This window comes from Streptomyces sp. HB132 (genome assembly GCF_016909575.1).
Taxonomy (GTDB): domain Bacteria; phylum Actinomycetota; class Actinomycetes; order Streptomycetales; family Streptomycetaceae; genus Streptomyces.
In genome coordinates this window covers 1-57,671 of the sequence record NZ_JAFBGA010000022.1, presented here as the reverse complement: position 1 = coordinate 57,671, position 57,671 = coordinate 1, and the positions used below count along the sequence as shown (strand labels likewise).

Annotated in this window: 45 protein-coding genes and 1 other RNA gene (1 of these 46 running past the window's edge); 32 read left to right on the top strand and 14 right to left on the bottom strand. The window is 70.3% G+C overall.

Annotated features, from left to right (window positions below):
- The 5 genes from JOC24_RS30855 to JOC24_RS30835 form a co-directional block, all read right to left on the bottom strand.
- Positions 1-1,886 carry the 5' portion of a bifunctional glycosyltransferase/CDP-glycerol:glycerophosphate glycerophosphotransferase gene (locus tag JOC24_RS30855; RefSeq protein ID WP_205023735.1) on the bottom strand. The gene continues 349 nt to the left of window position 1, outside the view, so the window shows 1,886 of its 2,235 coding nt (coding positions 1-1,886); its start codon is at positions 1,884-1,886; the stop codon falls past the left edge of the window.
- A 168-nt stretch (positions 1,887-2,054) separates the two neighbouring features.
- Positions 2,055-2,978 (bottom strand): carbohydrate ABC transporter permease, encoded by a 924-nt coding sequence (locus tag JOC24_RS30850; RefSeq protein ID WP_205023734.1) that lies wholly within the window; start codon positions 2,976-2,978, stop codon positions 2,055-2,057.
- Positions 2,979-3,078: 100 nt separating this feature from the next.
- Complete coding sequence (locus tag JOC24_RS30845) at positions 3,079-4,458, bottom strand: carbohydrate ABC transporter permease (RefSeq protein ID WP_205023733.1); 1,380 nt, start codon at positions 4,456-4,458, stop codon at positions 3,079-3,081.
- Between the two features lie 4 nt (positions 4,459-4,462).
- Positions 4,463-5,827: an ABC transporter substrate-binding protein gene (locus JOC24_RS30840; protein ID WP_205023732.1), complete on the bottom strand. Its 1,365-nt coding sequence runs from the start codon at positions 5,825-5,827 to the stop codon at positions 4,463-4,465.
- Between the two features lie 240 nt (positions 5,828-6,067).
- On the bottom strand, positions 6,068-9,376 hold the full coding sequence (locus tag JOC24_RS30835) for an FHA domain-containing protein (RefSeq protein ID WP_205023731.1): 3,309 nt from the start codon (positions 9,374-9,376) through the stop codon (positions 6,068-6,070).
- Positions 9,377-9,794: 418 nt separating this feature from the next.
- Here JOC24_RS30835 and JOC24_RS30830 point away from each other — a divergent pair, with 418 nt between their 5' ends.
- The 4 genes from JOC24_RS30830 to JOC24_RS30815 all read left to right on the top strand — a co-directional run bounded on the left by JOC24_RS30830 (position 9,795) and on the right by JOC24_RS30815 (position 15,185).
- A complete protein-coding gene (locus JOC24_RS30830; protein ID WP_205023730.1) occupies positions 9,795-11,435 on the top strand; it encodes a serine/threonine-protein kinase in 1,641 nt (546 codons plus the stop codon).
- 146 nt (positions 11,436-11,581) lie between these two features.
- Positions 11,582-12,820, top strand: coding sequence for a serine/threonine-protein kinase (locus tag JOC24_RS30825; RefSeq protein ID WP_205023729.1), 1,239 nt, complete (start codon positions 11,582-11,584; stop codon positions 12,818-12,820).
- 69 nt (positions 12,821-12,889) lie between these two features.
- Positions 12,890-13,996 (top strand): peptide chain release factor 2, encoded by a 1,107-nt coding sequence (gene prfB / locus JOC24_RS30820; RefSeq protein ID WP_205023728.1) that lies wholly within the window; start codon positions 12,890-12,892, stop codon positions 13,994-13,996.
- 373 nt (positions 13,997-14,369) lie between these two features.
- Positions 14,370-15,185 carry an LPXTG cell wall anchor domain-containing protein gene (locus JOC24_RS30815; protein WP_205023727.1) on the top strand — a complete coding sequence of 272 codons (816 nt, stop codon included), beginning with the start codon at positions 14,370-14,372 and terminating at the stop codon, positions 15,183-15,185.
- A 132-nt stretch (positions 15,186-15,317) separates the two neighbouring features.
- On the opposite strand, the gene JOC24_RS30810 is transcribed toward JOC24_RS30815, so the two are convergent.
- Positions 15,318-15,509 (bottom strand): hypothetical protein, encoded by a 192-nt coding sequence (locus tag JOC24_RS30810; protein ID WP_205023726.1) that lies wholly within the window; start codon positions 15,507-15,509, stop codon positions 15,318-15,320.
- Positions 15,510-15,768: 259 nt separating this feature from the next.
- On the opposite strand from JOC24_RS30810, the gene ftsE reads away from it, so the two are divergent.
- The 5 genes from ftsE to ssrA all read left to right on the top strand — a co-directional run bounded on the left by ftsE (position 15,769) and on the right by ssrA (position 19,706).
- The gene (gene ftsE / locus JOC24_RS30805; protein WP_031100680.1) at positions 15,769-16,458 is read left to right on the top strand and encodes a cell division ATP-binding protein FtsE; all 690 of its coding nucleotides are present in this window, start codon (positions 15,769-15,771) and stop codon (positions 16,456-16,458) included.
- Between the two features lie 54 nt (positions 16,459-16,512).
- A complete protein-coding gene (gene ftsX / locus JOC24_RS30800) occupies positions 16,513-17,433 on the top strand; it encodes a permease-like cell division protein FtsX (RefSeq protein WP_205023725.1) in 921 nt (306 codons plus the stop codon).
- Positions 17,434-17,501: 68 nt separating this feature from the next.
- Positions 17,502-18,689 (top strand): S41 family peptidase, encoded by a 1,188-nt coding sequence (locus tag JOC24_RS30795; RefSeq protein ID WP_205023724.1) that lies wholly within the window; start codon positions 17,502-17,504, stop codon positions 18,687-18,689.
- Between the two features lie 18 nt (positions 18,690-18,707).
- Positions 18,708-19,196 carry an SsrA-binding protein SmpB gene (gene smpB, locus JOC24_RS30790; RefSeq protein ID WP_205023723.1) on the top strand — a complete coding sequence of 163 codons (489 nt, stop codon included), beginning with the start codon at positions 18,708-18,710 and terminating at the stop codon, positions 19,194-19,196.
- A 122-nt stretch (positions 19,197-19,318) separates the two neighbouring features.
- Positions 19,319-19,706: a transfer-messenger RNA gene (ssrA, locus tag JOC24_RS30785) on the top strand.
- A 77-nt stretch (positions 19,707-19,783) separates the two neighbouring features.
- Here ssrA and JOC24_RS30780 read toward each other — a convergent pair.
- A complete protein-coding gene (locus JOC24_RS30780; protein WP_205023722.1) occupies positions 19,784-21,022 on the bottom strand; it encodes an MFS transporter in 1,239 nt (412 codons plus the stop codon).
- Positions 21,023-21,105: 83 nt separating this feature from the next.
- Between JOC24_RS30780 and JOC24_RS30775 the strand changes: the two genes are divergently transcribed.
- From JOC24_RS30775 to JOC24_RS30730, 10 genes are all read left to right on the top strand, one after another.
- Positions 21,106-22,077, top strand: coding sequence for a LysR family transcriptional regulator (locus JOC24_RS30775; protein ID WP_205023721.1), 972 nt, complete (start codon positions 21,106-21,108; stop codon positions 22,075-22,077).
- Positions 22,078-22,382: 305 nt separating this feature from the next.
- Complete coding sequence (locus JOC24_RS30770; RefSeq protein ID WP_307792787.1) at positions 22,383-22,898, top strand: hypothetical protein; 516 nt, start codon at positions 22,383-22,385, stop codon at positions 22,896-22,898.
- Complete coding sequence (locus JOC24_RS30765; RefSeq protein ID WP_205023719.1) at positions 22,899-25,097, top strand: glycosyltransferase; 2,199 nt, start codon at positions 22,899-22,901, stop codon at positions 25,095-25,097.
- On the top strand, positions 25,094-26,440 hold the full coding sequence (locus tag JOC24_RS30760; protein WP_205023718.1) for an acyltransferase family protein: 1,347 nt from the start codon (positions 25,094-25,096) through the stop codon (positions 26,438-26,440). Before JOC24_RS30765 ends, JOC24_RS30760 begins: the two co-directional genes overlap by 4 nt.
- A gap of 260 nt (positions 26,441-26,700) precedes the next feature.
- Positions 26,701-28,032, top strand: coding sequence for a nitrate/nitrite transporter (locus tag JOC24_RS30755; RefSeq protein ID WP_205023717.1), 1,332 nt, complete (start codon positions 26,701-26,703; stop codon positions 28,030-28,032).
- Positions 28,033-28,162: 130 nt separating this feature from the next.
- Positions 28,163-29,308, top strand: a complete 1,146-nt coding sequence (locus JOC24_RS30750) for a uroporphyrinogen-III synthase (protein ID WP_205023716.1) — start codon at positions 28,163-28,165, stop codon at positions 29,306-29,308.
- 21 nt (positions 29,309-29,329) lie between these two features.
- Complete coding sequence (locus JOC24_RS30745) at positions 29,330-29,893, top strand: GNAT family N-acetyltransferase (RefSeq protein WP_205023715.1); 564 nt, start codon at positions 29,330-29,332, stop codon at positions 29,891-29,893.
- A gap of 183 nt (positions 29,894-30,076) precedes the next feature.
- On the top strand, positions 30,077-32,446 hold the full coding sequence (locus JOC24_RS30740; protein ID WP_205023714.1) for a HelD family protein: 2,370 nt from the start codon (positions 30,077-30,079) through the stop codon (positions 32,444-32,446).
- 558 nt (positions 32,447-33,004) lie between these two features.
- A complete protein-coding gene (locus tag JOC24_RS30735) occupies positions 33,005-34,438 on the top strand; it encodes an NAD-dependent malic enzyme (protein WP_205023713.1) in 1,434 nt (477 codons plus the stop codon).
- A gap of 401 nt (positions 34,439-34,839) precedes the next feature.
- On the top strand, positions 34,840-35,121 hold the full coding sequence (locus JOC24_RS30730; protein ID WP_003968811.1) for an HU family DNA-binding protein: 282 nt from the start codon (positions 34,840-34,842) through the stop codon (positions 35,119-35,121).
- Between the two features lie 389 nt (positions 35,122-35,510).
- On the opposite strand, the gene murA is transcribed toward JOC24_RS30730, so the two are convergent.
- Positions 35,511-36,851, bottom strand: coding sequence for a UDP-N-acetylglucosamine 1-carboxyvinyltransferase (murA, locus tag JOC24_RS30725; protein WP_205023712.1), 1,341 nt, complete (start codon positions 36,849-36,851; stop codon positions 35,511-35,513).
- Between the two features lie 296 nt (positions 36,852-37,147).
- Here murA and JOC24_RS30720 point away from each other — a divergent pair, with 296 nt between their 5' ends.
- From JOC24_RS30720 to JOC24_RS30675, 10 genes are all read left to right on the top strand, one after another.
- A complete protein-coding gene (locus JOC24_RS30720) occupies positions 37,148-37,762 on the top strand; it encodes a YqgE/AlgH family protein (RefSeq protein ID WP_205023711.1) in 615 nt (204 codons plus the stop codon).
- A 30-nt stretch (positions 37,763-37,792) separates the two neighbouring features.
- Positions 37,793-38,101 (top strand): DUF3039 domain-containing protein, encoded by a 309-nt coding sequence (locus JOC24_RS30715; RefSeq protein ID WP_205023710.1) that lies wholly within the window; start codon positions 37,793-37,795, stop codon positions 38,099-38,101.
- Between the two features lie 283 nt (positions 38,102-38,384).
- A complete protein-coding gene (locus JOC24_RS30710; RefSeq protein WP_205023709.1) occupies positions 38,385-39,689 on the top strand; it encodes an extracellular solute-binding protein in 1,305 nt (434 codons plus the stop codon).
- Between the two features lie 2 nt (positions 39,690-39,691).
- A complete protein-coding gene (locus JOC24_RS30705; protein WP_205023708.1) occupies positions 39,692-40,663 on the top strand; it encodes a carbohydrate ABC transporter permease in 972 nt (323 codons plus the stop codon).
- Positions 40,660-41,508: a carbohydrate ABC transporter permease gene (locus JOC24_RS30700; protein ID WP_056798575.1), complete on the top strand. Its 849-nt coding sequence runs from the start codon at positions 40,660-40,662 to the stop codon at positions 41,506-41,508. The genes JOC24_RS30705 and JOC24_RS30700 overlap by 4 nt, the downstream gene beginning before the upstream one ends.
- A gap of 1 nt (position 41,509) precedes the next feature.
- Positions 41,510-43,150 carry a beta-N-acetylhexosaminidase gene (locus JOC24_RS30695; RefSeq protein WP_205023707.1) on the top strand — a complete coding sequence of 547 codons (1,641 nt, stop codon included), beginning with the start codon at positions 41,510-41,512 and terminating at the stop codon, positions 43,148-43,150.
- A 249-nt stretch (positions 43,151-43,399) separates the two neighbouring features.
- Entirely contained in the window at positions 43,400-44,296 is an 897-nt protein-coding gene (locus tag JOC24_RS30690) for an FAD binding domain-containing protein (protein WP_205023706.1), read from the top strand.
- The gene (locus JOC24_RS30685) at positions 44,293-45,939 is read left to right on the top strand and encodes a 2Fe-2S iron-sulfur cluster-binding protein (protein ID WP_205023705.1); all 1,647 of its coding nucleotides are present in this window, start codon (positions 44,293-44,295) and stop codon (positions 45,937-45,939) included. Before JOC24_RS30690 ends, JOC24_RS30685 begins: the two co-directional genes overlap by 4 nt.
- Positions 45,940-46,018: 79 nt before the next feature.
- Positions 46,019-48,352, top strand: coding sequence for a xanthine dehydrogenase family protein molybdopterin-binding subunit (locus JOC24_RS30680; RefSeq protein ID WP_205023704.1), 2,334 nt, complete (start codon positions 46,019-46,021; stop codon positions 48,350-48,352).
- 133 nt (positions 48,353-48,485) lie between these two features.
- Positions 48,486-48,962, top strand: coding sequence for a hypothetical protein (locus JOC24_RS30675; RefSeq protein WP_205023703.1), 477 nt, complete (start codon positions 48,486-48,488; stop codon positions 48,960-48,962).
- A 93-nt stretch (positions 48,963-49,055) separates the two neighbouring features.
- On the opposite strand, the gene JOC24_RS30670 is transcribed toward JOC24_RS30675, so the two are convergent.
- From JOC24_RS30670 to JOC24_RS30660, 3 genes are all read right to left on the bottom strand, one after another.
- Positions 49,056-49,244, bottom strand: a complete 189-nt coding sequence (locus JOC24_RS30670) for a hypothetical protein (RefSeq protein ID WP_205023699.1) — start codon at positions 49,242-49,244, stop codon at positions 49,056-49,058.
- A gap of 21 nt (positions 49,245-49,265) precedes the next feature.
- The gene (locus tag JOC24_RS30665) at positions 49,266-49,649 is read right to left on the bottom strand and encodes a hypothetical protein (RefSeq protein WP_205023702.1); all 384 of its coding nucleotides are present in this window, start codon (positions 49,647-49,649) and stop codon (positions 49,266-49,268) included.
- Between the two features lie 733 nt (positions 49,650-50,382).
- On the bottom strand, positions 50,383-50,544 hold the full coding sequence (locus tag JOC24_RS30660; protein ID WP_205023766.1) for a hypothetical protein: 162 nt from the start codon (positions 50,542-50,544) through the stop codon (positions 50,383-50,385).
- Positions 50,545-50,587: 43 nt separating this feature from the next.
- Here JOC24_RS30660 and mycP (JOC24_RS30655) point away from each other — a divergent pair, with 43 nt between their 5' ends.
- Positions 50,588-51,907, top strand: a complete 1,320-nt coding sequence (mycP, locus tag JOC24_RS30655) for a type VII secretion-associated serine protease mycosin (RefSeq protein WP_239581221.1) — start codon at positions 50,588-50,590, stop codon at positions 51,905-51,907.
- A gap of 286 nt (positions 51,908-52,193) precedes the next feature.
- On the opposite strand, the gene JOC24_RS33910 is transcribed toward mycP (JOC24_RS30655), so the two are convergent.
- Positions 52,194-52,319: a hypothetical protein gene (locus tag JOC24_RS33910; RefSeq protein WP_275588650.1), complete on the bottom strand. Its 126-nt coding sequence runs from the start codon at positions 52,317-52,319 to the stop codon at positions 52,194-52,196.
- A 1,047-nt stretch (positions 52,320-53,366) separates the two neighbouring features.
- Here JOC24_RS33910 and mycP (JOC24_RS30650) point away from each other — a divergent pair.
- Positions 53,367-54,710: a type VII secretion-associated serine protease mycosin gene (gene mycP, locus JOC24_RS30650; RefSeq protein ID WP_205023700.1), complete on the top strand. Its 1,344-nt coding sequence runs from the start codon at positions 53,367-53,369 to the stop codon at positions 54,708-54,710.
- Between the two features lie 154 nt (positions 54,711-54,864).
- Here mycP (JOC24_RS30650) and JOC24_RS30645 read toward each other — a convergent pair whose 3' ends face one another.
- Together JOC24_RS30645 and JOC24_RS30640 are read right to left on the bottom strand one after the other, a co-directional pair.
- Entirely contained in the window at positions 54,865-55,053 is a 189-nt protein-coding gene (locus JOC24_RS30645) for a hypothetical protein (protein ID WP_205023699.1), read from the bottom strand.
- A 78-nt stretch (positions 55,054-55,131) separates the two neighbouring features.
- Positions 55,132-55,410: a hypothetical protein gene (locus tag JOC24_RS30640; protein ID WP_205023698.1), complete on the bottom strand. Its 279-nt coding sequence runs from the start codon at positions 55,408-55,410 to the stop codon at positions 55,132-55,134.
- An 829-nt stretch (positions 55,411-56,239) separates the two neighbouring features.
- Here JOC24_RS30640 and mycP (JOC24_RS30635) point away from each other — a divergent pair.
- Positions 56,240-57,610 (top strand): type VII secretion-associated serine protease mycosin, encoded by a 1,371-nt coding sequence (gene mycP, locus JOC24_RS30635; protein WP_205023697.1) that lies wholly within the window; start codon positions 56,240-56,242, stop codon positions 57,608-57,610.
- Positions 57,611-57,671 lie beyond the last annotated feature (61 nt).

Here is a 57,671-nt window from a genome sequence, read left to right as displayed (position 1 = left end):
TTGACGTAGTCGAACATCAGCGACGAGTAGTCCGTGATCAGCCCGTCGGAGGCGAGGCAGAGTTCCTCGACCGACGGGTGGGCGCTGACGTCGATGATCCGCGGGTGCCGGGTGTGGCCGGCGGTGGCCCGGGCCGTCGCGTCCAGGTAGTGCGAGCGGGCCAGGATCACGAAGCGGGGCCCCAGGACGCGGACCAGCCGCTCCAGGTCCAGGGAGTGCTGCTGGGTACGCCGGTAGTCGCGGTGGGTCGGCGCGTACAGCAGGGCGGTGCTGCCGTCGGGGACGCCCAGGCGCACGCGCAGCCGCGCGGTCTCCTCGGGGCCCGTGCGGCGGAAGACGTCGTTGCGCGGGCTGCCGTACTCCAGCGTGGTGTAGCCGGACGGGTAGGTGCGTTCCCACACGAGGGTGGAGTGCTGGTTGGCCGAGAGCGAGAAGTCCCACTTGTCGATGTTGCGCAGCAGCTGGTCGAAGTCCATGGAGCCGGCCGCCGCGGGCCGGTGTACGAGGTCGGTGCCCATGGTCTTCAGCGGGGTGCCGTGATGGGTCTGCAGGAGCACCTGCCCGCGTCTCTTCACGAGTCTGCGGTCGAAGTTGACGTTGTTCACGAGGTACTTGGAGCGCGCCAGAGCCGTCCAGTACGCGGCGGTCCCCGGGTGCAGCACGCGGGTCGCGTCCGGCACCGTGTGCGCGTCCTGCGGGCGGCAGATCCAGTGGGTGCGCAACCCGGGTACGAGGGCTCTGGCCGTGGCCTCCAGCGCCGCGGGGCTGCAGGTGTAGCCGCGGTGCCAGTAGGCGGCGAAGACCGCGTCCGTGGTCCGGACGGGCAGGCGCAGCTGGACGCGGTAGTGCAGCTGGAGCGCGGCTCCGCGCACCGCCCGGCGCACCGTCGCCGCCGCGCGTCCGAGCCTCGCGCGCAGCCGCTGCGCGGCCCACAGGGCGCGGTAGGTGCGGTGCGCGCCCAGCCGGAACAGCGCGTGCCGCAGCCGGGTGCGACGGGGCACGGGGGAGCCCGGGGTGCGGTAGCGGCGGCAGTGGGCCCGGGCGCGGCGGAAGAACAGGGCCCGGGTCCCGCGCGGCAGCCGGCCCCGGGAGGTGAAGAGCGTCGAGAAGTGGTCGAGCATCCTGCGGAACATCACCGGTCGCCAGACGGCGAGTTCGGGCCGGGCGTCGATGAAGGCGAAGACGCGGTCGTACTGGTCGAAGACGTCGAAGTGCCGGTGGGTGGTGGTGGACAGGATGTTGCCACGACGCCGCTGGCGGTAGCCCACGCAGACGGTGTCCAGCACCGCGATCGACCCGGCGGCCATCAGCACCGGGTAGGTCCAGGGGGTGTCCTCGTAGTAGCCGGGCGGGAAGGTGAAGCCCTCGGCCTCGATGAACTCGCGGCGGTACGCCTTGTTCCACACGACCATCAGGACCTTGAGCAGCTCGGGCCGCTCCGCGAGCCCGAAGGACGCGGGGCCGGTCTCCGCGAGGTGCTCGGCGAAGGTGTTGCGCACGCTCTCGCCCGACCAGTACGTGCGGGCGTAGTCGTAGACCAGCACGTCGGGGCCGCCGGTGGCCTCCAGCCGGTCGGCGATGGTCTGGAGCGCCTCGGGGGCGAAGGTGTCGTCACCGTCGAGGAAGAGCAGATAGTCTCCGGTCGCCCTGGAGACCCCGGCGTTGCGGGCGGGCCCCAGTCCGGAGTTGCGGGGCAGGTGGACTGCGCTGACCCGGGGGTCGCGGACGGCGTACTCATCGGCGATCGGGCCACAGGCGTCCGGTGAACAGTCGTCGACCACGATGACTTCGTAGTCCTTGAAGGACTGGTTCAGCACGGAGTCGAGACACGCGTGCAGATACGCCTGGACCCGGTACGCGGGCACGATGACACTGAACCGGGGCACAACACATCCAGGGGTCGCTCGCGGGCGGGCAGGTGGCCCGCAAACGGCCGAAGGAGTGACTTGGTTACGCGGGATGTGGCATCCGGGGGAAAGACGAGGTAGGGCGGCCCGTTCGCGAGTGAACGGGCCGCCCTGGTGTTGACGAACGTGTGTACTGGACCGGCTTCCCTACTTGACGGCGCCCGCCATCACGCCGGAGACGAACTGCCGCTGGAAGGCGAAGAAGACCGCCAGCGGGATCACCATGGACACGAAGGCGCCGGGTGCGAGCACGTCGATGTTGTTGCCGAACTGCCGCACCTGCTGCTGCAGGGCCACGGTGATCGGCGGGGAATCCGAGTCCGCGAAGATCAGCGCGACCAGCATGTCGTTCCACACCCAGAGGAACTGGAAGATCCCGAGCGAGGCGATCGCGGGCCCGCCGAGGGGCATGACGACCCGGGTGAACAACCGGATCTCGCCCGCACCGTCCAGCCGTGCGGCCTCCAGCAGTTCGCGCGGGATCTCGGCGAAGAAGTTCCTCAGCAGGAAGATGGCGAACGGCAGGCCGAACGCCGTGTGGAACATGATCACGCCGAAGGTCGTCTCGAAGATCCCGATGGTGCCGAAGAGCTCGGACACCGGGATCAGGGCGACCTGCACGGGGACCACCAGCAGTCCCACGACCACCAGGAACCACCAGTCGCGGCCGGGGAACTCCATCCAGGCGAAGGCGTAACCGGCGAGCGAGCCGATGACGACCACGAGGACGGTGGTCGGGACGGTGATCAGCACCGTACTGAACAGGGAATCGGTGATGGTCGAATTGTCCAGCAGACGCTGGTAGTTGGAGAAGGTGAGCTCGGAGGGGGCGGTGAGGACCTTCCACCAGCCGGTCGCCGCGATGTCCTCGGGTCCGCGCAGCGAGGAGAGCAGCAGCCCGATGGTCGGCATCAGCCAGAACAGGCCCACCAGGACGAGGAAGACCCGCATGGCGCCGCCGCCCGCCCGGGCGGCGATCCGCGCGCCGAGGGGCCGCTCGGCCTTCCCGGTCCTCTCGGCCTTCTCGACCCGTGGGACCTGTTCGGCCTGTGCGGCCTTGGCCGTGGTCATCGGCGCCCCTCCTTCCGCGTACGGCGGTTGTCGCTGGGTCGTTCCGGGGAGCGCGCCCCGGACCCCCGGCGGGGGGATGGTGCGGTCCGGTCCCGAGTGGTCATCGGCGCCCCTCCCTCCGCATGCGGCGGATGTTGAACAGCATCACCGGGATCACCAGCAGCAACAGGAGTACGGCGATGGCGCTGCCGATCCCGAGATCCGCGTCCGTGCCGAACGAGGAGCGGTACAGCTGGAGGGCGAGGACGTTCGCGTCGTCCTGGGAGGATCCCGGCGCGATGATGAAGACCAGGTCGAAGATCTTCAGGACGTTGATCATCAAGGTGACCAGCACCACCGCGAGCACGGGGGCCAGCAGCGGCACCGTGATCCGACGGAAGACCTGCCACTCGTTCGCGCCGTCCACCCTGGCGGCCTCGAGGAGTTCGCGCGGCAGTCCCGCCAGGCCGGCCGCGATCAGCACCATCGCGAATCCGGCCCACATCCAGACGTAGCTGCCGATGATCCCCGGCGTCACGAGGGAGGGCCCGAGCCAGTCGACGCCGTTGTAGGGCTCGCGGAAGTTGTCCGCCGGGAGCCGAAGCAGGCTCCCGTCCGCCGACGCGGGCAGGGTGAACACCCCGTCCGCGCCCGCCGTGGCCCTGGCGACGACCTTGCCGTCCTTCACCGCCTCGACGGTGATGCCCTTGAGACCGAGTTCCTTCGGATCGACGAGGTTCGGCTTGCCGCCGCCGCCCTTGGTGAAGTCGAGCCAGGCCGTGCCCGTGATCCCCTCGCCGGACGCGGTGGCCGCCTTCGCGGGCTTCGCGTCGCCCGGCATCTTCGCCGGGGCCACGCCGACCAGCGGCAGGCTCACCGGCTCACCGGCACGCACGGTCTCCTTCGTCACGAAGGAACCGCCCCCGCCCGCCTTCAGCGGATGGACGGGCAGCGGATGCGCCTTGGGGAAGCCGGACGACTGGGCGAACGTGTCGTGCACCCCCACCGCCACGGCGTTGGCGACACCGCGCTCCGGCGCCTGCTCGTACACGAGCCGGAAGATGATGCCGGCGGCCAGCATGGAGATGGCCATCGGCATGAAGACGATCAGCTTGAACGCCGTCCCCCACCGGATCCGCTCGGTGAGCACCGCGAAGATCAGTCCCAGCACGGTGGCGACGGTCGGCGCGAACACGACCCAGATCGCGTTGTTCTTGACCGCTGTCCGGATGGTGTCGTCCGTGAACAGCGCCTTGTAGTTGTCCAGGCCCGCGAAGCCGGTTCCGGACTGGTCCAGGAACGAGCGGTAGACGGAGTAGACGATCGGATAGACGACGAGGGAGCCGAGCAGCACCAGGGCCGGCAGCAGGAACGCCGCCGCGACGGCCCTCCGGGTACCGGTCACCTTCCCGCGCGGGTGCTTGCCCGTGCTCGTACCCGTGTCGGGACGCTTGTCGGCGGGGGGCGCGGTTCCGGCGCCCCCCGCTGTCGCTGTGGTCACCCCGTCAGCTCTTGTACGCCTTGGCCGCGTCGGACTCCAGCTTCGCTTGAGCCCCCGCGATGTCCTTCGGGTTCTTCAGGAAGTCCTGGAGCGTCTTCCACTCACCCTTGCCGGGCGTCCCGCCGAACGACTGCGGGGCCTGGTCGGACATGTCGAACCGGACGTCGTCGCCGGCGTCGATCAGCGCCTCCGCCATCGTGCGCTGCACGTCGTTCGGGTACGCCGCCGTGTCCAGCGACTTGTTGGGCGAGATGAACCCGCCCGCCTCGGCCCAGATCTTCGCCGAGTCCTTGGAGGCCAGCCACGTCAGCAGGGCCTGGGCGCCCTTGGTGTCCTTGAGCGCCACCGCCGCGTCGCCGCCCGTCACCACCGGGGAGTCCGCGCCGACCGCCGGGAACGGGAACACCTTCGCGTCGGTGCCGATCTTCGCCTCGGTCTGCGCGATGTTGATGGAGACGAAGTCGCCCTCGAAGACCATGGCGCCCTTGGGCTGGTCGCCGCCGGTGAACGTCTGGGTGACGGACGCCGGGAACTCGGTCTGCAGAGCCCCGTCGGCCCCGCCGGCGATCAGGCTCGGCTTGCCGAAGAGCTCGGCGAGCGTGGTCAGGGCGTCCTTGACGGACGGGTCCGTCCACTTGATCTCGTGCTTGGCCAGCTGGTCGTACTTCTCCGGGCCGGCCTGGGAGAGGTAGACGTTCTCGAACCAGTCGGTGAGGGTCCAGCCGTCGGCACCGCCGACCGAGACCGGGGTGACGCCGGAGGCGGAGACCGTCTCGGCGGTGGCGATGAAGTCCTTCCAGGTCTTCGGCTCGCTCGCGCCAGCGTTCTCGAACGCCTTGGCGTTGTACCAGATCAGGGACTTGTTGGCGGCCTTGAAGTAGACGCCGTACTGGGTGCCGTCGACCGCGCCGAGGTCCTGCCAGACCTTCGAGTAGTTCTGGCCCAGCTGGGCCCGCGCCTCGTTGCCGACCGGCTTGGCCCACTTCTTGGCCACGGCCTGCTGGATCGCGCCCACCTGCGGGATCATCGCCACGTCCGGGGGCTGACCGCCCGCGATCTTCGTACCGAGGAAGTTGACGATCGGGTCCTGTGCCGGGACGAAGGTGACCGTGGCACCCGTCCGTGCCTCGAACTCGTCGAGGACCTTGGTGAAGTTGGCCTGCTCGGGTCCGGTCCAGACCGCGGCCACCGATATCTTCTCGCCGTCGAGCTTCGGCAGAGTGACGCTCGGCGCACTGCCTTCGCCCTTGCCGGCGTCGTCGCCCGGCTTGTCCTTACCGGCGCCGTCGTCACCACATCCGGTGAGTGCCAGCGCCCCGATCGCGGTGAACACCAGTGCGGCCCTACGCATGCGAAGGGTTGTGCGCATTCCTGCCCCGTCTCTCCTGCGCGCGCGTGAGGAACGGGCAGCGCAGCAGGGGTCTCCCGCTGCTGCCGCTCGCGTCTCACATCGTGCGGTTCACGTCGTCCGTGCGGACAGTCCTATGCCCGTCACACCGGAGTAGCAATACCGTCGCAGGCGCCAACTCGGCGATCGTGATGGGCTCGTGACGTCGAACCAGGACAGGACGGTCGCGTTCGCCCGTACCGGGGCGAGGGGCGGAGAGGGCTACGGAATCAGCGGAGGCAGCGGCTCCGCGTTCACCGAACGGGCCGCCCTCTCCAGGGCGCTGGCCAGCAGGGCCAGGTCCGTGGGTCCGTTGCCCAGTTCGCGGACCGGCCGGCGGGTCGGCGGATCCCCCATCCGCTCCCAGTCCAGCGGCACCACGGTGGGCCGCTGGGTCGCTGTGCGCGGGATACGGCCGGTGACCCTGCCGCCCTGGAAGGGGGTCACCCGCCCGTCCGGATGGCCCAGCCGCCCCCGGCCCGGCGCCGCTTCGTCGGGTGACGGCGGGACGACGGGCGGGTCGAGCACGATGCGCAGCCGCGCGCCACGGGCCAGCTCCGTGTCCTCGGTGCGGTCCGGGCGGGCGGACGTGGCGACCAGGTGGACGCCGAGACGCCCGCCGTCCCTGGCCACGGCCTCCAGCACCCGGACCACGGACCCGGCGGAGGGGCGGCCGGGGCTGCCGAGCGCCGGGGCGACCAGGGCGTCGAAGTCGTCGGCCAGGACGACCAGCCGGGGCAGGGGGGAGGGGCCGGGCTCCACCGGACGGGCCGAGGTGGTCCGCAGCCGCAGGGTGCCGCCGGCGGGCGGTTCGAGGTCACCGCGCTGTTCGGCGGCGTCGGTGGTGCGACGGCCGGTGAGCCCCTGTGATTCCTCGTACCGGGCGTGCCACTCGGAGAAGTCCAGCGTGCCGAGCAGCTCCGCCCTGCGCTTCAGCTCCCCGGCCAGGGCCTGGGCGAACTCCCGCATGCGTACGGGGTCCGAGGCCACCAGGTGGGTGAAGACGTGCGGCAGTTCGGTGCAGGGGCGCAGCCCCTCGCCACGCTCCCCGTGCTCGCCGCCCGCCCCGTCGATGAGGAGGATGCCGAGCCTGTCGGGGCGTGCTGCCGAGGCCAGTGAGGCGGCGACGGCGCGCAGCAGTTCCGTACGGCCGCTGCCCGCGGGGCCCTCGACCAGCAGATGCGGTCCCTCGTCGGCCAGATCGACGGAGAGGGGGCCGCGGGGGCCGGCGCCGAGCACGATCACGGGGCGTCCCGGGTAGCAGGAGGACGCCCCTGTGCTCCCCGGCTCCGTGGCCCCGCTGTCACGTCGCTGGGCGCCGATCCGGGGGGAGCCGCCGCTGCCGGCCGCGTGGGAGTAGGCGGAGCGGCCCGAGCCCGAGCTGGTGGGCCCACTGCTCCGGAAGGGGGTGTGTCCGGCATCGGGGGACTCGCGCTGCGCGAGCACCCGGGGCTGTCCGGTGCTCAGGGTGCGGCCGGAGCCCGTCGTGTCCAGGTCCGCCGCTCCGGGGCGGGCCGTGCGCACCGTGGCGCCCGGCTGGTCCTCGGCGGTGGAGGCCCAGCGCGCCATCAGGGAGGCCGGGGTGGCCCTGGCGAGACCCAGTTCGTCCAGCAGGCGGGCGGACGGGGGCAGCGCGGCCGCCATGGGCCGGCCGGGCAGAGCGGCCGTCCCCTCGTCGCGCAGCGGGGCGAGGGCGCGGCCGAACCGCTCGGCCCAGGCCGCCGACACGGCGTCCACCGCGGCGACGGTGCCGTGGCCCGCCGCCTGGCCACCCGCGGTGCGCAGCAGCCGCAGCGCGGTCGCCACGTCGCCGCTCAGCATGGCGACCGCACCGCACTCGCGGAAGGCGATCGAGGCCCGGCACGCGGTGTCGTAGGTCGCGGCGACGGGGGACGTCGGGGAGGCGGCCGGGGTCTCGGCCAGGCAGATCAGATGGATCCCGGCCGCCGCACCCGCACCGGCCAGCCCGGCCGTGGTCTCGCGCAGGGCCGCGGAGCCGGGATCTCCGTCCACGATCACCACGGTGTACGGCCCCGTGTGGCGGGCGGCCGCCTCTGCGACGGAGGACCGGTCGGCGCTGGCCCAGCCCGGCCCCAGCGGCCCCTCCTCCATACGACGCACCAGTTCCGCCGCGCGGGCGCCAGCCTGGTCACGGTCGTAGGCGAGGAGCAGTCGGCAGTCCTGGCCGTGCATGGGGCGCAGATGGGGCAGCCAGCCGAGCCACGACCACTCGCGCCGACGCTCCTCCGGGCTCCGGGCCCGGTCCGTGCTGATCAGCACGATCTCGAGGTCGAACGGGGAGTGCAGCGCGGCGAGCTGTGCCACTGCCGAACGGGCGAGCCCGGACAGCCTGGCCCGCGGACCCGCGAGCCCGAGCGATCCGGCCTCCCGCAGTCCCACGGTGACCGGCACGGCGGGCAGGTCGGCCCGCTCCGTCGTCCCCAGCCGTACGACCAGGCTCTCGGGGTGGGTGGCGTCGCGCTCCCACAGGCGGGGGCCGGGACCGAGCGCGGTGAGGAGCACGGTCGCGGGGTCCGGCCAGGTGCCGGCCGGGGCGGAGGAGGCATGGAGGGTGGAAGAGGGGGCGTGCGGGGCGGCCGCCGAATCCGGCCCGTGCGCCGGTGAGCCGCCTGTCGGCGCCCCGTGTGTCTGTTCACCCCTGCTGCCCGTGAGGCGCCGGGCCCAGGCGCCTATGCCACCGCGTCGGGGGGCCTCCTCGTGGGGGAGCGGGGCACGGGAGGGAGCCACCTGCCCGAGCGGTTCGCCGGGGTGCGTGTCGTGGCCCGAGGGGCCGTCGTCGTACACCGCGTGGGTGCCCCGTCCTGCGGGTGTGGGCACGGCCTCGGGTTCGGCGGCCGGCCCGGTGGCGCTGCCCGCCGCCTCCGCGCGGGTCACCCGCAGATGTCCCTCGCCGTCCGGCGTCGTCGTCAGCGCGGGCGTCCGGTCGCCGGGCGTGAGCCGCAGTGTGGACTCGCCGAGCCGCAGCAGGGCGCCCGGGGCCAGCCGGACCGGGCGGTCGTGGACGTCCGTGCCGTCGAGCGAGGTGCCGTTGGTGGAGCCCAGGTCGGCGACGGAGACACGGCCGTCCTCGGAGACCGTCACCGCGCAGTGCAGCCGTGACACGTCCGGGTCGTCGAGCGGCACGTCCGCCTCGGCCGAGCGGCCGATGCGGATCTGGCCGCCGTGCAGCAGATGGACCCCGCCGGCATCCGGTCCCGCGATCACGTGGAGCCGTGCCGGGACGGCGTCGTCGGTGGCCTCGTCGTCGCCGGGTACCTGGAGCGAGAGCACCGTGCCGTCCACCAGGGGAGGCTCTCCGAGGGAGCAGCGCTGCGGGTCGAGCCGCTCACGCCCGGCGTACAGCACGGTGGCGCCGCCGCCCAGGGAGCCCTCCGGGCCCGACACCGCGGCGGCCAGGCCGGAGGCCACGGCCGCCAGGGCCGTCCCCGCGGGGGCGGTCACGAGCACGTCGCAGGCGCGCGCCGGGGTCTGGCCGCTGCGCGGCGCGAGGACGGTCAGGCGGATCTGCATCGCCGTCAGCGGTCCCTTCTGCGCGGGGTGCCCGGCAGGGGAGACGCCCTGTGATTCCCCCCACCCGGCACGGACGCGTCGTCCGGTACAGGTCGTCACGGAGTGTGAGGCTCGCGACCTCACGGTTCCGTGCTGGAGGCATCCTCGCACCTGCCACCGACAACACGCCCGGGGGTGACCGCTTAGTGATCTTGAATGGCCGAGTGTGGGTGCAAAAGAGCCTGCTTGGTCCTGCCGGAGGTGTGCTGCACACTCGTTCGGCAACCAACTCTTCCGTGTGTGCGTCTTCCCGCTGACACAGAGGGAACGACCGGAGGACGACCGGCCTGTGCCCCGTGCGGCGGCATTAGAGTGGGCCGGAACATCCGGGCGGGCCCGGGGGACCGCGAAGCACAACGATCAGCAGGGAGCGCATGACGTGCGGCCGGTAGGCAGCAAGTACCTGCTCGAGGAGCCGCTCGGACGCGGCGCCACGGGCACCGTCTGGCGAGCCCGCCAGCGGGAGACCGCGGGCGCCGAGGCGGCAGTCGCCGGGCAGCCCGGCGAGACCGTCGCGATCAAGGTGCTCAAGGAGGAGCTCGCCAACGACGCGGATGTCGTGATGCGGTTCCTGCGTGAGCGCTCCGTGCTGTTGCGGCTCACCCACGCGAACATCGTGCGCACCCGCGACCTCGTCGTCGAGGGCGATCTCCTCGCCCTGGTGATGGACCTGGTCGACGGTCCCGACCTGCACCGCTACCTCCGCGAGAACGGACCGCTCACCCCGGTCGCGGCCGCGCTGCTCACCGCGCAGATCGCGGACGCGCTGGCCGCCAGCCATGCCGACGGTGTCGTGCACCGCGACCTGAAGCCCGCCAACGTGCTGCTCGACGAGCGCGACGGCGAGATGCACCCGATGCTCACCGACTTCGGCATCGCGCGCCTCGCGGACTCCCCGGGCCTGACCCGGACCCATGAGTTCGTCGGCACGCCCGCCTATGTGGCGCCCGAGTCCGCCGAAGGCCGCCCGCAGACCTCCGCCGTGGACGTCTACGGCGCGGGCATCCTGCTGTACGAGCTGGTCACCGGCCGTCCGCCGTTCGCCGGGGGCACCGCTCTCGAGGTCCTGCACCGGCACCTCAGCGAGGAGCCCCGGCGCCCCAGCACCGTCCCCGAGCCGCTGTGGACGGTCATGGAGCGCTGCCTGCGCAAGGACCCGGACCAGCGGCCCAGCGCCGTGAACCTGGCCCGTGCGCTGCGTACCGTCGGTGCGGGCATCGGTGTGCACGCGAACTCGGCGCAGATCGCGGCCGCCGAGGGGGTGGGCGCCCTGCTCGCGCCCGACCCGGCGCCCGCCGCCGTCCCGGAAACCCCGGGCGCGGCCGACCCGACGCAGGTGCTGCCGAGCAACGCGGGATCGTACGACCCCTCGGCCGCGACCAGCGTGATGCAGCAGACGCCGGGAGGGGGTGGCCAGGCCGACCCGACCGCGATGATGCCGCCCGTACCGCCGCGCCCCGACGGGGCCCCGCAGCCCGACGAACCACACCCCTGGCAGTCCCAGCTCAGGGCGGCCCGGGACCGCAACGAGCAGACGCAGGTCCAGTACCTCGACCCGAGCCAGGACCCGCTGCGCCGTCGGCCCCAGCGCCAGCAGCCGCCGCAGCAGCAGCCCCAGCGCGCCCAGCAGTACCAGCCGCAGCAGCAGCCCCAGCGCTACGAACCGCAGCAGCAGCCCCAGAGGCAGCCCCAGAGGCAGCCGCAGAGGCAGCAGCCGCAGCAGCGGCAGCAGTACGCGCCCCCGCAGCAGCCGGCGCCCCAGCCGCCGGCCCCGCGCCAGCCGAGGCAGCGCAGCGCCAACCCGATGCGCATCCCCGGTCTGGGCTGCCTCAAGGGCTGTCTCTTCTCGGTGGTGCTGCTGGTCGTCGCCGCCTGGCTCATCTGGGAACTGACCCCGCTCCAGGACTGGATCGCCCAGGGCCAGAGCTTCTGGGACGCCATAGGGGACGGCATCGGTAACGTGACCGACTGGTTCAAGGACCTCGGCGAAAGCGACCCGGGCGCCTCTACCGGTCAGTAGAAGCCCCCACTCTGTTTCTTTGTCGACTTCTGCGGGCTCAATTCGCCCGCAGAAGTCGAGGTTGGCGCCATCCCGGGCACGCAACGCCCCGTTCGACGCGTAACTTTGTCGACCGGGGGTCAACGCCAGCCGCTGAGGGAGCAGTCTTGGCACGGAATATCGGCAGCCGGTACACCGCCCACCAGATCCTGGGGCGCGGCAGCGCCGGCACGGTGTGGCTCGGTGAGGGGCCCGAGGGCCCGGTCGCCATCAAGCTGCTCCGCGAGGACCTCGCGTCCGACCAGGAGCTCGTGGGCCGCTTCGTACAGGAACGCACCGCGCTGCTCGGGCTCAGTCATCCGCACGTCGTCGCCGTCCGCGACCTCGTGGTGGACGGCACCGACCTGGCGCTGGTGATGGACCTCGTGCGGGGCACCGATCTGCGCACCCGTCTGGACCGGGAGCGCAGGCTCGCGCCCGAGGCCGCCGCGGCGGTCGTCGCCGACGTCGCCGACGGGCTCGCCGCCGCGCACCGCGCCGGAGTGGTCCACCGCGACGTCAAGCCGGAGAACATCCTGCTCGACGTGGAGGGCCCGCTCGGCCCCGGCGGTTCGCACCCCGCGCTGCTCACCGACTTCGGCGTCGCCAAGCTGATCGACACCCCGCGCCGCACCAAGGCCACCAAGATCATCGGCACGCCCGACTACCTGGCCCCCGAGATCGTCGAAGGTCTCCCGCCGCGCGCGGCCGTGGACATCTACGCCCTCGCGACGGTGCTCTACGAGCTCCTCGCCGGCTTCACCCCCTTCGGCGGGGGCCATCCCGGTGCCGTCCTGCGCCGCCACGTGACCGAGACGGTCGTCCCGCTCCCGGGCATCCCCGAGGAGCTCTGGCAGCTCCTGGTCCAGTGCCTGGCCAAGGCCCCGGCCTCCCGGCTGCGCGCCTCCGAGCTGGCGGCCCGGCTGCGGGAGCTGCTCCCGCTCCTGGCGGGGATACCCCCGCTCGACGTCGACGAGCCGGACGGCGAGGCCGAACCGCAGGCGTACGACGAGCAGCAGTACACCCCGGCCCCCGAGGAGCCCCGCCGCCGTGGCGCGGTCCCGCTGGTGCCCGGGTCCTCCCCGGACTCCAACCGCGACACCCATACGAGCATGCGCGTGCCCGCCCCCGACGAGCTCTCTGGAGGCCCCCTCGGCACGGCCCGTGCCCCGCGCGCCCCCGGACGGCCTCGTCCCGGTTCGGCACGGAACAAGTCGGCGGCGATCCGCAAGCGCCGGATCACCCTGGGTGTGGCGGCGATCGCCCTGTGTGCGGCGATAGGAGTGGGCGGCTGGTTCGCGACGAGCGGTGACGACCCCGGCACCGCTCCCGAGGACACCCGGAACTCGGCGCCGACGGCCCCCTGAGAGGCGTCCCGGAAGGGCCGTGATCCGGGGGATGGGCTGGTTCACCCGTCCAGCCGTTACGCTGGACCCGTGGCAGTCGTCGATATTTCCGAAGAGCTGAAGTCCCTCTCCTCCACCATGGGGTCGATCGAGGCCGTCCTGGACCTGGATTCGCTGAGGGCCGATATCGCCGTGCTCGAGGAGCAGGCGGCGGCGCCGTCCCTCTGGGACGACCCGGAGGCGGCGCAGAAGATCACCAGCAAGCTTTCGCACCTCCAGGCCGAGGTCCGCAAGACCGAAGCCCTGCGCGGCCGCATCGACGACCTCGAGGTCCTCTTCGAGCTCGCCGAGGACGAGGGTGACGCAGACGCCCGCGCCGAGGCGGAGACCGAGCTGGAGTCCGTCCGCAAGGCCCTGGACGAGATGGAGGTCCGCACGCTCCTCTCCGGTGAGTACGACGCGCGCGAGGCCCTGGTCACCATCCGCGCCGAGGCCGGTGGCGTTGACGCCGCCGACTTCGCCGAGAAGCTCCAGCGCATGTACCTCCGCTGGGCGGAGCGGCACAACTACAAGACCGAGGTCTACGAGACGGCGTACGCCGAGGAGGCCGGCATCAAGTCGACCACCTTCGCGGTGGAGGTGCCGTACGCCTACGGAACGCTCTCCGTCGAGCAGGGCACGCACCGGCTCGTCCGCATCTCGCCGTTCGACAACCAGGGCCGCCGCCAGACGTCCTTCGCGGGCGTCGAGGTGCTGCCCGTGGTCGAGCAGACGGACCACGTCGAGATCGACGAGTCCGAGCTGCGCGTCGACGTGTACCGCTCCTCGGGACCCGGCGGCCAGGGGGTCAACACCACGGACTCCGCGGTGCGGCTGACCCACCTGCCCACCGGCATCGTCGTCTCCTGTCAGAACGAGCGCTCGCAGATCCAGAACAAGGCGTCCGCGATGAACGTCCTCCAGGCGAAGCTCCTCGAGCGCCGCCGCCAGGAGGAGCAGGCGAAGATGAACGCGCTCAAGGGCGACGGCGGCAACTCCTGGGGCAACCAGATGCGTTCCTACGTCCTCCACCCGTACCAGATGGTCAAGGACCTGCGTACGGAGTTCGAGATGGGCAACCCGGAAGCAGTCTTCGGCGGCGAGATCGACGGTTTCATCGAAGCCGGTATCCGCTGGCGCAAGCAGAGCGAGAAGTAGCCTCGGCCTCATGGCTGTCGGGCCCGGACAGGTTCTCCTGTCCGGGCCCGCTCACGTTTCAGGCCCCGGGTCTTCACCCTGCCGGGGGTGCAGGGCAGTTGAGGTGAAGATGTGGTGGGTGAGTCACAGTCGTGATTCCGAATAGCCGTCAAGAGCCCTCATAGCAGCCCTAATCCCCCCGGAACCGCCTTGACGTAATCCTTAACTCTGGACAGGGTGCTAGAGCAGCACGCGTATGTCTGGGACAGGTGTGAACGGGGACGGGCGGGATGACCACGGTACGGCGTGGCCCTGCAGAGCATGTGACCCCGCAGGGCCGTGGACCACATATGGCTGCTCCATCGACGAGATCAGCTACTGGGGGTAGCAACAGATGACGAAGAAGACGCGAATCCGCGTCGCGCGTATAGCCGCTGGTGCGGTTATCGCAGCGGGTGCCTCGCTCACCGCAGCAGGCGCCGCGCAGGCCGTTGGCCTCGGTCTCAACATCGGCGTGGACGAGGCCGAGGTCAGCGCCCAGGCCTCGGTCGACGGCGACGACGGCGACAGCGGTGCCGGTGGTGTGGACGGCGGGGGCGACAGCGGTGCCGGCGGCGTCGACGGCGGTGCCGATGGCGGTACTGACGGCGGTACTGACGGTGGCGTCATCGGTGGCGTGATCGGTGGCGTAATCGGCGGGGCCGATGGTGGCACCGATGGTGGCGCTGACGGCGGTACCGATGGTGGCGCTGACGGCGGTACTGACGGTGGCACCGATGGCGGTACTGACGGTGGTACTGACGGTGGCACCGATGGCGGTACTGACGGTGGTACTGACGGTGGCACCGATGGCGGTACTGACGGTGGCACCGATGGCGGTACTGACGGTGGCACTGACGGCGGCACTGACGGTGGCACCGATGGTGGCACTGACGGCGGTACCGACGGCGGATCCACCGGCGGCAACGGCGGTACCGACGGCGGATCCACCGGGTCGCCGGACCCCGTCTACCCGGACGCCGGTGACAACACCGACACGGACAGCGTCGGCAACCAGCCGGTCGAGCAGGGCAAGGGCAAGGACGAGCTCGCCGAGACCGGTGCGGCCGAGACCACGTTCCTGCTGATCGGCGCAGCGACGATGATCGCCGGCGGCATCGGCTTCCGCATCCTGCCGCGTCTGGCCGGCGGCGGTCGCACGACCGCCTGACGCCCGTAAGCGCACGCAGAAGGGCCCGGGAGAGCCGTTACGGCCTTCCCGGGCCCTTCGGCGTTCCGAGCCGCTCCAGCGGCCGTACGCCCACGTCTCAGCCCCGCCGGGCGGCGGGATGCCGCCTTCGGCTCAGATGGCCTGGTGCGCCAGCAGTGCGAGTGCGGCCACGAGGATCACCATCAGCGCTATCAGCATCGCCGGATTGAGCCCCGCGAACGGCCCCTGCTCCTGCATCCGCTCCCGGCTCGCCCGGCAGACACGGCAACGGCCCTCGCTCACGGGCGCCGCGCAGTTCGCGCACACCAGTCGGTCATAGGTCATGCGCAGTCCTCCTCCCGCGCGGCGGGAGCCGCCTTCACGTTCTCTCCGCACAACGCTCAGGGAAACGCAACCGTTCCCCCTACCACTGTGCCAGCTCACGCCCGTTTCGGCGCGGCCCGCAGGACGAGGTCCGGCCCGCCCCGTTTCGTTCCATACCGCTTTCCGTCACAAATCCCTCATTGCTGGACGCCGACTGCACGCGCTCACCCGCTTCGCGTATGGTCACGCTCACCTACCCCCGGCCGACCGTGGTGCATCCGTGATCCGATTCGACAACGTCTCCAAGACCTACCCGAAGCAGAGCCGCCCAGCTCTCCGGGACGTCTCACTCGACATCGAGAAGGGCGAGTTCGTCTTCCTCGTGGGCTCCTCCGGCTCCGGCAAGTCCACCTTCATGCGGCTCATCCTCCGGGAGGAGCGCGCCAGTCAGGGCATGGTCCACGTGCTCGGCAAGGACCTCGCGCGGCTGTCCAACTGGAAGGTGCCGCAGATGCGCCGCCAGCTGGGCACCGTCTTCCAGGACTTCCGGCTCCTCCCCAACAAGACCGTCGCCGAGAACGTGGCCTTCGCGCAGGAGGTCATCGGTAAGCCGCGCGGCGAGATCCGCAAGGCCGTGCCGCAGGTTCTGGACCTCGTGGGTCTGGGGGGCAAGGAGGACCGGATGCCCGGCCAGCTCTCCGGTGGTGAGCAGCAACGTGTCGCGATCGCGCGGGCGTTCGTCAACCGCCCCATGCTGCTGATCGCGGACGAGCCGACCGGCAACCTCGACCCGCAGACCTCCGTGGGCATCATGAAGCTGCTGGACCGGATCAACCGGACCGGCACCACCGTGATCATGGCGACCCACGACCAGAACATCGTCGACCAGATGCGCAAGCGCGTCATCGAGCTCGAGCAGGGCCGTCTAGTCCGTGACCAGGCGCGTGGCGTCTACGGCTACCAGCACTGAGAGGGGCCGTCCCCTCTGAGCCCCCGCACGAGCATCGAGTACTGAAAGGACGCCATGCGCGCCCAGTTCGTCCTGTCGGAGATCGGCGTCGGTCTTCGTCGTAACCTCACGATGACCTTCGCGGTCGTGGTCTCCGTCGCCCTCTCGCTCGCCCTGTTCGGCGGTGCGCTGTTGATGCGCGAGCAGGTCAGCTCGATGAAGACCTACTGGTACGACAAGGTCAACGTCTCGATCTTCCTCTGCAACAAGAACGACGCCAAGGACGTACCCAAGTGCGCCAAGGGTGCCGTCACGGCGGAGCAGAAGAAGGAGATCAAGGCCGACCTCGAGAAGATGGACGCCGTCGAGAAGCCGGTCCTCTTCGAGACGGTCGACCAGGCCTACAAGCACTACCAGGAGCAGTTCGGCGACTCGCCGATGGCCGGCAACATCACGCCGGACCAGATGCAGGAGTCGTTCCGGGTCAAGCTGAAGGACCCGCAGAAGTACAAGGTGGTCGCGACGGCCTTCGCGGGCCGGGACGGGGTGCAGTCCGTCCAGGACCAACGGAGCATCCTGGACAACCTCTTCGGGCTCATGAACGGCATGAACGTGGCCGCGATCTTCCTGATGGGGCTGATGCTGGTCATTGCGCTGATGCTCATCGTCAACACCGTCCGCGTCTCGGCGTTCAGCCGGAGACGTGAGACGGGCATCATGCGGCTGGTGGGGGCCTCGGGCTTCTACATCCAGATGCCGTTCATCATGGAGGCCGCGTTCGCGGGACTCATCGGCGGACTGCTCGCCTGCGTGATCCTGATCGCCGCGCGGTACTTCCTGATCGACGGCGGTCTCGCGCTCCAGGAGAAGCTGAACCTGATCGACTTCATCGGCTGGGACGCGGTGCTCACGAAGCTTCCGCTGGTCGTCGCGATCGGGCTGCTGATGCCCGCCGTTGCCGCTCTCTTCGCGTTGCGCAAGTACCTCAAGGTGTGACGAGCGCCCCGTCCCGCAAGCGGCCAAGGAGCCGTGTGCGGACGGGGCGTTGTCCTACACTCGGCCACATGCTGGGCCATACGTACCATTTGAAACCCCGGGGCATCTGCCGCGGGGCGGCCCTGACGTTGGTGTTCGCGAGCGTGCTGGCCACCGCCGCGGCCACCGGGTCCCTGCCCCGGGAGGACGACGGGGGTACGGAGATAAAGACGCGTTCGGTGTCCTCCACGGTGGGTCCGGTGGACCGTGAGGAGATCGAGGACGCGGTCGCCGACGCGGAGGCGGACGGGAAGTCCGGCACCGACGCCGCCGAGGAGGTCGTCAGCCGCAGCGGGGACCGCTGGGGTGCGGTGTACGACGAGCGGGAGTACGAGGAGTTCGAGCAGGCCCTCGACGGTTCGTACACCGGGGTGGGGATCTCCGCCCGTCGCTCGGCCCGCGGCGAGGTGACCGTGACCGGGGTCCAGGAAGGTGGACCGGCTGCCGGGGCGGGCGTGCGCAAGGGCGACCTGCTGCGCACCGTGGACGGCCGTCCGGTCGAGAGGCGTCCCGTCGCCGACGTGGTCGCGCTGCTGCGCGGGGACCGGACGAAGGCGCCCGAGGGCTCCTCCGTCGTCCTCGGGCTGAGCCGCGGCGCCCACTCGTGGACCACGACCCTGCGCAGGGCCCGGCTCAGCACCGACCCGGTGAGCGTCCGGCGGCTCGGGCGGGACCCCTCCTCCGCCGTGCTGATCAGGGTCGCCGCGTTCACCAAGGGCGCCGGCGCCGCGGTCCGCGACGCCGTCGACGAGGTGCCCGCTGACGCCGGGATCCTGCTGGACCTCCGGTCCAACGCGGGCGGTCTGGTCACCGAGGCCGTCACCGCGTCCTCCGCCTTCCTGGACGGCGGGCTCGTCGCCACCTACGACGTGCACGGTGACCAGCGCGCCCTCTACGCCGACCCCGGGGGCGACACCGACCGGCCCGTGGTCGTCATGGTGGACGGCGGCACGATGAGCGCCGCCGAGCTGCTGACCGGCGCCCTGCAGGACCGGGGGAGGGCCGTGACCGTCGGGTCACGCACCTTCGGCAAGGGATCCGTGCAGATGCCCAGCAAGCTCCCGGGCGGCTCGGTGGCCGAGCTGACCGTCGGGCAGTACCGCACTCCGGCGGGCCGGAGCGTCGAGGGAAGCGGCATCACGCCGGACGTCGGGGCGGGCCCGGAGGCCCAGCAGCGGGCCGAAACGGTATTGAGTGGCCTCGGGGGTGGGTCGTAGTGCGAAAATGACCGCACTATGGCCAAGGAAAAAGACACCGGGCGCAAGATGATTGCGCAGAACAAGAAGGCGCGGCACGACTACCACGTCCTCGACACCTACGAGTGCGGTCTCGTACTCATGGGTACGGAGGTCAAGTCGCTGCGGATGGGCAGGGCGTCGCTGGTCGACGGCTTCGTCCAGATCGACAACGGAGAGGCGTGGCTGCACAACATCCACGTCCCGGAGTACGTGCAGGGCACCTGGACCAACCACTCGGCCAAGCGCAAGCGCAAGCTGCTCCTGCACCGGGCCGAGATCGACAAGCTCCAGGCCAAGTCGCAGGAGACGGGCCACACGATCGTGCCGCTCGCGCTGTACTTCAAGGACAGCCGCGTCAAGGTCGAGATCGCGCTCGCGAAGGGCAAGAAGGAGTACGACAAGCGTCAGACGCTGCGCGAGAAGCAGGACACGCGGGAGACGAACCGTGCGATCTCGGCGGCCCGCCGCCGCCAGCGCAGCGCGTAGCCGCCACCCGGCCCGGGGCCCGCGCCCCGGAGCCACCGGAATACGGTGGCATCCGCGTGCGTTGGTCACGTACGATGGGCCTTGCACCTCACAGCGGGTGCGAGCATTTGAAAAAACAACATGGGGATGATCGGTTTCGACAGCGGATGTCGAAGCAGGGGAAGCGAGTCGAGGAAGCGGCAATGATCTCGTAAACCATATGTCGCAAACAATAATCGCCAATTCCAAGCGCGATTCCTCCGCCTTCGCCCTCGCTGCCTAATTAGCAGCTAAGCGAAGACTCTGCGGAGTGTCAGCCCGGGGGTGATCCCGACCCGGATCCTGGCATCAACTAGGGATCTAAACTTCTAAGCCCGGTCACGGGGCCTGGAAGGAAATCAAACAGTGACTGGGCCTGTCGGAGGCTTGTTCGCGTGACCTCCGGGGCCAAGAAAAGCGCAGCGAACTGCACTCGGAGAAGCCCTGGTTCCGCACCGTTGGACGCGGGTTCGATTCCCGCCATCTCCACAATTCCCATGTGAACGAGGACCCCGTTGCCCCTGGCAGCGGGGTCCTCGTTTTTTGCGTGTGCCCCCTCCGGAGTCCGTTCAGCTTCGGCGGGTTCCCGCGGCCGCGACGGCCAGGGCGAGGGCCGCCGCGCACATCGGCACCGCGTAGCCGGTCACCGTGCCGGCGTGCTCCACCATCCAGCCGCCCCCTGCCGAACCCGCGGCTATGCCGCCCAGCAGGGCCGTGACGGCGAGCGTCATGCCCTCGTTGAGCTGCGCCTGCGGGGTGAGCCGCTGGACCAGGGTCATGCCGGTGACCATGGTGGGCGCGGTGGCCGCCCCCGCCAGGAGCAGGCAGCCCGCCAGGACGAACAGCGAATCGGTCGTGGCCGCCGCGATCAGGGGGAGGGACATCAGTGTGGTCATCCCCGTCAGGCACAGCAGCAGCCTGCGCCCGGGACGTGCGGCGGGGCGCAACGATCCGTAAAGCAGACCGGCCACGCAGGAGCCGCCCGCCTGGAGTGCGAGGATCGCGCCTCCGGCGTGGGCGATGGAGACGACCTCCATCGCTCCGAAGACCGCCCCCGTCGCGAGGAAGACGGTGAGCAGGGCGATCATGCCCGGGGCGCGCAGGGGGGATGCGGCTCGTGTGCCGGGGGTCACCGGTGGTTCGGTCGCACGTTGCGCGGCGAAGATCAGCACGCCGGTCATGAGCAGGATCGCACCGGTGAGGGTGCCCGCCTCGGGGAAGAGTGCTCCGCACAGGGAAGCGGCGAGAACGGGGCCGAGCATGAAGCACAGTTCGTCGGCGGCCTGTTCGAAGGAGTTCGCGGTGTGCAGGGCCGCCGGGTCGCCCCTGTGCAGATGGGCCCAGCGTGCCCGGGACATGCCGCCGGTGTTGGGGGTGGTGGCCGTCGCGGCGTAGGCGGCGAAGAGGGTCCAGACCGGAGCGTCGTAGTGCACGCAGAGCACCAGGGCCAGCGAGCCGAGCACCGCGACCGCGGTGGCGGGCACCGCGATCCTCGCCTGGCCGTACCGGTCGACGAGACGCGCGGTCCAGGGGGCGACCAGGGCGGTCGCCGCCAGTCCGGTCGCGGTGACGGCTCCCGCGAGGGCATGCGAGCCGTGCGCCCCGGCGATCATGATGACGGCGCTGACGCTGAACATCCCCATCGGCAGCCTGGCGAGGAGATTGCCCGCGGTGAACGCGCGTGCGCCGGGGGTGGCGAGCAGTCGGAGGTAAGGGTTGGACGGAGCGGTGACGGGCCGGACGGGTGTGACCGGGGCCGGTGCGGGAGGGGTGGCGGCTGGGGTCGGAGCGGTGGTTTCGTGAGGCACCGGTCCAGCTTCGAATCGCGGCAGCCGTGGCGTCCAACACCTGATCCGGTCCCATTGACGCACTTTCGTTGTAAATTGGTCCGGTGGCCGCATCCGACATCGATCCCCGGCTCCTCCGCGCCTTCGTCGCCGTGGCCGAGGAACTGCACTTCACCCGGGCCGCCGCCCGGCTCTACCTCGCCCAGCAGGCGCTGAGCCGGGACATCCGCCGGCTGGAGCGCGAGCTGGGCCGGGAGCTCTTCGTCCGCACCACCCGGCAGGTCTCGCTCACCCAGGACGGGGAACGTCTCCTGCCGTACGCCCGACGGGTGCTCGGGGCGCACGCCGCGCTCTCCGCCGCCTTCGTGGACCCGGCGGAGCGACCGTTGCTGGTCGACCTGAACACGGACGGGATGACTGCGGCCAGGGTGCTCGCCCGGGCGCGTGAACTCGCGCCCGGGTGCGAGCTGATGGCCCGCTTCGAGAGTGGGCTGACCTGGGCGGCGGGGGAGGTGCTCGCGGGACGGCTCGACGTCTCCTTCGGGCGGGCCGCCGGGCTCGATCCCGCGGTGCTCGCCCAGCTCTCCGTACAGCCGGTGCGTTACGAGCCGATGGCCGTCCTCCTGCCTGGAGGTCACCCTCTGGCCGGGCGTGCGGAGGTCGCCATGAGTGATCTCGCCGGTGAATCCGTCTACGCCGGGGCGGGCAATATGCGCACGCTGGAGTGGACGGATCTCGCGTCCGCGCTCTTCGCGGAGTGGGGCGTCGTCCTCGCTCCGCCGGCTCCGCTGGCCGTCGGTGTGGCCGAATTCCAGCGGATCATGGCGAAGACGGGGAACCCGGTGCTGGCCGTCGCCGGTTTCCCGCCGCTGCCCGGGACGGTGTTGCGCCCGCTCGTGCGGCCGGTGCCCCTGTCGCCGCTGCTGATGGTGTGGCGCAAAGGGATCGGTCATCCCGGCCTTGCCGCACTGCGTGCCGCGGCGGCCGAACTCGCCCGGGCGGAAGGGTGGATGGCGAGACCACCCGCATCATGGCTGCCCGAAGCCGATCTGTCACTGATGAGTAACCGCTCATGAGCAACCGGTGACATTTCCCTTCGTGCGTGGCCGTCGTGCGCTACATTCAGGGCTTCGGGTGCGCGGTGACAGGTGACACGCGGACGGGGTGGGGGCCCAGTTCGTTGGCACGTTTTCGGTCATTTCTCGCGCGCCTGGTTCATTGAGTGGGGGAAGTGCGAACACCTGTGGAAAATTGGCGCGAAGGTACCCGAACCGGGCACACGCATGAGTCGAACGACGTGACCGTCCAACTGGACGGACTGGGGCGTCAGCTCTCCGAATTACCTGTCGAACCGAGCCCTCCTGATCCTTCGGACGGCCCTGTGTTCGTCGACGAGAGCGGCCGCCGCAGCAAGACGTACCGGCGTGCGGGCTGGGTGCTCGCCACGATCTGCGCCGTGTACGCGGTGACGCTCGTGGTCGCCGTGCTCGGCGGCAACTCCAGTGCACCCTGGCTGCCGCTCTCCCGTCAGGACGACGAGAAACACGCTGAAGAGGTCGAGGTGCGGCCGGCCCCGAGTGGCGACGTCGTGTCCCGGAGCCCTGGAGCCACACCCGGCGTCTCCGCCTCGCCGTCCGGCGCCGCCACGGCCTCCCCGTCGAAGGGCGCCTCCGCGGCCGGCCGGGCCGAGCCGAGCGCGAGCGCCTCGGCCTCCAGGCCGAGCAGGCCCCCGAAGGGCGAGCCCTCCCCGGCCCCCGCCCCGGCCGGCTCCGCGTCACGACAGCCGAGCCGTGAGCCGTCCGCGTCGGTGGACCCCGTCCCGCCCGTCGAGGAGAGTCCGCCGGCGTCCCCGGAGCCCTCGGAATCACCGGTGCAACCACAAGAAGGCGTTCAGTAGATGACGACCCCCGTTTCGCGGGGCAGGCACAACCGGAAGAAGAAGCGGACCGTCCGGCGCAGGCTTCCCATGCGCTATCTGCTGCCCTCGGTCCTTCTGATGGTCCTGCTCGCCATGCTCATGCTGCGCGGATACGTGCACAGCGAGATCCTCGCCGACCACCGGGTCCAGGCCCCCGCCGCCACCACACAGGTGCCGGACGGGGTGCTCGAAGGCGGTCCGGTCATCGACGCCCGCAAGGGGGGCGAGGGCGCCGAGACGCTCCGCTTACCCGATCGCAAGATCGTCCTGACCTTCGACGACGGCCCCGACCCGGTCTGGACCCCGCGCGTCCTGGACGAGCTCAGGAAGCATCACGCGCACGGCGTCTTCTTCGTCACCGGCACCATGGCCTCGCGCTACCCGGACCTCGTGAAGCGAATGGTCGACGAGGGGCACGAGGTCGGGCTGCACACCTTCAACCACCCCGACCTCTCCTTCCAGTCCACCGCCCGCATCGACTGGGAGCTCTCCCAGAACCAGCTGGTACTGGCGGGCGCGGCCGGCATCCGTACGTCCCTCTTCCGGCCCCCGTACTCCTCGTTCTCCGACGCCATGGACGACAACTCCTGGCCGGTCACGCGGTACGTCGGCAGCCGCGGCTACCTCACCGTGGTGAACAACACCGACAGCGAGGACTGGAAGCGCCCCGGTGTCGACGCGATCATCGAGCGCGCGACGCCGAAGCACGGCAGGGGTGCCGTCGTCCTGATGCACGACTCCGGAGGCGACCGGTCCCAGACCGTGGCCGCCCTGGGGAAGTTCCTGCCGCAGATGCAGGGGCGGGGCTACGAATTCACCGACCTGACCTCGGCGCTCGGTGCCCCCAGCGCACACACCCCGGTCACCGGCTTCGCGCTCTGGAAGGGCAGGGCGTTCGTCGGGGCGGTGGAGATCTCCGAGCACGTCACCGGAGTCCTGGTGGTCGGCCTCGCGGTCATCGGCGTCCTGGTGATGGCCCGCTTCGGACTGATGCTGCTGCTCTCCTTCCTGCACGCCAGGAAGGTGCGACGCGAGGACTTCAGCTGGGGCCGGGAGTTCACCCGACCGGTGTCGGTCCTCGTGCCCGCGTACAACGAGCGCGAGTGCATCGAGGCGACCGTGCGGTCGTTGGTGGCCAGCGACTACCCGATCGAGGTCGTCGTCATCGACGACGGCTCGACGGACGGCACGGCCGACCTCGTCGAAGCGATGTGGATCCCCAACGTCCGGGTCGTCCGCCAGCGCAACGCGGGCAAGCCCGCGGCCCTCAACAACGGCATCAGGAAAGCCCGTTACGACATCGTCGTGATGATGGACGGCGACACGGTCTTCGAACCGTCCACCGTGCGCGAACTCGTGCAGCCGTTCGCCGACCCCCGGGTCGGAGCGGTCGCGGGCAACGCCAAGGTCGGCAACCGCGACTCGCTGATCGGCGCCTGGCAGCACATCGAGTACGTGATGGGCTTCAACCTCGACCGCAGGATGTACGACCTCCTGGGCTGCATGCCCACCATCCCCGGTGCGGTCGGCGCCTTCCGCCGGGAGGCGCTGGACCGGGTCGGGGGCATGAGCGAGGACACCCTCGCCGAGGACACCGACATCACCATGGCGCTGCACCGCGACGGCTGGCGCGTCGTCTACGCCGAGAACGCCCGGGCCTGGACCGAGGCGCCGGAGTCGGTGCAGCAGCTGTGGTCGCAGCGCTACCGGTGGTCGTACGGCACGATGCAGGCCATCTGGAAGCACCGCCGCGCCGTCGTCGAGCGCGGACCGTCGGGCCGCTTCGGACGTGTGGGACTGCCGTTCGTCTCGCTGTTCATGGTCGTCGCCCCTCTGCTGGCGCCCCTCATCGACGTCTTCCTGCTGTACGGACTGGTCTTCGGCCCGACGGGGAAGACGGTCGCGGCCTGGTTCGGGGTGCTGCTGGTGCAGGCCGTCTGCGCCGCGTACGCCTTCCGGCTCGACCGCGAGCGCATGACCCATCTGATCTCCCTGCCGCTCCAGCAGATCCTCTACCGGCAGCTGATGTACGTCGTGCTGCTCCAGTCCTGGATCACCGCTCTCACCGGTGGCCGGCTGCGCTGGCAGAAGCTGCGGCGCACGGGCGTGGTGGAAGCGCCCGGCGGGACACCGAACCGTCGCAAGGACACGGACAGGGACCGGAGGCCGGTCGCATGACCCACCCCGACCGGCCACAACGGGACGGCGCCGGACGCGACGACCACGCGTGGCCGTACCCCGAGGCCTCCTGGGCACCGCCGCAGCAGGGCGACGCCCTTCCGGCACACGCGCGCGCCGCGCCCACCGTTCCCGCTCCGTACGCGCCCGTGCCGACGCGGTACCCGGGGCGGGCAACCGCAGCCCCGGCCCTCGACGCGGAGACCCCGGCGCCCCGCGCCGGGCCGGCACGCGACCGCTATCTCGACCTGCTCAGGGCCGTGGCCCTGGTCCGTGTCGTCCTCTTCCACCTCTTCGGCTGGGCCTGGCTGACGATCCTCTTCCCGTCCATGGGCGTGATGTTCGCCCTGGCCGGTTCGCTGATCGCCCGCTCACTGGCCCGGCCGGCGGGAAGCGTCATCCGCGGCCGGCTGCGCAGGCTGCTCCCCCCGATGTGGGCGTTCTCGCTCGTCGTGGTGCCGGTGATGTTCGCGCTGAGCTGGAAGCCCGTCCGGGAGGAGGGGCTGTGGTGGTTCATCGAACTCGGCAACTACGTGTTCCCCCTCGGCTCGCCCCCGTATCCCGAGGAGAGCGGCTTCGACGGCGGATGGCTGGAGCTGAGCTGGGCGGACCAGGCTGCGGGACCGCTCTGGTACATCCGCGCCTACCTCTGGTTCGTGCTCGCCTCGCCCCTGCTGCTCAAGGCGTTCCGCAGGCTGCCGTGGGTCACGCTGCTCGCCCCGATCGGACTCACGGCCGTGATCGGCACGGGCCTGGTGACCGTGCCCGGAACGTTCGGCGAGGGCCTCGTCGACTTCGCGGTCTTCGCCTCCTGCTGGATCCTGGGCTTCGCCCACAACGACGGGCTGCTGAAGGAGGTCCCGCGCTACCTCGTGGTGTCGTCCGCCGCGATCGTCATGGGCTTCGGCCTCTGGTGGGCGTCCGGGCACCTCACGGAGGAGGGCTGGAACCTGGACGAGATCCCGCTCGCCCAGGCCACCTGGTCCCTCGGCTTCTGCGCGATCCTGCTGGTCCACGCCCCGTCCTGGCAGAAGCTGCCCGGCAGGCTCGCCGGGTGGGACCGCCTGGTCACGCTGGCCAACAACAGAGCCGTGACGATCTACCTGTGGCACAACCCGCTGTTCATCGCGGCCGCGCATCTCGTGGACCAGCTCTGGTCCGTACCGTGGTTCGGTGACACGTTCGGTACGTACATGGAGCGGTCGTACGAGGTGCTGGTCCTGATCGCGATCTGGCCGCTGATCGGGCTCGCGATCCTGGCGTTCGGCTGGGTCGAGGACATCGCCGCCAAGCGCCGGCCACGCCTGTGGCCGAACGGGGCGGACCGGACGCGCCGGGCCTGACCGGCCGACGGGGGGTGCGGCCGGCCGGTTCACCGCGCCCGGGGCCGCCCGCCGCACCCGCCCGCTGCCCGGCCTGCCCCACCCGCTCGCTGCCCGGCTCACCCGCTCGCTGCCCGGCTCACCCGCTCGCTGCCCGGCTCACCGCACCCCCGGCGGCCGAGTGAGAGCAAGGTTGCGCACCGGTCACCTCACGGCACCGCGCCGAAACGCGGACTGCCTAGGGTCATCAGCACAACACCCCGACCCTGTGGAGGCGCGTGATGGCCGGTCGTTGGATCGAGCAATGGGAGCCGGAGGACGAGACCTTCTGGCGGGAGACGGGAGAGAAGGTCGCCCGCAGGAACCTGTGGTTCTCCGTGCTCTCGGAGCACATCGGGTTCTCGATCTGGTCCCTGTGGTCCGTCATGGTCCTGTTCATGGGACCGGAGTACGGCGTCGACCCGGCCGGGAAGTTCTTCCTGATCTCCACGGCCACCCTCGTCGGCGCCGTCGTCCGGGTGCCGTACACCTTCGCGGTCGCGCTGTTCGGCGGGCGCAACTGGACGATCTTCAGTGCCCTGTCACTGCTGGTGCCGACCCTCGCCGCCTTCTGGGTGATGGAGCCCGGCACCTCGTACGCCACGTTCCTCGTCGTCGCCGCGCTCACCGGCATCGGAGGCGGCAACTTCGCCTCGTCGATGACGAACATCAACGCCTTCTTCCCACTGCGCAAGAAGGGCTGGGCGCTCGGGCTCAACGCCGGCGGCGGCAACATCGGCGTCCCGGTCGTCCAGCTCGTCGGCCTGCTGGTCATCGGCCTGGCGGGCGCGGCGCACCCGCGGATCGTCCTCGGCGCGTACATCCCGCTGATCATCGTCGCCGCACTCGCCGCCGCGCTCAGGATGGACAACCTCCGGCCCGTCCAGAACGACACGGGGGCGGCGCTCCAGGCCGTTCGTCAGCCGCACACCTGGATCATGTCGGTGCTCTACATCGGTACCTTCGGCTCGTTCATCGGCTACAGCTTCGCCTTCGGGCTCGTCCTGCAGACCCAGTTCGGCCGGACCCCGCTGCAGGCCGCCTCGCTCACCTTCATCGGACCGCTGCTGGGCTCCCTGATCCGGCCGGCGGGCGGCTGGCTCGCCGACCGGTTCGGTGGCGCCCGGATCACCCTGTGGAACTTCGCGGCCATGGCCGTCGCGACCGGTGTCGTCGTATACGCCTCGGGCATCGAGTCGCTGACGGTGTTCCTCGTCGGCTTCATCGCGCTGTTCATGCTGACGGGGCTCGGCAACGGCTCCACGTTCAAGATGATCCCGGGCATCTTCCACGCGCAGGGCATCGCCAAGGGGCTGCGCGGCGAGGAGGCCGCGGCATACGGCCGGCGGCTCTCCGGCGCGGCCATGGGACTCATCGGGGCGGTCGGGGCCCTGGGCGGTCTCGCGATCAACCTCGCGTTCCGCCAGTCCTTCGCGAGCTCGGGCACCGGGACGGCCGCCTTCTGGTGCTTCCTCGGCTTCTACGCCGTCTGCTTCGGCCTCACGTGGGCGGTATACCTTCGGCGCACCGAAGCGGTGGCCGCGAAGCCCCAGCTCAGCTATGCCGAGGTGTGAGGATGACCTCAGCGCGTCGCAGGACGTAACGGGCGGGAAATACGAAGGGACCGAGACTGTCACGCAGGGTTGACAGTCTCGGTCCTCCGCATCATCGAGCAACAGCGGGACGAGAGCCGGGTATCACGCCATGCACGACGACGACGCACAGCACGGGCCCCTGGCGGGCTTCACGGTCGGGGTGACCGCAGCCCGTCGCGCCGAGGAGCTCGGGACGCTCCTCACGCGCAGGGGCGCCGCGGTCCTGCACGCGCCCGCACTGCGGATCGTGCCGCTCGCGGACGACAGCGAACTCCTGGCCGCGACCAGGGAACTGATCGACAACGCACCCGACGTCGTGATCGCGACCACCGCCATCGGCTTCAGGGGCTGGGTGGAGGCCGCCGACGGGTGGGGCATCGGTGACGGGCTCCTCGAACTGCTGCGCGGCATCGAGCTGCTCGCCCGTGGACCCAAGGTCAAGGGCGCCATCCGGGCGGCCGGGCTGACCGAGGCGTGGTCACCTCAGTCGGAGTCGATGGCCGAGGTCCTGGACCGGCTGCTGGACGAGGGTGTCTCGGGCCGCCGGGTCGCACTCCAGCTGCACGGCGAACCGCTGCCCGGTTTCGTCGAGTCGCTCAGGGCGGCGGGCGCCGAGGTCGTCGGCGTACCCGTCTACCGGTGGATGCCCCCGGAGGACATCACCCCGCTCGACCGGATGCTCGACGGCACCGTGGCCCGTGGCCTGGACGCCCTGACCTTCACCAGCGCTCCCGCCGCCGCCTCCTTCCTGAACCGGGCGGAGGCCCGCGGCATGCTCCCGGAGGTACTGGACGCCCTGAGCCACGACGTCCTGACGGCCTGTGTGGGCCCGGTCACCGCCCTTCCCCTGCAGGCCAAGGGCATCGACACCGTCCAGCCGGAGCGCTTCCGGCTGGGCCCGCTCGTCCAGGTGCTCTGCGCCCAACTGCCCGCCCGGGCCCGTACGCTCCCGGTCGCCGGCCACCTGGTCGAGATCCGGGGCCACGCCGTGCTGGTCGACGGCGCCCTGCGCCCCGTTCCCCCTGCCGGTATGGCCCTTCTGCACACCCTGGCCCGCAGGCCGGGCTGGGTGGTCTCCCGCGCCGACCTGCTGCGGGCACTGCCCGGCAGCGGTACCGACGAGCACGCGGTGGAGACGGCGATGGCCCGGCTGCGTACGGCACTCGGGGTGCCGCGGCTGATCCAGACGGTCGTCAAAAGGGGCTACCGGCTGGCGCTGGACCCCTCCGCGGACACCAAGTACGACGGTTCCTGACCCGGCCGTTAGCGTGCGGGGATGACCTATGACGTCCACCCCCTGACCGACGGCGTCGCGCTGAGGCCCGTGACCCTCGGCGACGCGGAGTCCTTCGCCGAGGCCCTGACCCGCAGTCGCGCGTACATGCGGCGCTGGGAACCCGTGCGCCCCGACGCCTTCTACACCGTCGCCGGCCAGGTCCAGCGGCTCACCGGGCTGCTGGCCGACCGGGACGCGGGGCGTGCGATGTCCTGGGCGCTGGCCGACGACCAGGACCGGGTCGTGGGGGCGATGACGCTGGCCTCCATCGAGCGCGGGCCCTTCCGCAACGCCCGGCTCGGTTACTGGATCGACGTCGACCGGGCGGGCCGGGGCCTGGCCACGGCCGCCGTCACCCGGGTCTGCGAGCTGGCCCGGGACGGGCTCGGACTGCACCGGATCGCAGCCGGGACGGTCCTGGACAACATCGCATCGCAGCGCGTCCTGGCCAAGTGCGGGTTCGAGCTGTACGGGACGGCGCCGCGCTATCTCCACATCAACGGTGCGTGGCAGGACCACCGGATGTTCCAGCGGATCCTGCACGACGGCCCGCCGCAGGGCTGACCGTCGGCGCTCCGGCAACCGGGCGCGGGCGGCCCGGCGCCGACCCCGCACGAGGGCCGTACCTTCGACGGCGAACGGCTGGTGGAGATCGACGCCTGATCGCAACCGGAGCGGCAGGTGCGCTCGGGGCCCCCTTTCGCGTACGGTTGACGGCTGCTTGATGCACGTCAGAAGGGGGCCTCGGTGGCCGCGCAGGATGCCGCTGTCGATTCGTTGCGGGACCGGGAGATCGGTGTCGAACAAGAACATCTGGACCGGGTCTACCGCCGTCTCGAAGAGAAGATCGACGAGGCGGAGTTTCTCATGCAGGACGCCAACAAGCGGGGCCAGGTAGGCACCCCCGGGGCACTCGCCGAACGGGATGCGCAGGTCTTCCGTGCCGGCGTCCATCTCAACCGGCTCAACAGCGAGTTCGAGGACTTCCTCTTCGGGCGGATCGACCTGCTGCGCGGCAAGGACGGCGAACGCGGCCCGGACGGCGCCTTCACCTCGGTGGAGGCCGCCGACGACGCGGTGGGGGAGGACGGCACCGCCGAGATCGCCGAGATCCTCCACATCGGCCGTATCGGAGTGCTCGACTCCGACTACGCGCCGCTGGTCATCGACTGGAGGGCGCCCGCCGCAGCGCCGTTCTACCGTTCGACGCCCAAGGATCCGGGCCGGGTCGTGCGCCGTCGGGTCATCCGCTCGAAGGGCCGCAGGGTCCTCGGGGTCGAGGACGACCTGATGCGCCCGGAGCTGGCCGCCAGGCTGAAGGGCGACGATCTGCCCGTCATCGGCGACGGCGCCCTGATGGCGGCACTGGGCCAGGCACGCAGCCACACGATGCGGGACATCGTCTCGTCGATCCAGGCCGAGCAGGACCTCGTGATCCGTGCCCCCGCCGCCTCCGTCACCGAGGTGTCCGGCGGACCCGGCACCGGCAAGACGGCCGTGGCCCTGCACCGGGCCGCGTACCTCCTCTACCAGGACCGGCGGCGCTACGCGGGCGGCATCCTCGTCGTCTCGCCGACCCCGCTCCTGGTCGCGTACACCGAAGGGGTGCTGCCCTCGCTCGGCGAGGAGGGCCAGGTCGCGATCCGCGCGGTCGGTTCGCTGTCCGACGAGGCCGCGGGGGTGGAGGGGGCGACCACGTACGACGAGCCCGCCGTCGCCCGGATCAAGGGCTCGTCCAGGATGCTCCACGTGCTGCGCAAGGTGGCCCGCGGGGCGCTGGAGCAGCCCGCGCCCAGGCCCGCCGCCCAGGAAGGGCAGCTGGAGTTCGGGGAGAGCCCCGCCGAGGCGGGCACCCCCACCCGGCTGAGGGTGGTGGCGTTCGGCGCCCGCGTGGAGCTGGAGGCGGACGAGCTCCGGCGGATCCGGCACAACGTGCTCGGTGGCACGGCACCGGTCAACCTGCTGCGCCCGCGTGCCCGCAAACTGCTCCTGGACGCCCTGTGGAACAAGTCCTCGGGCCGGGGCCGCTACACCGACCCCGAACTGGTCGCCGAGCTGCGTTCCTCGTTCGACGAGGACGTGTCCACGGAGACTCCGTTCCTCACCTTCCTGGACGCCTGGTGGCCGGAACTCACCCCCCGCCGGGTGCTGGCCGCCATGTCCGACGAGCGACGCCTGAACAGATGGGCACGCCGGATCCTCAACCAGGGCGAGGTGCGGCGTCTGGCCCGTTCGCTGAGGCGGCTGGACGAGGACGGCAAGGGCCCGCTGTCCGTCCACGACGTGGCGCTCCTGGACGAGCTGCAGACCCTGCTGGGCACCCCGGCCCGTCCGAAGCGGAGGCGGGAGGCCGATCCGCTGGACCAGCTGACGGGGCTGGAGGAGCTCATGCCGCAGCGTGAGGAGACGCAGCGCGAGCGGGCCGAGCGGCTGGCGGCGGAGCGCACCGAGTACGCCCACGTCATCGTCGACGAGGCCCAGGACCTGACGCCGATGCAGTGGCGGATGGTCGGCCGCCGTGGCCGGCACGCCACCTGGACGATCGTCGGAGACGCGGCGCAGTCGTCCTGGTCGGACCCGGACGAGGCGTCCGCCGCCCGTGACGAGGCGCTGGGCAACCGGCCGCGCCGTCACTTCACGCTCACGGTGAACTACCGCAACCCGGCGGAGATCGCCGAGCTGGCGGCCAAGGTGCTGGCGCTGGCCATGCCGGGGATGGAGTCCCCGGCGGCCGTCCGTTCGACGGGTGTCGAGCCGCGCTTCGAGACGGTGCGGGGCGGGGACCTCGCCTCGACCGTCCGTGAGGAGGCCCGCAGGCTGCTCGCGGAGGTGGACGGCACCGTCGGTGTGGTCGTCGCTATGAATCGACGCGCCGAGGCCCGTGACTGGCTGGAGGAGCTCGGCGAGCGCGTCGTGGCCCTGGGGAGCCTGGAGGCGAAGGGCCTGGAGTACGACGCCACGGTGGTGGTCTCTCCCGCGGAGATCGCCGACGAGTCCCCGGCGGGTCTGCGGGTGCTGTACGTGGCACTCACCCGTGCGACGCAGCAGCTCACCGTCGTCTCCGGCGAGCGGGACATGCCGGACGGGGCGGGTGTACCGGACCTGCTGAGGGACTGAGGGACTGAGGGGCTGAGAGGCTGAGGTACTGGGGGATCGAAGGGGCGGGGCCGACGCCCGCTCGGGAAGGGATCTCCCGTGATGTCCGGAGGCCCTTTCCGAGTCAACCCGTCGCACAGGAATCACTTTTCCGGGGTGTTTGTTAGCCTGGTGTCGGCACCGGCTCGATCCAAGCCCCCGGGCCCAACCTTCGTCGCTACGAGCGACCACTTGCCGCGAGGCGAGCATGGCGGGCCGGTGTCACCTGACCCGAAGAAGACAGACCCGCGTCACCTGATGGTGGCGCGGGTCTGTTCGTTTTCACGGAGTTTCGCGGGGCCGGGGGAGTGGCGGAGCGTGCCGTGGGTGACCGGCGTTCCGGGGCCTGCCGACTCATCGCGTCGCGCGGTCCACCGGGGTTACGCAGGACGATCGTTTCTCGTATGGTGGAAAAAACTTTCCGAAAGGTGGCAGTCATTACCTGCTACCGGCCGGTAGGTGCGACGATCGGAACGCACGTGCGGGGCCGAGCCCCATTCGCGTGCGGCAACGAAGCTCAGAAAAGCGAAGGACTCGGCCATGGCAACGGCGCCCAGCGTCTCGTACTCGATGACGGTCAGGCTGGAGGTGCCCGCGAGCGGCACAGCGGTCTCCCAGCTCACCACGGCCGTGGAGTCCTCCGGAGGCTCGGTCACCGGCCTCGACGTGACCGCTTCCGGCCACGAGAAGCTCCGGATCGACGTCACGATCGCGGCTTCCTCGACCTCGCACGCGGACGAGATCGTCGAAGGCCTGCGTGACATCGACGGTGTCATCCTGGGCAAGGTCTCCGACCGTACGTTCCTGATGCACCTCGGCGGCAAGATCGAGATGGCGTCCAAGCACCCCATCCGCAGCCGTGACGACCTGTCGATGATCTACACCCCGGGTGTGGCGCGGGTGTGCATGGCGATCGCCGAGAACCCCGAGGACGCGCGTCGTCTCACCATCAAGCGGAACTCCGTCGCGGTGGTCACGGACGGCTCCGCGGTGCTCGGGCTCGGCAACATCGGCCCGATGGCCTCGCTCCCGGTGATGGAGGGCAAGGCCGCCCTGTTCAAGCGTTTCGCGGGGATCGACGCCTGGCCGATCTGCCTGGACACGCAGGACACCGACGAGATCGTCTCCATCGTCAAGGCGATCGCCCCCGGCTTCGCCGGGATCAATCTGGAGGACATCTCCGCCCCCCGCTGCTTCGAGATCGAGGCACGACTGCGCGAGGCCCTGGACATCCCCGTCTTCCACGACGACCAGCACGGCACCGCGATCGTGGTCCTGGCGGCCTTGACGAACGCGCTGCGCGTGGTGGGCAAGTCGATCGGTGACGTACGGGTCGTCATGTCCGGTGCCGGTGCGGCCGGTACGGCCATCCTGAAGCTGCTGATCGCGGCGGGCGTCAAGCACGCGGTCGTCGCGGACATCCACGGTGTGGTGCACGCGGGCCGTGCGGACCTGGTGGACGCCACCCCCGACTCGCCGCTGCGCTGGATCGCCGACAACACCAACCCCGAGGGCGTCACCGGGACCCTGAAGGAGGCCGTGGCCGGCTCCGACGTCTTCATCGGGGTCTCCGCACCCAACGTCCTGGACGGCGCCGACGTGGCGGCCATGGCGGAGGGCGCGATCGTCTTCGCACTCGCCAACCCGGACCCCGAGGTGGACCCGGCGGTCGCCCGTGAGACGGCGGCGGTCGTCGCCACCGGCCGCTCGGACTTCCCGAACCAGATCAACAACGTGCTGGTCTTCCCGGGTGTCTTCCGCGGCCTGCTGGACGCCCAGTCCCGCACCGTCGACACCGGGATGATGCTGGCCGCCGCGCGCGCCCTCGCCGACGTCGTCGCGGAGGACGAGGTGAACGCGAACTACATCATCCCGTCGGTCTTCAACGACAAGGTCGCGGGTGCCGTGGCCGGTGCCGTCCGGGAGGCCGCGAAGGCCGCCGGACTCGCCGGGGCGCCCGCCGATCCCGCGTAGGAACGTATCTCCGGACGGCCCCTCACACGCCGTCCGCGGGGGTCGGCCACGGCTCCTGCGGACGGTGCCGCAGCTCACGTCCGGGCGGCCCGTCCGGCGCGTCGCGGGTCGCGGCGTCCCAAACGCCCCTTTAGGGTGGGCGGGCAGCGAGCCCCACAGGCCCGGCACCCGCTGCGGACCGCTCCAACAAGTCGACGGAACGTCATCACGGCCACGCGGTGGTGCTTTTCGTACCGGCGCAGAGGGGTTCGGATTGGCGTTAGCGCCGCAGGTGGGGGCAGGATGCGTATTCGGGCGCGAGGGTCTGACAGCAGACCCGGGTCCGGGGACTGTCAGAGGGCCCTGGCAGCATCGGCTTCGATCTCACGCCTCACAGGCAAGAAGAACACGGGAGTACAAACATGAACCGCAGTGAGCTGGTGGCCGCCCTGGCCGACCGTGCCGAGGTGACCCGCAAGGACGCCGACGCCGTTCTGGCCGCGCTCGCCGAGACCGTCGGCGAGATCGTCGCCAAGGGCGACGAGAAGGTCACCATCCCCGGCTTCCTGACCTTCGAGCGCACCCACCGTGCCGCTCGCACCGCTCGTAACCCGCAGACCGGCGACCCGATCAACATCCCGGCCGGCTACAGCGTGAAGGTCTCCGCGGGCTCGAAGCTCAAGGAAGCCGCCAAGGGCAAGTAAGGCCCAGAGGCATCAAGAAGGGCGGCCGTCCCGACCGGGACGGCCGCCCTTCGGCATATCCGGAAGCCTGTCGGGGAGCCCCCCGCCTCCGCGTACATCGCCCGTGCGGCGCCGTGAGGCGGCCTGGGGCGCCACGGCACCCCCCGGCGGCCCCGGAGGGAGGCTTCCGCCCCGTTCGGCGCTGTACGGGCGTTCTGCGGCCCTTGTGGGGAGGGTGGCCCGGGTGGCGGCATCTGGGGCCCACGCGGCCGGTGCCGGGTTCCGGGCGGGAACGCGACAGTCCGCCGCCCCGGTCCCTCGCGGGGCCGGGGCGGCGGACTGTGGTGCGCGGGTGCGCAATGCTGTGTGCGGCAGCACTGTGCGTGCGCCGGAGCGCACCGGGCGGAGCGTCAGACGAGTGCGCCGCCGGGGAGTTCGACCTTCGCGCCGAGCTTCTCCAGCTTGTCCATGAAGTTCTCGTAGCCGCGGTTGATCAGGTCGATGCCGTGCACCCGGGACGTCCCCTGGGCCGCCAGGGCGGCGATCAGGTACGAGAACCCGCCGCGCAGGTCGGGGATGACAAGATCCGCGCCCTGGAGCTTCGTGGGCCCGGACACGACCGCGGAGTGCAGGAAGTTCCGCTGCCCGAAGCGGCAGTCGGAGCCCCCGAGGCACTCGCGGTACAGCTGGATGTGAGCACCCATCTGGTTGAGCGCCGAGGTGAAGCCGAGCCGGGACTCGTAGACCGTCTCGTGGACGATCGACAGGCCGGCGGCCTGCGTCAGGGCCACGACCAGCGGCTGCTGCCAGTCGGTCTGGAAACCGGGGTGCACGTCCGTCTCCAGGGCGATGGCGTTCAGCGCGCCGCCCGGGTGCCAGAAGCGGATGCCCTCGTCGTCGATCTCGAAGGCGCCCCCGACACGGCGGAAGGTGTTGAGGAAGGTCATCATCGAGCGCTGCTGGGCGCCGCGCACGTAGATGTTGCCCTCGGTCGCCAGGGCCGCGGAAGCCCAGGAGGCAGCCTCCAGACGGTCCGGGATCGCCCGGTGGGTGTAACCGTCGAGCCTGTCGACACCCGTGATCCGGATGGTCCGGTCGGTGTCCATGGAGATGATCGCGCCCATCTTCTGCAGTACGCAGATGAGGTCCTCGATCTCCGGCTCGACGGCCGCGTTGGACAGTTCGGTGACGCCCTCGGCGAGGACGGCGGTCAGCAGCACCTGCTCGGTGGAGCCCACCGACGGGTACGGCAGCCGGATCTTGGTGCCGCGCAGCCGCTGCGGGGCCTCCAGGTACTGGCCGTCCGCCCGCTTCTCGATGGTCGCGCCGAACTGGCGGAGCACCTCGAAGTGGAAGTCGATCGGCCGTCCGCCGATGTCGCAGCCGCCGAGACCCGGGATGAACGCGTGGCCCAGCCGGTGCAGCAGCGGGCCGCAGAAGAGGATCGGGATGCGCGACGAGCCCGCGTGGGCGTCGATGTCGGCGACGTTCGCGCTCTCGACGTGCGACGGGTCGAGGATGAGTTCGCCCGGCTCGTCGCCGGGGCGGACGGTCACGCCGTGCAGCTGCAGCAGTCCCCGGACCACCCGCACATCGCGGATGTCGGGCACGTTGCGGAGCCGGCTGGGCCCGCTGCCGAGCAGCGCGGCGACCATTGCCTTCGGCACCAGGTTCTTGGCGCCTCGGACGCGGATCTCGCCCTCCAGCGGGGTGCCGCCGTGGACAAGCAGGACATCGTCTGTGCCGGTCATGTATCTCGCGTTCCGGAGTGGTCGGGCAGGGGGCCATCAAAAGGGTAATGGCCCCCGGCCCTCCTTCAGTAAGGCACCGGGGGCACAGGGCCGTCATGGATCCGACCCGACACGTTCTGCTCCCCGGGCCTTGCGGAGGGTCACCGTCCGCACGGTGTGCCCCGCCTCCCCGCGCCCCGGTGCCCCCGCCGGGCCCGGGAGGCGCCCGTACGCCCTGAGCTGCGGACGGGCGCCCGGTGGGACCGGGCGGGCCACTTGTCCCCCACGGAGGGCGAAGATGCGGGATCATCTCTGCCATGACGGAGGTGTCCTCGCTCACAGGACGGCTGCTCGTGGCCGCGCCGGCCCTGGCGGACCCGAATTTCGACCGCGCGGTGGTGCTGCTCCTCGACCACGACGAGGAGGGTTCGCTCGGCGTGGTCCTGAACCGCCCGACCCCCGTCGGCGTCGGGGACGTGCTGGCGTCCTGGGCCGGCCTGGCCGGTGAGCCGGACGTGGTCTTCCAGGGCGGACCGGTCTCGCTCGACTCGGCGCTGGGCGTGGCGGTGATCCCCGGGGACGAGGGGCTCGACCCGGGGGGCCCTTCTCCGGGCCCTCCGCTCCGCCCGGGCGCGGGTGTCCCCATCGGCTGGCGCCGGGTGCACGGGGCGATCTGCCTGGTGGACCTGGACACGCCGCCCGAGCTGCTGGCGGCGGCGCTCGGCTCGCTGCGGATCTTCGCCGGATACGCGGGCTGGGGTCCCGGCCAGCTGGAGGGGGAGCTGGCGGACGGCGCCTGGTACGTCGTCGAGTCGGAGCCCGGCGACGTCTCCTCGCCGCACCCGGAGAACCTCTGGCGTGCCGTTCTTCGGCGGCAGCGCAGCGAACTGGCGATGATCGCCACGTATCCGGACGACCCTTCGCTGAACTGATGCTCGGAGCTTTCAGTACGCTTGGCAGTTATGAGCACTCTTGAGCCCGAACGCGGGGCAGGTACGGGGACCCTCGTGGAGCCGACGCCACAGGTGTCGAACGGCGACGGTGACCACGAGCGCTACGCCCATTACGTCCAGAAGGACAAGATCATGGCGAGTGCCCTGGAGGGCACTCCCGTGGTGGCACTGTGCGGCAAGGTCTGGGTTCCGGGGCGCGACCCCAAGAAGTATCCGGTCTGTCCCATGTGCAAGGAGATCTACGAGTCCATGGGCGCCGGTGGCGACAAGGACAAGGGCAAGGGCGGCAAGGGCGGCAAGGACGGCGGCAAGAAGTAGCCCACCGGACTTCCGGTCCTTCTTCCGTACCGATCCCTGACTCCGGTCCCCGGGGCGCGCGGTGACGCGTGCCCCGGGGACCGTTCGCGTGTCCGGGCACCGATGCGTGCGCCGTGGAGGGGCGCGAGGGGCGCACGGGGTGCGTTGCACGGGCTGCACCACGTGGTCACAGAGTGGTTGAGACCACTTGTCGGCATGCTGAGGCCCCCTTAGTCTCCTGCCAGTTGTGCAGAACGAAACGCACGTTGCATGGAATGCAACGATTGACCGGTAGGGGTCCCGGATGAAGCTTTCTGCCCGAATTGCCGCTCCCGCCGCGGCTCTTGTGCTGGCCGGTCTCACCGCCACCGCCTGCGCGCCGCAGACCTCCGACACCAGCGCCGGGGGCGACGAGAAGACGGGAACGCTCCGCGTCTGGCTCTTCCAGGAGGTCGGGAACAAGCCCAAGGAGAAGGTCGTCGACGCCGCGATCGCCGACTTCGAGAAGTCCCACGAAGGGGCCGAGGTCGAGGTCGAGTACATACCCGTCGACACTCGGGCCCAGCGCATCAAGGCCGCCTTCAACGACCCGGAGAGCGCTCCCGACCTCATCGAGTACGGCAACACCGACACCGCCGGCTACGTGAAGGACGGCGGGCTGGCCGATGTCAGCAAGGAGTTCGCGGCCTGGGACGAGGCCAAGGACACCGACCCGACCGCCAAGCAGTCGGTGACGGTCGGCGGCCAGGTGTACGGGGCTCCGCTCTTCGTCGGCGTAAGGGCTCTGTACTACCGCACCGACGTCTTCGAGGACCTCGGGATCGAGCCCCCGAAGTCCCAGGACGAGCTGATCTCCACCGCGAAGAAGATCCACCAGGAGAAGCCGGACCTGTACGGCCTCGCGGTGGGTGGTGCCTACACCTACGGCGCGATGCCCTTCATCTGGGCACACGGCGGCGAACTGGCCGACGAGACCGGTGTGAGCTACGCGTCGGCCATCAACAGCGCGAAGGCCCGCAAGGGCATCGAGGCCTACACCTCGCTCTTCGGGGACGACAACTGCCCGGCGGCCAAGTGCGCGGCCATGGGAGGCAACGCCACCGTCACCGCCTTCGCGTCCGGCAAGGCGGCCATGGCGATCGGCGGCGACTTCAGCCACGCGGCCGTCGAGGCGGGCAGCGTGAAGGGCAAGTACGCGGTCGTCCCGCTGCCCGGTGTGAAGCAGGGCTCGATCGCCCCCGCGTTCGCCGGAGGCAACAACATCGGTGTGCTCAAGAGCAGTTCGCACCGCACTCTCGCGGTCGACCTGATGAAGTCGCTGACCGGGAAGAAGACCCAGGCGGAGATGTTCGACGCCATGGGCTTCCTGCCGACCTACACGGACGTGCGGGACGCGCTCGCCGAGGAACAGCCGTTCGTCGGACCGTTCGTCGACACGCTCGGCGCGGGCGCCAAGTTCGTCCCCGCCTCCCCGGCCTGGGGCCAGATCGACGCCTCGCTGGTCCTGCCGACGATGTTCCAGGAGATCGTCAGCGGCCGTAAGGACGTGGCGGCCGCCTCGGACGACGCGGCGAAGAAGATGGACGCGGCGTTCGCCGACGCGGGCTGACGATGACCGCGAACACCGCACTGCGCAAGGTGCCCGCCCGGGGTGGGGCGGGCGGGTCACCCGCCCGCCCGCCCCGGCGCCGCCCGGCCTCACCCGCGCGGCGCTCCGGCTGGACCCCCTGGCTCTACCTGTTGCCCGCGCTCGTCCTGCTCGGCGGGCTCCTCGTCTACCCGATCTACCAACTGGGCCTGATCTCCTTCCTGGAGTACACCCAGGCCCAGGTCAGCGGCGGCGAACCGACCACCTTCCAGGGCTTCGGCAACTACGCCACGCTCTTCGGCGACAGCCAGTTCTGGCAGGTGCTCCTGGCGACCGTGGTCTTCGCCGCGGCCTGTGTGCTCGCCACCCTGTTCGTCGGCTGCGCCCTGGCCGTCCTGCTGACCCGCGTCCGCGCCCTGCCGCGGCTCGCGCTCATGATGGCGGCGCTGGGCGCCTGGGCGACACCCGCGATCACCGGATCGACCGTCTGGGTCTTCCTCTTCGACCCGGACTTCGGCCCGGTCAACAAGGTGCTGGGACTCGGCGACTTCTCCTGGACGTACGGCCGTTACAGCGCCTTCGCCCTGGTGCTCCTCGAAGTGCTCTGGTGCTCGTTCCCGTTCGTGATGGTGACCGTGTACGCGGGCATCCGCGCGATCCCCACCGAGGTGCTGGAGGCGGCCTCGCTGGACGGTGCCTCGCAGTGGCGCATCTGGCGGTCGGTCATGGCGCCGATGCTGCGGCCGATCCTGATCGTCGTCACCATCCAGTCGATCATCTGGGACTTCAAGGTCTTCACCCAGATCTACGTCATGACCAACGGCGGCGGCATCGCCGGTCAGAACCTGGTGCTCAACGTGTACGCGTACCAGAAGGCGTTCGCGTCCTCGCAGTACAGCCTCGGATCGGCGATCGGCGTCGTGATGCTGGTGATCCTGCTGGCCGTGACGCTGGTCTATCTGCGCCTGGTGCGGCGCCAGGGGGAGGAACTGTGAGCGCACGTGCGCTTCTGCGCGTCCGCAGGCCCGGAAGGCTGGCGGCGGAGGCCGCCGCCCTCGTCATCGCCGCCGCGGTCGCCTTCCCGCTGTACTGGATGGTGCTCTCCGCGCTCAAGCCGGCGGGAGAGATCCAGTCCACCGAGGCCCGGCCCTGGACACTGGCCCCGTCCCTCGACTCGTTCCGCCGGGTCTTCGAACAGCAGGAATTCGGCCGTTACTTCCTCAACAGCCTGCTCGTCGCCGGCACGGTCGTCATCGCCTCCGCGCTGATCGCCTTCCTCGCGGCGACGGCCGTGACCCGGTTCCGTTTCAAATTCCGTACGACCCTGCTGATCATGTTCCTGGTCGCGCAGATGGTGCCGGTCGAAGCGCTGACCATCCCGCTGTTCTTCATGATGCGGGACTTCGGCCAGCTGAACACGCTGGGCTCGCTCATCCTGCCGCACCTCGCCTTCTCGCTGCCGTTCGCGATCTGGATGCTGCGCGGCTTCGTCAAGGCCGTCCCCGAGGCACTGGAGGAGGCCGCCTACATCGACGGCGCGAGCCGCACCCGCTTCCTCTGGCAGATCCTCTTCCCGCTCGTCTTCCCGGGACTCGTGGCGACCAGCGTCTTCTCCTTCATCTCGACCTGGAACGACTTCCTGTTCGCGAAGTCGTTCATCATCAGCGACACCTCCCAGTCGACGCTCCCCATGGCGCTGCTGGTCTTCTTCAAGCCCGACGAGAACGACTGGGGAGGGATCATGGCGGCCTCGACGGTGATGACCATTCCCGTCCTGGTCTTCTTCGTCCTCGTACAACGGCGGCTGGTCTCCGGACTCGGCGGAGCCGTGAAGGACTGACATGGACAACCTGATTCCGGCGCCGGTGCGCACCGGCGGGGACGACGGCCGCGCATTCATCCTCGACGGTGCCACGACCCTGGCCGCGGGACCCGGGACCGAGAGCACCGAACGCTGGCTGCGCACCACGCTCGGGGCCGCCTTCGGCCTGCCGCTCGCTCCGGGCCCCACGGACGCGGCGGACGTCGGCAACACCATCGAGCTGCGCGTCGACCCCTCGCTTGAACCCGAGGGCTACCGGCTGGGCGTGGAGCCCGTCCGGGGCGTACGGATCACCGGTGGAAGCGCGGCCGGGGTGTTCTGGGGGGCTCAGACCCTCCGGCAGCTCCTCGGTCCCGAGGCGTTCCGCCGCGCACCGGTGAGCCCCGGTGCCGAGAGGCGCGTCCCCGCCACGGAGATCGAGGACGGCCCGCGCTTCGGCTGGCGCGGCCTGATGTTCGACGTGGCACGGCACTTCACGCCGAAGGACGGCGTGCTGCGCATGCTCGACCTGCTCGCCGCACACAAGCTGAACGTCTTCCACTTCCACCTCACCGACGACCAGGGCTGGCGGGTCGAGATCAAGCGCCACCCCAGGCTCACCGAGGTCGGCGCCTGGCGCGCACGCACCAAGCACGGCCACCGGGCCTCCGAACTCTGGGACGAGACGCCGCACGGCGGCTTCTACACGCAGGACGACATCCGTGAGATCGTCGCGTACGCCGCCGAGCGGCACATCCGCGTCGTCCCCGAGATCGACATTCCGGGCCACTCGCAGGCAGCCATCAGCGCGTATCCGGAGCTCGGCAACACCGATGTCGTCGACACCACCGCGCTCTCCGTGTGGGACACCTGGGGCATCAACCCGAACGTACTCGCCCCCACCGACAACACCCTGCGGTTCTTCGAGGGCGTTTTCGAGGAACTGCTCGACCTGTTCCCGGCGGAGACCTCGCCGTTCATCCACGTCGGCGGCGACGAATGCCTCAAGGACCAGTGGAAGCAGTCGGCCGCGGCACAGGCCCGCATGGCCGAACTCGGCCTGACGGACGAGGACGGGCTGCAGTCCTGGTTCATCCGCCACTTCGACCGCTGGCTCACCGACCGGGGCCGCCGCCTCATCGGGTGGGACGAGATTCTGGAGGGCGGCCTCGCCGAGGGAGCCGCCGTCTCGTCGTGGCGCGGATACGCGGGCGGGATCGCCGCGGCGGAGGCCGGGCACGACGTGGTGATGTGCCCGGAGCAGCAGGTCTATCTGGACCACCGTCAGGACGGCGGCCCCGGCGAGCCCATGCCCATCGGCTACGTCCGCACCCTGGAGGACGTCTACCGCTTCGAGCCCGTTCCCCCCGGCCTCTCCGAGGAAGCGGCCGCACACGTCATGGGCACCCAGGCCAACGTCTGGACGGAGGTCATGCAGAACCAGGACCGTGTCGACTACCAGGTGTTCCCGAGGCTCGCGGCCTTCGCCGAGGTCGCCTGGTCACGGCTTCCGGCGCCCGGTGAGCGGGACTTCGCGGGGTTCGAGCGACGGATGAACGCCCACTACGCCCGGCTCGACGCCCTGGGTGTCGGCTACCGGCCGCCCGCCGGACCGCGGCCGTGGCAACGCCGGCCAGGCGTTCCGGGTCGCCCGATCGAGGGACCGCCCCCGACCATGTGACCGCCGCCCCGCGTCCTGGCCGGGGGAACTGAACAAGTCGCACGAACCCTCTGAAGAGCGGCAATTCGTATGCTCGGCAGAAGGTCTGCCAAAGGTGACTTTTCCCCTGGCCGGGGACGGAAACACCCTTCGTGGACCCTCGCGTCGGACAGTCCGGAAGATGTGCCAGAGTTGCCACGTCCCGGCCGTGAGCACGTACCGTACGGCGGACAGGCGGGACTGCCGGGACACCGGGAAGGGGCAGCTGGGTTGACCACGCACGCACCGAAGGCGACGCAGTCGGTGACGCTCCCGGCCTCGCTCGACGAGGCCGTGGCAGCTCTCGGCGCCATGCCCGCCGCCGTCCCCGTGGCGGGCGGCACGGACCTCATGTCGGCCGTCAACAAGGGCCTCCTGCGGCCGGCGGGGCTGGTCGGCCTCGGCCGGATCAGCGAGCTGCGCGGCTGGCACTACCAGGACGGCCACGCCCTGCTCGGCGCCGGACTCACCCACGCGCGCATGGGACGGCCCGACTTCGCCGCGCTCATCCCCGCGCTGGCCGCCTCCGCGCGCGCCGCGGGTCCGCCCCAGATCCGTAACGCCGGGACGCTCGGCGGGAACATCGCCACCGCTGCCCCGACCGGCGACGCCCTGCCGGTCCTGGCCGCCCTGGAGGCGGATCTGGTCATCGCGGGCGCCGACGGCTCCCGGCGTGAGATTCCCGTCTCACACCTCCTGGCGGGCCGCGAGATGCTCGAGCCCGCCGAGCTGATCGGCTTCGTTCGCGTACCGCTGCTGCACGCCCCCCAGGTCTTCCTCAAGGCGACCGGCCGCACCGGTCCCGGCCGCGCCACCGCCTCCGTCGCGATCGTCCTCGACCCCGCCCGGCGCGGTGTGCGCTGCGCGGTGGGCGCGATCGCCCCGATGCCCCTGCGGCCGCTGGAGGCCGAACACTGGATCGCCTCCCTGATCGACTGGGACGGCGAACGCGGTCTGGCCCCCGACGCGCTCGCCGCGTTCGGCGAGTACGTCGCCGCGGCCTGTATCCCGGACCACGAACCACCGCAGGACGGGGGAGAGGCGCCCCCTCTGTCGCCCGCCGTCCTGCACCTGCGGCGCACCGTCGCCGCGCTCGCCCGACGCGCGCTGGGGAGGGCACTGTCGTGAGCAATGAAGAGAACCCCGAGCAGCGGCAAGGCCGGCCCGACCCGTACGCCGGCTGGGAGCCGACCCCTCAGGGCGGTGAGTACGACGCCGAGGCGACCGCCTTCGTGCACCTGGCCCCGGAGGACCTCGCCGCCCTGGGGAACGACCCGCTGGCCGCCCCCGGTCACAGCTACGTCCCGCCGATGATCCTGCCGCTGACCCCGGCCGCCGGGCTCGACCCCGCGGCGACGGGCAGCTGGGTCGTGCAGACGCAGAGCCAGCAGGAACGGGCCTCCGGTCACTCCGCGGCCACGGAGGCCGCACCGGACGCGGTGCACTGGCCCGACCCGAACCAGCACCAGGATCCGTACCAGCAGCCGTACCCGGACACGTCGCAGTACGCGCAGACGTCGTCCACGACGGCCCAGTGGAACTTCACCGAGGCCGTGCACGCCGAGCCCGAACCGGCTCCCGAGCCCGCCGGCCACACCGGCGAGTGGACGATCCCGGTGACGGACAGCGACCTCCCGGAGGAGTCCGGCGAGTTCGCGGCGGCGGCCTCCCCGTGGTACGCGGACTCGCCGCCGGCCACGCTGCCGGGCGGGGCTCCCGCGCCGTGGGCGACGCAGGAGCAGGCTCCCGAGCCCCAGCCCGAGCCCGAGCCTGAGCCCCAGCCCGAGCCCGAGGTCAGGTTCGAGGAGACCGCCTTTGATCCTTCGGAGCCCGTAGCGGCCCCCGAAGGGCACGGAGAGGCGGAGGCGGCCCCGGAGGCCGTCACAGGGGCCGCCGGTGAGCCGGAGGAGGCTCCGGGGAACCCGCCGGTCGATGCCCCCGAAGCCGAAGCCGATGTCTCTCCAGGAGCGGAAGCAGAAGCCGGTCCAGAAGTCCAAGCCGAAGCCGGCCCAGAAGCCGAAGCCGAAGCCGAAGCCGAAGCCGGTGTCGAGGCCGGCCTCGGTGCCGTGTCCGGGCCAGAAGCCGGGCCCGAAGCCGGGCCAGGGTACGAGCAGGAGCACGCGCACGGGCTCGTGCCCCCGGAGGAGCCCGCCGCCCCCGTCCTCTCCGGCGGTCCCAGCGAACACCCCTCGGCCGCGTACGTCCTCCACGTCAACGGCGTGGACCGCCCGGTCAGCGACGCCTGGATCGGCGAGTCTCTCCTGTACGTGCTCCGGGAGCGCCTCGGCCTCGCCGGTGCCAAGGACGGCTGCTCGCAGGGCGAGTGCGGTGCCTGCAACGTCCAGGTCGACGGCCGCCTCGTGGCTTCCTGCCTGGTGCCCGCCGCCACGACGGCGGGCAGCGAGGTCCGCACCGTCGAGGGCCTCGCCGTGAACGGCGAACCGTCCGACGTCCAGCGGGCCCTGGCCGAGTGCGGGGCCGTCCAGTGCGGCTTCTGCATCCCGGGGATGGCGATGACCGTCCACGACCTCCTGGAGGGCAACCACGCCCCCAGCGAGCTGGAGACCCGGCAGGCCTTGTGCGGCAACCTCTGCCGGTGCTCCGGCTACCGGGGCGTGCTCGACGCCGTACGGGACGTCGTCGAGGGCCGGGAGGCGATCGCGGAAGCGCCGCCCACCGCACCGGACGACGCCGAACCGCGCATCCCGCACCAGGCCCCGCCCGGCGAGGGCGGCGCCCATTCACCCGAGCACGAGGGAGACGTCCGGTGAACACCGCGTCGTCCCCCGCACCACCGGTCATCCCCACCACCAGCCGCCACCGCAGCGGAGCGAACGACAAGGAGGCGGCGTGACCAGCGACGCAGCCACCGCGACCAGCACCACGCGCACGACACCGCCGCCGGAGGGCCCCGACCCGGGCCAGGAGCCGCCCGCGCTCGGACTGGGCGTCTCGCTGCCGCCCGCCGACGCCCGCGCCAAGACCGAGGGCACCTTCCCGTACGCGGCCGACCTCTGGGCCGAGGGCCTGTTGTGGGCCGCGGTGCTGCGTTCCCCGCACCCGCACGCGCGCATCCTGTCGATCGACACGACGGCCGCGGTCGGCATGCCGGGCGTCCACGCGGTCGTCACGCACGAGGACATCCCCGGGGACGGCTCGTACGGCCGCCGGGTGGTCGACCGCCCCGTGTTCGCCACCGATCTCGTGCGCCACCACGGCGAGGCGATCGCCGCCGTCGCCGCGGACCACCCCGACACCGCACGGCTGGCCGCCGCCGCGATCGCCGTCGAGTACGAGGTCCTCGAACCGGTCACCGACCCCGAGAAGGCCTTCGCCGCCGAACCCCTGCACCCCGACGGCAACCTCATCCGCCACATCCCGCTGCGCTACGGCGACCCGGACACCGTGGGCGAGGTCATCGTCGAGGGCCTGTACCGCATCGGCCGCCAGGACCCCGCCCCGATCGGAGCCGAGGCCGGCCTCGCCGTGCCCCGCCCCGACGGCGGCGTCGAGCTCTACACCGCGTCCACCGACCCGCACACCGACCGCGACCTGGCCGCCGCCTGCTTCGGCCTCGACCCCGAGCGGGTCAAGGTCGTCGTGACCGGTGTCCCCGGGGCGACCGGCGACCGGGAGGACCCGGGCTTCCAGATCCCGCTGGGCCTCCTCGCCCTGCGCACCGGCTGCCCCGTCAAGCTGGCCGCCACCCGCGAGGAGTCCTTCCTCGGGCACGCCCACCGCCACCCGACCCTGCTGCGCTACCGCCACCACGCGGACGGCGAGGGCCGGCTGGTCAAGGTGGAGGCGCAGATCCTGCTCGACGCGGGCGCGTACGCCGACTCCTCGTCCGAATCCCTGGCCGCCGCCGTCGCCTTCGCCTGCGGACCGTACGTCGTCCCGCACGCCTTCATCGAGGGCTGGGCGGTCCGCACGAACAACCCGCCCTCCGGACATGTCCGGGGCGAGGGTGCGATGCAGGTCTGCGCGGCGTACGAGGGCCAGATGGACAAGCTGGCGGCGAAGCTGGGCATCGACCCGGTCGAACTGCGCCTGCGCAACGCCCTGTCCACCGGAGACATCCTCCCCACCAGCCAGACCGTGACCTGCCCTGCCCCCGTCGCCGAACTCCTCGGCGAGCTGCGCGACTTCCCGCTCCCCGCGCTCCCCAAGGACGCCCCGGAGGACGACTGGCTGCTTCCCGGGGGTCTGGAGGGCGCCGGTGAGCCCGGAGCCGTCCGCAGGGGCGTCGGCTACGCCCTCGGCATGGTCCACATGCTCGGAGCGGAGGGAGCGGACGAGGTCTCCACGGCCACGGTCCGTGTCCATGACGGTGTCGCCACCGTGATCTGCGCCGCCGTGGAGACCGGCCAGGGCTTCACCACGCTCGCCCGCCAGATCGTCCAGGAGACCCTGGGCGTCGAAGAGGTCCACGTCGCGGCGGTGGACACCGACCAGCCCCCGGCGGGCCCGGCGACGCACGGCCGCCACACCTGGGTCTCGGGCGGCGCGATCGAACGCGCGGCCAAGATGGTCCGTACCCAGTTGCTCCAGCCGCTGGCCCACAAGTTCGGGATGTCCACGGAGCTGCTCCAGATCGCCGACGGCAAGATCACCTCGTACGACGGTGTGCTGTCCACGACGGTCAGTGAGGCGATGGACGGCAAGGAACTCTGGGCGACCGCCCAGTGCCGCCCCCACCCCACCGAGCCCCTGGACGAGTCCGGCCAGGGCGACGCGTTCGTCGGCCTGGCCTTCTGCGCGGTCCGCGCGGTGGTCGACGTCGACATCGAACTCGGCTCGGTACGGGTGGTGGAGATGGCCGTCGCCCAGGACGTCGGCCGCATCCTCAACCCCTCCCAACTGGCGACCCGCATCGAGGCGGGCGTCACCCAGGGCATCGGCGCGGCCCTCACGGAGAACCTCCGTACCGCCCGCGGTGTGATCCGGCACCCGGACCTCACCGGGTACGCGCTTCCCACGGCCCTGGACGCGCCGGACATCCGCATCGTGAAACTGATCGAGGAGCGGGACGTGGTGGCCCCCTTCGGGGCCAAACCGGCGTCGGCGGCACCGGTCGTGACCTCCCCGGCGGCGGTGGCATCGGCGGTCCGCGCGGCGACCGGCCGCCCGGTCAACCGCCTCCCGATCCGCCCGCAGGCGGCCGTGGCCACGCCGCGGCCGTGACGTGTGATGCGCGTTGCACCCGTGGCCCGTGCATGCGGAGTGTCACCGTTGCTGACTACAGTGTTCCCTGAAGCAGTGGCCGGCCGGATACGGGGAGTGTGCTGTGCTGCCGAGTGAGGGTTCCGTAGTGGGTATGGCGGCTGTGCCGTTCATGGGTGTCACGTCGGCTGCCGCGGCAGTCGAACTGGCCACCGAGCTCACGTCGTTCAAGAAGTTCCGCAATCGCATCGACGAGATACTGATCGCACTAAAGGAGTCCCCGGCCGACGCGACCCAGCTCGGCCAGGACCCGATGAAGCGCGCCCAGTTCGGCGGCGGCGACAACCACTGGGCCGAGGCCGCAAGCCTGTTCATGTCGTACCAGACGGTGATCACCGAGCTGGAGACGCTCTCGAAGACTCTGTCGGACTCCATAGAGGGCATGAGCATCGCGGTCCTGGCCTCGCACAACGGCTACGAGAACCTGGACATCGACATCCGGCGCCGCATGCTCGAGATCTCGGACGGGGCGAAGGAGCAGTACGGGGGCGAGTACGACCCGACGGGCCGGCGGAACGGGGACACGACTCCGGACACACCCAAGCCGGAGCCGACCACCGGAACGATCTGACGACGACTGACGCAAGTACTGCACGGGGGACGGACGGGGGCTGGGGATGGACCACAGGGAAGCAGGACAGGGCACACCCTTCGACAGCATGACTCACGAGACCATGTTGGCCTGGTTGGACATGGCCAACAGTGGGGCGATCCAGGGTGCGTCGGACCGGTTGATCAGTGCTGCCAAGGAGATCCGCGAGATCGCGGAGGAGTTGAAGGTCCGTCCGCAGACGGTCGAGTGGAAGGGCGAGGGCGCCACAGCCTTCCGTACCTGGAGCGCGGACCTGGCCAACGCGACGCTGCGCCTCGGCGATTACAGCGAAGGCGCGTCGAAGTGGCTGGCGCAGGCCTCCGACTCGCTCGCCTCGGCCCAGGTGTCCATCCCGCGTACGGACGCGAGCGCACAGGCGAACCTGGACGCGGCGAAGGAGGCGCGGAACGACCCGGACGCGTCGGCGGTCGAGAAGAAGTCCCTGGAGACCCTGCTCGCCGCCAAGGAGTCGAACCGCCAGGAGGCGGCGGCACAGATGCGGAAGCTGGCGCAGTCGTACGCGTTGTCGGCCTCGCAGCTGGACGGCCTGGAGAAGCCGGCGTTCCCGCCTCCGCCGGGGGCGATCGTGCCGCCTGATTCAGATCGGCGTGTCCAGGAAGAAAGTCTGAGCAGGGGATCAGAGAGCAGTTTCGGTGCTGGCAGCATCGATGCACCCGCTCAGCACTACACCGGTGAGAGGCCTCGAGTTGAGACAGCCGGGAGTGCGGCTGTCCACTCGGCGAGCGTGGACGTGCCCACGGCGGCGCGTGCTTCCGTGACGCCGTCCGTTGACATGAGAATCGATGCGGTGGCGGCGCCGCCGAGTACTCAGTCGGCACAGCCCGTCACTCCGACGACCTCCACGATCGGGCCGAGAGCGGACCAGATCATTTCGCCCACCGGTCTCGTCCCGCCTGCTTTTACGGGCGCTGGTAGGCCGGCGAGGGCTGATGGCGGTGGGCCGAGCATGATCGGCCGTACCCCGATGCCAGGCACGACGGGCGCGCTTGGATCAGGACCCGCCGGTCGCCCTCCGGCGAATGGTGGCATCACTGGAGGCCGTCCAGTTCCGCAGAATCTCGGTCGCCCCACAGGTAACCTCCCCAGGGGCAAAGTCATCGGCGGAGAAAACCCACAGTCGGCCGGAGCCCTGGGGCGCGGCGCGATGAGCCATGGCCCCGGCATGGGTATGGGAGGTGCACCCGCAGGCCAGAACGGCATCTCGGGAAGCCGTCGGTTGGCGACTGAGCAGGGCGGTCTCGTCAGCCGGGCCCAGCAGGGTGGGCGGGCGAGCGGACGACCGTTCACCCCTGGTGGCTCGGGGCTGGTCAGGGGAACTGCTCCGGCTGACGGGCGTAGCGGGGTGCGAGGCGGAATGCCCCCGCGCCTCGACTCCCGATCACGCGAAGCCCGGCGTGACGACGACGGAGAGCGGCCCGACTACCTGGTTGAGGACGAGGAAACCTGGCAGCAGGGCGGCCGACGAATTGTGCCTCCCGTTATCGATTAAATCCGTGAGAACTCGGCAAGGGAATTCCATGCGCAGCAGCAGTTCCAGCATCACCCCAGGTGTGGGTCGTCGCCGCGGGGCGACGACGGCTTCCATGTTGCTGGGACTGCTGCTGGTAGTTCTGCCGACCGCTCCTGCCTATGCGGACACGGTGCGGTCCAAGCAGTGGCACCTCGATGCGATGAAGGCCGAGGAGATGTGGCAGATGACCACCGGCAGAGGGGTCACTGTTGCCGTCATCGACTCTGGTGTCGAGACGAATCAGGACCTTGACGGCCAGGTTCTCGATGGGAAAGACCTGGCCACTGGTCCGTCTGGGGACGAGCACACGGATTACGACGGGCACGGCACCTCGATGGCTGGTCTCATCGCAGGTACAGGCAAGAGCGGAGGGGGAGATGGAGCTTTCGGGCTTGCCCCAGGAGTGAAAATTCTTCCCATCCGCCTATCTGACGCCACAAAGGCTGCAAACCAGGCGGAATCGGATAGAAAGTTCAACGCGGAGATTCCTGCTGCCATCCGGTTCGCTGCCGATGAGGGTGCCAAGGTGATCAATATTTCCTTGGGCCATACGACAGAATCGTCGGCATTGGCGGATGCTGTCGAGTATGCGCTGAAAAAGAACGCGCTGATCTTTGCGTCGGTGGGAAACAGTGGTAACAAGGCCAATTTGGTCGAGTATCCGGCAGGTACGCCTGGAGTCGTAGGTGTGGGTGCTATCGGCCAGAATCTCCAGAAGACCGAGGAGTCACAGTACGGTTCGCAGGTGGATCTCTCGGCTCCTGGCGAGAACCTGGTCTATGCGTGCGCGGGCGAGACCGGCCTGTGTCGAGGGCATGGGTCCAGTGGCGCTTCAGCCCTCGCTTCCGCGTCCGCCGCCCTCATCTGGTCCAAGTACCCGGACTGGACCAACAACCAGGTTCTTCGGGTACTGCTCAACACGGCCGGTGGCCCCACGACCGGGGAGAAGCGTGCGGATGACATCGGCTACGGCATCGTCCGCCCCCGCATCGCGCTGACAACCCCGGGTGACCCGGGCCCCGCTGACGAGTATCCGCTCCCCGACCTTGCCGCAGCCGGGTCCCCGACGCCCTCCGCCGAGCCGTCCAAGGCCAAGAGCGGCTCCGAGGAGAGTGACAAGCTGCCCGTCGCCGCGCCGACCGACAGCGGCAGCACGACCCTCTGGGTCGGCCTGGGTGTAGGCGCGGCTGCCCTTATCGGTGCCGTAGTGACAGTCATGGCCATCCGCTCCCGCCGCCGAAGCGCCGCCCGAGCCGTTCCGCACCCTTACCAGCCGCCGCATGGCTACCAGCAGCAACCGCAGCCCCCGTACCCGTCGTACGGGCCCGCGCCCGGCTCTCCTGGATCCGGTGCACCGTACGGCGGCTCGCCAGGTCAAGGCCCAACCGCCTAAATCCGCAAGGGTGGCCGTCCGTCAGGCCCTGTACCGGAGCCGACCACCGGAACGATCTGACGACGACTGACGCAAGTACTGCACGGGGGGACGGACGGGGGCTGGGGATGGACCACAGGGAAGCGGGACAGGGCACACCCTTCGACAGCATGACTGTGGAAGGGCGAGGGCGCCACAGCCTTCCGACCTGGAGCGCGGACCTGGCCAACGCGACGCTGCGCCTCGGCGATTACAGCGAAGGCGCGTTGAAGTGGCTGGCGCAGGCCTCCGACTCGCTCGCCTCGGCTCAGGTGTCCATCCCGCGTACGGACGCGAGCGCACAGGCGAACCTGGACGCGGCGAAGGCGGCGCGGAACGACCCGGACGCGTCGGCGGTCGAGAAGAAGTCCCTGGAGACCCTGCTCGCCGCCAAGGAGTCGAACCGCCAGGAGGCGGCGGCACAGATGCGGAAGCTGGCGCAGTCGTACGCGTTGTCGGCCTCGCAGCTGGACGGCCTGGAGAAGCCGGCGTTCCCGCCTCCGCCGGGGGCGATCGTGCCGGAGCAGGTTGATGGGCTTGACGCTGGTAATGGGTATATCGACCGCCAAGCAGATACGGACGGATCGAGCGGCGGCTCGCGAAGCGAATCTGGGCCCAGCGAGAGAAGAGTTGACGCAGCGATTACTGGACGTTCGGATGTGACGTCCTCGTCCACAAACGTTGTGTCGCGGCCTGTCAGTATGGAAATTGCTGGGACGTCTCCGTTGTCACCTGCGCACTCCGCTCCGTCAGTCTCGGCGCCTACGACGCCAGGTCCGACCAAGGCGGATGGGGGATACCAGATGGCCCCCATCCTGCCGACTGGTGTGGGTAGACGCTCCACGACTTCAGCTCCGCATACCGGCGGCAAGCCAACTGGCATGTCACGCCCCTCCATGACATCCAGCAGCGGGAGCTTCGGAGCACAGACCGGCCGACCGACCAGCGACAGCGGAATTGTCGGGGGACGTCCGGTTGCTCAGGCGCCCGGCCGAACGAACGGTGGACTTGCTCGCGGCACAGTGATCGGTGAGGAAGGAACTCAAGGCGGCCGCGGCGCCATGGGCCAGGTGGGTCAGGGTGCTGGCATGAGTGGAGCTAGAGGCGGCAGCCAGGGCGGTATCGGCGGCCGCCGAGTCGCCGGGGAGACTGGTGGCTTGGTGGGCGGGCGGCCCCAACAGGCAGGGCGCGCCGCAGCTCGATCGTTCACTCCAGGTGGCACGGGTCTGGTACGTGGCGGGCCGACCAGCATCGGCGCTAGTGGCGCGGGGCAGCAACTGGGACGAGGAGCAGCGGCCACCCCTCAACGAGCTGCAGACCCGCGGCGGGACGACCGTGAGAGGCCTGACTACCTCGTCGAAGACGAGGAGACCTGGCAGCAGGGTGCTCGACGAGTAGTGCCACCTGTCGTTGGCTAAAAAGAAAAGGCAGAGGAAACAGGATGAGTAACAGCACGGCGGCTGTCCGTCGCGGATTCGTAGCCACCGCCGCAGTGACACTGCTGCTTGCTGCGGTCAGTCCTGCCTGTGCTGATTCGGTTCGCTCCAGGCAGTGGCATTTGGATGCCATGCAGGCTGAGCAGATGTGGGCGACAAGTAGAGGCGAAAATATTACGGTCGCTGTCATCGACTCAGGTGTGGACGCGGCTAACCCCGATCTTCAAGGGCGTGTGCTGGATGGAAAAGACTTGGCATCGGATTCGCCAGGTGATGAACACACAGATTACGACAACCATGGGACCGGGATGGCGGCCCTCATTGCGGGAACAGGCGAATCTGCGGCTGGAGACGGGGCTTTCGGGCTAGCTCCGGGCGTCAATATTCTCCCGGTTCGCATGAGGGATGACACCGGCAAAGTGAATGGTGCCACCGGAAGTAAGAATTTTAACGATGATTTGACGGCGGCCATTCGGTATGCGGCAGATCGGGGTGCCAGGGTCATTAGCGTTTCCTTGGGGAACGAATCAGGGTCACGGCAACTCGACGATGCCGTAAAATACGCCCTGGCGAAAGGCTCGCTAATTTTTGCGGCTGTGGGTAACAGTGCTGAAAGCGGTAATGCAGTGCAGTATCCGGCTGGCACCCCAGGGGTAGTCGGCGTGGGCTCTGTCGGGAAAAATTTGCAGAGGGCGCAGATTTCACAGTACGGGCCACAAGTGGATCTCTCTGCACCTGGGGTGGATATGGTCCACGCATGCAGCGGGGGGTCTGGGTTGTGTAAGAGCAGTGGAACCAGTGATGCGACAGCCATCGCTTCCGCCTCCGCCGCCCTCATCTGGTCCAAGTACCCGGACTGGACCAACAACCAGGTCCTTCGGGTACTGCTCAACACGGCCGGTGGCCCCACGACCGGTGAGGAGCGTGTGGACGACATCGGCTACGGCATCGTCCGCCCCCGGATCGCCCTGAAGACCCCTGGCGACCCGGGCCCCGCCGACGAGTACCCGCTCCCCGACCTCGCGGCGGCCGAGTCCCCGACGCCCTCCGCCGAACCCACCAAGGCCGCGGGCGGCTCCGAGGAGAGCGACAAGCCGGCCGCAGCAGCGCCGGCCTCCGAGGAGAGTGGCAACACGACGCTCTGGGTCGGTCTGGGTATCGGTGCGGCCGCTCTCATCGGTGCTGCAGTGGCCGTCGTGGCCATCCGCTCCCGCCGCCGGGGCGCTGCCCCCACTGTCCCGCACCCGTACCAGCAGCAGCCCCGGTATCCGTCGTCCGGGGCTTCTCCTGGTGCTTCTGGATCCGGTGCACCGTACGGCGGCTCGCCAGGTCAAGGCCCAACCGCCTAAATCCGCAAGGGTGGCCGTCCGTCAGGCCCTGTACCGGAGCCGACCACCGGAACGATCTGACGACGACTGACGCAAGTACTGCACGGGGGGACGGACGGGGGCTGGGGATGGACCACAGGGAAGCGGGACAGGGCACACCCTTCGACAGCATGACTCACGAGACCATGTTGGCCTGGTTGGACATGGCCAACAGTGGGGCGATCCAGGGTGCGTCGGACCGGTTGATCAGTGCTGCCAAGGAGATCCGCGAGATCGCGGAGGAGTTGAAGGTCCGTCCGCAGACGGTCGAGTGGAAGGGCGAGGGCGCCACAGCCTTCCGTACCTGGAGCGCGGACCTGGCCAACGCGACGCTGCGCCTCGGCGATTACAGCGAAGGCGCGTCGAAGTGGCTGGCGCAGGCCTCCGACTCGCTCGCCTCGGCTCAGGTGTCCATCCCGCGTACGGACGCGAGCGCACAGGCGAACCTGGACGCGGCGAAGGAGGCGCGGAACGACCCGGACGCGTCGGCGGTCGAGAAGAAGTCCCTGGAGACCCTGCTCGCCGCCAAGGAGTCGAACCGCCAGGAGGCGGCGGCACAGATGCGGAAGCTGGCGCAGTCGTACGCGTTGTCGGCCTCGCAGTTGGACGGCCTGGAGAAGCCGGCGTTCCCGCCTCCGCCGGGGGCGATCGTGCCGGAGCGTGACGATAGGGCGCTGAACACAAGCAATAGTCGCGACTTCACGTCCGGGCCGGCGAATGACGGTGCGACCGCCCATGTTCCGGTGGGCGAGGGTAGAGGCGTGGACAGTCCTGGCAGTACCACGACCGCCACACGAGTGGTGGCGGATCAGCCCACCGTGGCCGGGCCGCCGGTTTCGAGGCCGGTGGCCATGGAGATTGCTGGGGTAGCCACGCTGCCCGACACGCCAACTGCTGTGCCGCAGGCCTCTGCCGTGGGAGGCAAGCCAGATAGCTCTCCTGCCCTCACAGGTCCCCTTGCAGTTGGAGGAACAGCCCTTCCGCTCAGCACCAGGAGTGGAAGGGCGGCAGGCAATGTGCGCCTGCCGATTCTTTCGCCAGGCGGAGCAAATCTGGGGAGCGGTATCGTCGGCAGACCTGCCCAGGATGGAGGAATTGTCGGAGGCCGACCTGTTGCACAATCCACCGGTTACCCGGCAAACGGATTGGCCCGCGGCAATGTCATCGGTAGCGAAGGAACACCTGGCGGCCGACCGCCCATGGGGCATGGCGGGGGCTCAGGCGGCCGGAGGCGTGGTAGGCGGCCGTCCTCAGCAGGCTGGACGCTCGCTCGGTCGGCCCTTTACTCCCGGGGGCACTGGTCTGGTTCGGGGAGTTGCAGGCGAGGGCACTCGTGGCGCCGGTGCTGCAGGACGCGGAGCGGGAAGTGCTCCGCAGACGCCAGGAGACCCGCGGCGTGAGGACCGCGAGCGTCCGGACTACCTCGTGGAGGACGAGGAGACTTGGCAGCAAGGTGGTCGGCGGGCTGTGCCGCCTGTTATTGACTGAGCCGTAGACAACAGAGGAATCGGATGCGTACCAGCAGCACCGGGGGTGCCCCCCGTCGAGTCGCTTTGCCCCTTGTGCTAGGCCTATTGCTTGCAGTGGGTCTCTCCGCACCTGCTCAAGCCGATTCTGCTCGCTCCGAGCAGTGGCATCTCGATGCCATGAAGGCTGAGGAGATGTGGCGGGACAGTACCGGCGAGGGAGTCACTGTCGCCGTTGTCGACTCAGGTGTAGACGCGACCAATGCTGATCTAGTCGGTCGGGTCCTCAATGGGTTGAACCTCGAAGAAACCCTTCCGGGTGACGAACTTGACGATTACAGCGGCCACGGCACAGGAATGGCTGGCTTGATCTCCGGTACTGGCAAGGCTATTGGAGGGAACGGTGCTTTCGGATTGGCTCCGGGCGCCAAGATTCTTCCTATTCGTATGCCGAAGGGGGGAGGGGGTGCGACCCAGGCTGAGGGGGAAAGGCGCTTCAATGAAAGCCTTTCGAAGGCAATTCGCTACGCTGTGGACCGTGATGCCAAGATCATCAATGTCTCGTTGGGATCTAGTACTGGCTCGGACCAATTGAATGACGCAGTCGCCTACGCGCTAGCCGAGGGATCGCTCATCTTTGCTGCGGCCGGCAACTCGGGTGACGAAACAAACTTTGTTGAATACCCTGCAGGAACGCCTGGTGTCGTGGGCGTAGGCGCCATCGGTAAAGATCTTCGAAAGACAGATGAATCGCAGTTCGGTCCTCAGGTGGACTTGTCTGCTCCGGGCGAAGAGATGGTTCACGCCTGTGGCGGTGATACCGGGTTCTGCGAGTCGCACGGGACCAGTGACGCCTCCGCCCTCGCTTCCGCGTCCGCCGCCCTCATCTGGTCCAAGTACCCGGACTGGACCAACAACCAAGTCCTTCGGGTCCTGCTCAACACCGCCAGCGGTCCGACCAGCGATGCCGAACGCAATGACTACGTGGGATACGGTGCTGTCCGCCCCCGCATCGCGCTGACAACCCCGGGTGACCCGGGCCCCGCTGACGAGTATCCGCTCCCCGACCTTGCCGCAGCCGCGTCCCCGACGCCCTCCGCCGAGCCGTCCAAGGCCAAGAGCGGCTCCGAGGAGAGTGACAAGCCGCCCGTCGCCGCGCCGACCGACAGCGGCAGCACGACCCTCTGGGTCGGCCTGGGTGTAGGCGCGGCTGCCCTTATCGGTGCCGTAGTGACAGTCATGGCCATCCGCTCCCGCCGCCGAAGCGCCGCCCGAGCCGTTCCGCACCCGTACCAGCCGCCGCATGGCTACCAGCAGCAACCGCAGCCCCCGTACCCGTCGTACGGGCCCGCGCCCGGCTCCCCTGGATCCGGTGCACCGTGCGGCGGCTCGCCAGGTCAAGGCCCAACCGCCTAAATCCGCAAGGGTGGCCGTCCGTCAGGCCCTGTACCGGAGCCGACCACCGGAACGATCTGAC

Bases quoted from the DNA above. Each gene is read 5' to 3' on its own strand.
- JOC24_RS30730 (WP_003968811.1), top strand. From the start codon at position 34,840: ATGAACCGCAGTGAGCTGGTGGCCGCCCTGGCCGACCGTGCCGAGGTG.
- ftsX (WP_205023725.1), top strand. From the start codon at position 16,513: ATGCGCGCCCAGTTCGTCCTGTCGGAGATCGGCGTCGGTCTTCGTCGT.
- JOC24_RS30815 (WP_205023727.1), top strand. From the start codon at position 14,370: ATGACGAAGAAGACGCGAATCCGCGTCGCGCGTATAGCCGCTGGTGCG.
- JOC24_RS30850 (WP_205023734.1), bottom strand. From the start codon at position 2,978: ATGACCACGGCCAAGGCCGCACAGGCCGAACAGGTCCCACGGGTCGAG.
- JOC24_RS30710 (WP_205023709.1), top strand. From the start codon at position 38,385: ATGAAGCTTTCTGCCCGAATTGCCGCTCCCGCCGCGGCTCTTGTGCTG.
- JOC24_RS30750 (WP_205023716.1), top strand. From the start codon at position 28,163: ATGCACGACGACGACGCACAGCACGGGCCCCTGGCGGGCTTCACGGTC.
- JOC24_RS30715 (WP_205023710.1), top strand. From the start codon at position 37,793: ATGAGCACTCTTGAGCCCGAACGCGGGGCAGGTACGGGGACCCTCGTG.
- JOC24_RS30765 (WP_205023719.1), top strand. From the start codon at position 22,899: ATGACGACCCCCGTTTCGCGGGGCAGGCACAACCGGAAGAAGAAGCGG.
- JOC24_RS30745 (WP_205023715.1), top strand. From the start codon at position 29,330: ATGACCTATGACGTCCACCCCCTGACCGACGGCGTCGCGCTGAGGCCC.
- mycP (WP_205023697.1), top strand. From the start codon at position 56,240: ATGCGTACCAGCAGCACCGGGGGTGCCCCCCGTCGAGTCGCTTTGCCC.
- JOC24_RS30835 (WP_205023731.1), bottom strand. From the start codon at position 9,376: ATGCAGATCCGCCTGACCGTCCTCGCGCCGCGCAGCGGCCAGACCCCG.
- JOC24_RS30735 (WP_205023713.1), top strand. From the start codon at position 33,005: ATGGCAACGGCGCCCAGCGTCTCGTACTCGATGACGGTCAGGCTGGAG.
- JOC24_RS30795 (WP_205023724.1), top strand. From the start codon at position 17,502: ATGCTGGGCCATACGTACCATTTGAAACCCCGGGGCATCTGCCGCGGG.
- mycP (WP_239581221.1), top strand. From the start codon at position 50,588: ATGTTGCTGGGACTGCTGCTGGTAGTTCTGCCGACCGCTCCTGCCTAT.
- murA (WP_205023712.1), bottom strand. From the start codon at position 36,851: ATGACCGGCACAGACGATGTCCTGCTTGTCCACGGCGGCACCCCGCTG.
- JOC24_RS30760 (WP_205023718.1), top strand. From the start codon at position 25,094: ATGACCCACCCCGACCGGCCACAACGGGACGGCGCCGGACGCGACGAC.
- mycP (WP_205023700.1), top strand. From the start codon at position 53,367: ATGAGTAACAGCACGGCGGCTGTCCGTCGCGGATTCGTAGCCACCGCC.
- JOC24_RS30675 (WP_205023703.1), top strand. From the start codon at position 48,486: ATGGCGGCTGTGCCGTTCATGGGTGTCACGTCGGCTGCCGCGGCAGTC.
- JOC24_RS30720 (WP_205023711.1), top strand. From the start codon at position 37,148: ATGACGGAGGTGTCCTCGCTCACAGGACGGCTGCTCGTGGCCGCGCCG.
- JOC24_RS30705 (WP_205023708.1), top strand. From the start codon at position 39,692: ATGACCGCGAACACCGCACTGCGCAAGGTGCCCGCCCGGGGTGGGGCG.
- JOC24_RS30695 (WP_205023707.1), top strand. From the start codon at position 41,510: ATGGACAACCTGATTCCGGCGCCGGTGCGCACCGGCGGGGACGACGGC.
- JOC24_RS30840 (WP_205023732.1), bottom strand. From the start codon at position 5,827: ATGCGCACAACCCTTCGCATGCGTAGGGCCGCACTGGTGTTCACCGCG.
- smpB (WP_205023723.1), top strand. From the start codon at position 18,708: ATGGCCAAGGAAAAAGACACCGGGCGCAAGATGATTGCGCAGAACAAG.
- JOC24_RS30665 (WP_205023702.1), bottom strand. From the start codon at position 49,649: ATGCTGCCAGCACCGAAACTGCTCTCTGATCCCCTGCTCAGACTTTCT.
- JOC24_RS30755 (WP_205023717.1), top strand. From the start codon at position 26,701: ATGGCCGGTCGTTGGATCGAGCAATGGGAGCCGGAGGACGAGACCTTC.
- JOC24_RS30810 (WP_205023726.1), bottom strand. From the start codon at position 15,509: ATGACCTATGACCGACTGGTGTGCGCGAACTGCGCGGCGCCCGTGAGC.
- JOC24_RS30660 (WP_205023766.1), bottom strand. From the start codon at position 50,544: ATGCTGGAACTGCTGCTGCGCATGGAATTCCCTTGCCGAGTTCTCACG.